Source organism: Halomonas kalidii, assembly GCF_030010475.1.
Lineage (GTDB): Bacteria > Pseudomonadota > Gammaproteobacteria > Pseudomonadales > Halomonadaceae > Halomonas > Halomonas heilongjiangensis.
Genome location: NZ_JASCQN010000051.1, coordinates 510,949 through 567,809, shown reverse-complemented (window position 1 = coordinate 567,809; position 56,861 = coordinate 510,949). Strand labels below are relative to the sequence as shown.

Sequence of the window (56,861 nt, the reverse complement as noted above, 5' to 3'; positions counted from 1 at the left end):
CACGTTGCGGATCATCGGCGTGATGGTCTGGGCACGGGCCTGGTTGACCCGCCGCCCGCGGGAGCGCGCCGAGGAGACCAGCGCCCGCTGGATGGCGGTGTCGGCGAAGATCCACGCCAGCCAGGCCAGCAGCACGGTGAAGCCGATTCCCAGCAACGCCTGCCCGATGCGAGCGCTGGCCACCCCCTGCTGACCGAGCCCGATCAGCGAACCGCCCCATACCTGCAGCGACAGCTCGGCGAAGGCGATCCATGCCAGTACATGGGAGAGCGCGTAGCCGAAGCGCTCGAGCCGCTTGCGGTACTCGCTGACGCGACGCCGACGCACGGCGCGCTCTGACTGGCGCCGCAACAGCCCGGTCACCACCAGGGTCAGCACCAGCAGCGCCGCGGTGATGATCGAGCGGGCCAGGGCCGTGCCCACATCGCCCACGGTGACGAAGATCGCCACCAGGGACGCGCCCACCATCAACAGCGCCGGCACGTGCCAGAGCCCGCCCACGACCCGGATCACCTCGGCCGAGCCGCCGCTGTCACGCCGCTGGCGGTAGGGGCGGTTGCGGATCAGGTGCTTGATCGGCCGCTTGAACTTGAGGATGAAGCGCCCGCTGAGCAACGCCGCCAGCACATTGGCCAGCACCGACATCAGGCCGGCCAGTTCGCCGCCGAGCAAGGCCACCAGCCGCGACGAGTTGAAGGCATCGCCGAGGGCGATCAGCGCACCGATCATGAACAGCCGGCGCAGGCCCTGCTGCTGGAGGATCTGCACGGCGACGAAGCGGTGGCCACGGGTGAACACCGAGATCACCGTCTCCACCACCACCGAGAGGGTGCGCCCGCATAGCGCCACATAGGCCACCACCAGCACCATGGCACGGCCGGGACTGGCCGGTACCAGTTGGGCGATGCCGAGCACCAGGGCGAAGGCCAGCGCCCAGGGCAGCATGCGGCGCAGGAAGTGCACCGCCAGCAACCGGGCGCGGGGCTCCCGGGGCAGGTCGAGCGGCCAGCCCCGGCGCTGCGCCAGCAATCGGCCCAGGGCAATCAGGATCACCAGCAGCCCGACCCAGATGCCCAGCAGCACCGCCCCCTCGATCGCGAAACGCACCAGCTCGGCGTTGCCGGTCCCGCCGACCAGCGCACCGAGCGCCTGCCAGCCCTGCTCGAGCTGCTCCCCCCAATGATCCAGCGGCGAGTCCCCCGCCTCGGCCTGCTCGCCCAGGTCGCTGATGGTCTCGGCCAGGGCGCCGAGCAGCCCCTGGCGCGAAGGTCCACCGTCCTGCTCGTCGGCCTCGCCGTGGGCCGCCTGCAGGTCGCGCAGGCTCTCCAGCAGCTCGCCGCGGCGCTGCTCGTCCTCCAGGGTGGCGATCACCCGCTCCAGGGACGCCTGGAAGGCCGCGGGGTCGTGTGCCTCGCTCGACTCCTCGCCCTCCAGCAACCCGGGCAACCCCACCTGCTGTGCCTGAACCGGCAGTGCCAGGCACAGCATCGCCAGCACCAGCAGCCACCACGGCAGCCATCGCGCCGCCAGCGCGGAGCATGGGGAAGGCATCGGGCCGGTCGGCGGGCTGGGCAACATCTGGTCTCCGTCTCGGTCGTGGCAGTCTCCATGGGGCTCGCATGAATCCCGCGAGCAATATGATAGGCTCCGCAAGAACCCCTCATGTCACGCACAGGATGCCGTCATGACGCCGATACCGCCACCCGAGCCCCGCAATGCCGCAGGCGAGATCCGGCGTGTCGGCGTGGAGATCGAGTTCGCCGGCCTGCCACCACGGGAAACGGCCGAGCTGGTCCGGGGACTGTTCGGTGGCGAGATAGTGACGGTCAGCGCTCATCGCCTCAAGGTCCACCGGACCCGTTGGGGCGACTTCATCATCGAGCTCGATACCCAGTACGCCCATCCCGACGACGAGGTGCTCAGCACCGGACCGAAGGACGACACCGAATGGGAGCGCCAGCGCCACCAGATGCGTGTCGACTTCCACACCCGCACCCGGGAGCTGATCGGCGACGTGGTCACCGGCCTGGTGCCGACCGAAATCATCTGTCCGCCGGTCCCCTGGGACGAGCTCGACCAGCTCGACGCGCTGTTCAGGGCGCTGCAGGGCCAAGGGGCCAAGGGCACCGATGCCAGCCTGCTCTACGGCTTCGGCCTGCACCTCAACCCGGAGGCGCCGAGCCTGGACGTGGCTGCGGTCCTCGCCCACCTGCGCGCCTTCCTGCTGACCGCCGAATGGCTGCGCGAGCAGATCGACATCGACATCACCCGGGAAGTGCTGCCCCATGCCAATCCCTTTCCCAAGCCCTATGCCCTCAAGGTGCTCGCCCCGAACTATGCCCCGGACGTCGACACCCTGATCGGCGACTACCTGGAGTACAACCCGACGCGCAACCGCGAGCTGGACATGTTCCCGCTGTTCGCCTGCCTGCGACAGGACTACCCCCACCCGCTGTTCACCCACCGCCTGGTCAAGCCGCGCCCGACCTTTCACTATCGTCTCCCCAATGCCCAGCTCTCCGAGCCCGGCTGGGGCTCGGTGGTGGAGTGGAACCGCTGGGTGGAGGTCGAGAAGCTGGCCGCCGATCCGCAGCAACTGGCCGAGCGGGCCACCGCCTACGTGATCAAGCACACCCGGTCGCCGATACTCCGCTGGCTGCAGAAGCTGCGTGGCTGGATGGGGGCCACGTGAGCCGCGACCTCCCGTCTCGCCCACTGATCGGCATCACCACCTCCGACGACAAGAGCCAGATCGCCTGGCTCTTCGACTGGTTCGCGGTGTGGCGCCACGGCGGCCACCCCCTGCGCCTGTCGCCCTCGCGCCCCTGGCCGGGGCACCTCGATGGCCTGATCGTGGGGGGTGGCGATGATATCCAGGCCCACCTCTACGGCGGGGAGGTGCAGCTCGACGTGCGGGTCGACCCCCAGCGCGACGAACTGGAACTCGAGCTGCTCGAGAGTTTCATTCCGCGGAACACCCCGGTGCTCGGCATCTGCCGCGGCGCCCAGTTGATCAACGTCCACCTGGGCGGCACCCTGGACCCGGACATCTACACCACCCACGAAGGGCTCAAGCGCCGGCGCACCGTGCTGCCGCGCAAGACCGTGGACATCGTCGGCGACAGCCGGCTGCACCGCGTCCTCGGCGTGAGCTGGTGCCGCATCAACAGCCTGCACCACCAGGCGGTGCAGCGGGCCGGGCGCGGTATCGAGATCGTCGCCCGTGACCGCGACGGCCTGGTCCAGGGCATCGAGTCCCGCGATCACGACTTCCTGATCGGCGTGCAGTGGCATCCGGAGTGGCTGGTCTTCAATCGGCCCCAGCAGCGGCTGATCCGCGCCCTGGTCGAGGCCGCCGGCCGCCACCGCGAGACATGACGACGGCCACCGCAAGGGTGGCCGTCGGGGAGTTACCGCGAGGTTCGCCGTGTCAGCTCTCGAGGCTCGCCTCCAGGGTGATCTCGGCATTGAGCAGCTTCGACACTGGACAGCCGCCCTTGGCCTTCTCGGCCGCCTCCTCGAAGGCGGCCCGGTCGGCGCCGGGCATCCGCACCCGGGTCTCCAGGTGCACGGCGGTGATGCTGAAGCCGTCGTCGCCCTGGTCCAGGGATACCGTCGCCCGGGTATCGATGCTCTCCGCCTCCATCCCGGCCTCGCCCAGGATCAGCGACAGCGCCATGGAGAAGCAGCTGGCGTGGGCGGCGCCGATCAGCTCCTCGGGGTTGGTACCGGCCTCGCCCTCGAAGCGCTGCCGGAAGTCGTAGGGGGTCTCCTCGAGTACCCCGCTCTCGGTGGACACCGTGCCCTTGCCGTTCTTCAGGCCGCCCTGCCAGCGGGCGGATGCCGTCTTCTTGATGCTCATGAATCGTTCTCCTTCCTTGTCGAAATGGCCACCAAAGTGTAGCCGCCTCTCACCCCAGCGCCTTCAGCGCCGCCTCGTAGTTCGGCTCCTGCTTGATCTCCTCGACCAGTTCACCGTGGATCACCCGGTCCTGCTCGTCGAGTACCACCACCGCCCGGGCGCAGAGGCCGGACATCACGCCGCTGCACAAGGCGACGCCCCAGTCCCGATGGAACTCGGGATGCCGGAAGGTGGACAGGGTCTCCACGTTGTCCAGCCCCTCGGCACCGCAGAACCGCTTGGCCGCATAGGGCAGGTCCGCGGATACCACCAACACCACGGTATCGTCCAGGCTGGACGCCAGCTCGTTGAACTTGCGTGTCGAGGTGGCGCAGGTGGGCGTATCGACACTGGGGATGATGTTGAGCACCTTGCGCTTGCCGGCGTAGTCGGCAAGCGTCACGTCGGCCATCTCGATGTTGGTCAGGGTCAGGGGGGGCGACGCCTGGCCGACGGCCGGAAAGTCACCGGCCACGTCTACCGGGACGCCGGCGCGGGTTACCTGTTTCATGCGAACTCCTCGTTGATGGCGGGATGAGACATGCCAGGGGTGCTGCGCCTACAGCCTACCCCAGCGACCGAGTGCCGGTCAGCCTCGATGCGTCTCGTCGCGAAGCGCCGCCAGCGACTCGGCGAGCCGGTCCCGGCCCAGTCGCTGCATCTCGGCGATATTGCGCTCGGGGATCTGCGCCGGGTCATCGGGGTAGTGGGCCAGCGCCTGCTCCAGGCTCGCCTCGCGCAGCAGGTGCAACATCGGCCAGGGCGAACGGTTGGTGAAATTGCCGGGATCGTCAGGCTCCGCGTCCTCGAAGCAATAGTCGGGGTGAAAGCTCGCCAGCTGGTAGATCCCCTCGTAGCCCCGCTCGGCCAGCAGCGCCTCGGCGATGGCCAGCAGGTCGAGGTAGTCATCGAAGTCCTCGACGCCGCTGGGCAGCACCAGCAGGGTGGTCTCGATGCCGGGGGTCTCGTCGAGCCGTCGGCACTCCTCGATCAGCGCCAGCAGGGCGGCCTCCCAGTCGTCGGCGGCCGCCTCGGCATAGCGGATCGTGCCCCGGGCGAGCTCGCGGCCGGCGAAGGGGCAGACATCGTGGGCGACCACGAAGGTCTCGACCCAGGCGCGGGTCGTGGCGAGAGGGCGGGAATCGGGCGACGTCATGGCAAGGCTCGGCAGGGGGAGGTCACCCATGGTCCGCCGCCGGCGCCCGGATTGCAAAGGTACCCGTCGTGGCGCAGCATGAAGGCCGGCCTCTTGGGAAGGCCGACACACCCCGGATGTCCACCGAGCGCCGTCGGAGAATCGCCATGGCCGCCACTCCCCTGCCCCGGGTTCGACTCCCGGCCACCGCCCACGAACCCGCACTCGACCTGCCCGCCATCGGCCAGGGCACCTGGTACATGGGCGAGGGCCTGGCCCCGCGCCGCGACGAGGTGCGTGCCCTGCAGCAGGGGCTCGAACTCGGCCTGACGCTGATCGACACCGCCGAGATGTACGCCGACGGCGGCGCCGAGGAGGTAGTCGGCGAGGCGCTGGCCGGCCGTCGCGACGACGCCTTCCTGGTCTCCAAGGTCTACCCCTGGAACGCCGGGCGCGACAGCGCCATCGCCGCCTGCGAGCGCAGCCTCTCGCGGCTCGCGACCGACCACCTGGACCTCTATCTGCTGCACTGGCCCGGCAGCATACCGCTGGAGGAGACCCTGGAGGCCTTCGAGCGCCTGCGCGAGGCCGGCAAGATCCGCCGCTTCGGCGTCTCCAACTTCGATGTCGACGACATGGAGGCCCTGGCGGGCGTCCCCGGGGGTGGCGACTGCGCCGTGAACCAGGTGCTCTACCACCTGGGTTCCCGGGGCATCGAGCACGCGCTGCGCCCCTGGCAACGCGAGCATGGCATTCCCATCATGGCCTACTGCCCGCTGGCCCAGGCCGGCGGCCTGCGCCGCGAGCTGCTCACCCATCCCGAGGTGCTCGAGGTGGCCGCGGGGCTCGGCGTGACACCGGCCCAACTGCTGCTGGCCTGGGCGACCCGCCCGGTCGAGGGCCGCCGCGACGTCATCGCCATCCCCAAGGCGGTGCAGCGCGAACATGTCACGCAGAACGCCGCGGCGCTCACCATCGAGCTCGACGACGCGGCCCTGGCCCGGCTCGACGCCGCCTTCCCGGCGCCGAAGCGAAGGGTTCCGCTGGATATCGTGTAGGGGGTTACTTTCCCCGACGAGACGCCAGCCGATCGGCCAGCCGCGTCGGTTCCGGCAGCTTGGTGCGTCCGAGGCAGCACACTACCCAGTCGAGGGACGTGGCAAGCGAGACCCGGTGCCCCGGCGAGACATAGACCGGCTTGACGCCGCGGCGTGAGCGCAGCACCGCACCGATGGTCTCGTCGCCGTCGACGAGCGGGGTCCAGTCGCCGCGCTCGGGGCCCGGCTCGGCGTGGCGCCCGCAGAGCCGCGACTTGGCCACGCCGATGGTCGGCAGATCGAGCCACAGCCCCAGGTGGGAGGCCACTCCCAGGCGGCGCGGATGGGCGATGCCCTGGCCATCGACCATCACCAGTTCGGGCCGCACCGCCAGCGTCTCGAAGGCCGCCAGCGTCGCCGGCACCTCGCGGAAGGAGAGCAGTCCCGGCACGTAGGGCATGCGGGTCGGTTCCCGGTGCACGCTCTGCTCCACCACCGCCAGACCGGGCCAGCCAAGCACCACCACCGCCGCGCGGGTGATCTCGCCGCCCTGCTCGAAGCCGATATCCACCCCGGCGATATGGCGCACCGACGCGAGGCGATCCTCGCGCTCCACGCGTCCGGCCAGCCGCTTCTGCAGGGCAATGGCCTGCTGAGGAGCGAGATTCCAGTCGTGCAGTGGTGGCGAAGTCATCGCATGTCTCCCTGATTCGTCGTCTCCTGTCGCGTTAGACTACGGGCTTTCCACCGTGACGGACCACCGGGAGACGAGGGTGAAGCTGATCCATACCGCCGACTGGCACCTGGGCCAGAGCTTCCACGGCCAGGAGCGCCACGAGGAGCACCGCGCCTTCCTCACCTGGCTGCTCGACACCCTGGCCGAGCGCCGGGCCGATGTCCTGCTGGTCGCCGGCGACCTGTTCGACGTGGTCAACCCCTCGCTGCGGGCCCAGGAACTGCTCTACGAGTTCATCGTCAGCGCCCACGAGCGCCTGCCGCTGCTCGACATCGTGCTGATCGCCGGCAACCACGACAGCGGCAGCCGTGTCGAGCTGCCCGCCCCGCTGATGCGCCGCCTGCGCACCCACGCCCTGGGCCGGGTTCGCTGGTGCGACGATGGCAGCCTCGATGCCGAGCGGCTGCTGGTACCGCTCACCGATCCCGAGGGTGAGACCCGCGCCTGGTGCCTGGCGCTGCCCTTCCTGCGCCCGGCGGAGGTCACCGGCAACGGCATCGCCCGCGAGGTCGCCGACGGCGACGGGGGCAACGACTATGTGGCCGGCATCTCCCGCGTGCATCGGCAACTGATCGAGGCCGCCCGCCGCCGGCGCGCCCCCGGCCAGGCCCTGGTGGCCATGAGCCACGCCCACCTGCACGGGGCGGCGGTCTCCGAGGACAGCGAGCGGCCCATCGTGATCGGTGGCGAGGAGTCGATCCCCGCCACCCTCTTCCCCGCCGACATCGCCTATGTGGCACTGGGCCATCTCCACCGCGCCCAGCGGGTCGGCGAGGAGCGGATCCGCTATAGCGGCAGCCCCCTGCCGCTGGATTTCAGCGAGGTCGCCTACCCCCACCAGGTGGTGGAGGCCACCCTCGAGGGCGAAGCCCTCTCTGCCGTGGAAGCGATCCCCGTGCCCCGCCCGGTGGCCATGCTCCGCATCGGCCCCGCCGGGCTGGACGACGTCCTCGCCGAACTGGAGGCCCTGGCACACGACCCCGCCCTGCCCCGGGAGCGCTGGCCCTGGCTCGAGGTACGCGTCGACCTCGACGCCCCGGTTCCCGACCTGCGCGCCCGCGTCGAGGCGGCCCTCGACGGCAAGGCGGTGCGCCTGCTGCGGCTGCAGCGCCGGCTGCCCGAGGTCGGCCGCGAAGCCCGGCCCTCGCGGGTCAACCTGGAGGACCTGGGGCCGCGGCGGCTCTTCGAGCGCACCTGGCAGGACCGCTGGGGCACGCCCCCCGGCCCCGAGATCCTGACGGACTTCGACCGCCTGCTGCAGGACGTGCTGGACGCCGCGAGCCGGGAGGAGACCCCATGAAGATCCTCGCCCTGCGCCTGGCCAACCTGGCCTCGCTGCCCGGCCCGCTGGAGCTCGACTTCACCGCAGCGCCCCTGCGCGATGCCGGCCTGTTCGCCATCACCGGCCCCACCGGCGCCGGCAAGAGCACCCTGCTCGATGCCCTCTGCCTGGCCCTCTACGGCAGCACGCCACGGCTACGCCAGGCCCCCGGCCGCGACGCCCCACTGCCGGACGTCGGCGAGGAGACGCTGAATACCGCCGATCCGCGTACCCTGCTGCGTCGCGGCACCGCCAGCGGCCATGCCGAGGTCGACTTCCTCGGCCGCGACGGGCGCCGCTACCGGGCCCGCTGGGCGGTGCGCCGGGCCCGCGAGAAGGCCGAGGGACGCCTGCAGGCGGTGGAGCAGTCGCTGCGCGACCTCGACGACGACCGCCTGCTGACCGCCCAGAAACGCGAATTCGACCGCCTGCTGCCCGAGCGCCTGGGTCTGACCTTCGACCAGTTCACCCGTGCCGTACTGCTGGCCCAGAGCGAGTTCGCCGCCTTCCTCCAGGCCGACGACAACGAGCGCAGCGACCTGCTCGAGCGCCTCACCGGCACCGCCGAATACTCCGCCATTTCCATGGCCGCCTACCGGCGCACCAACGAGGCAAAGAAGCAGGTCGACGCCCTGGAGGCCCGGCTGGCCGACGACCTGCCCGCCGAGCCCGAGGCCCGGTCCGTGCTCGAGCGCGCCGCCCGCGACAGCGATGCCGCCCTGGCCGCGCTCGACCGGCAAGCTGGCACCCTGGCCGCCCGGCGCGATGCCTTCCAGCGCCATCGCCAGCTTCATGACGAACGAGAGGAAGCACGCTCACGCCATGCCCGGGCCGAACAGGCCTGGCAGGCACTCGCCCCGCGTCGTGCGGAGCAGGCCCAGCTCGAGGCCCTGGCCCCCCAGCGTCACCGCTTTGCCCGTCGGGAACGACTCGAGGCGGACCTGGCCCGCCTCAACGAGGCCCGGACCACCACCCACCACCAGCTGACCCAGGCCGAGCAGGCACTCGACCGGCATGTCACGACGCTGCAGGCCGCCGAGACGGCGCTGGAGCAGGCGATGCGGAACAGCGCCCAGGCCCGACCGGCGCTCCAGGCCTCACGCGAGCAGGCCGCCCGCCTGGCCGGGCTCGACCGGGAGATCGCGCGAAGCGAGGCCGAGCAGCGACGCCAGCGTGACGAGACCGATGACGTGCGCCGGGAACTGGCCGAGACCCGGGCGGCCAGCCAGCGGCGACGCCGGGAACGCGACGACCTGGAGGCGCAGCTGCAGACGCACCTGGGCGACGACACCGATATCGGCCGCGCGCGGGGGGCCTGGCAGGCCGCCTTCGAGGTCGCCGCCCACCGGCACCTGGCCCTGGAGGCCCTGCAGGGTGCCTGGCAGGCCGCGGTTCGCGCCCGGGAGCGCCATGCCGCTCTCGAGGAGAGCCGACGCCGTGACCAGGCGACCCGCGAGCGACTGCTGGTGGCGGGACGCGAGGCCGCCATCCGCCTCGAAGGCCTGGAAGCCGAGCAGCGACGCCTGGTCGATAGCCTCGAGCGGCTGCGCGCCGCCCGCAGCGAGAGCGTGGCCTGGCTACGCGACCGGCTGCGGGAGGGCGAGCCCTGTCCCGTCTGTGGCGGACGCGACCACCCCTGGCGGCACCATCCCCCCGAGACGCCGGAAGCCGCCCGGCTCGCCGCCACCGAAGCCGAGGAGGAGCGCCAGCAGCAGGAAGCCGAGACGCGCACCGCCGCCGCCCGGGAACGACATCATGAGCTGCAGGGCGATTATCGCGCGCTGGCCGCCCGACTCCGGCAGCACGAGGAGGATCTCGAGCACGCCGCCCGTGAGCGTGCCGAAGCCGACGACACCCTGGCCGGTCAGGCGCTGGTCACCGAGCTCGAGCCCGTGGCCGCGCCCGAGCGGTCCGCCTGGCTGACGCGAGAGCTGGCGACCGCACGCCAGGCACGCGACCGGGCCCGCGAGGCGCTGCACACGATCGAGGCCGCCGAGGCGCGCCTGACGCCACTGCGCGAGGCGCTCCAGCGCGACGAACTTACCCTGGGCAAGCTCGCCACCCGGCAGGAGAGCCTGGAGGAGGCCCGGCGGCGGCTCGCGGCCGAGCTCGCTCCCCAGTGCAAGCAGCGCCAGGCGCTGGCCGAGGAGTTGGCCGAGGTCCTGGGCGAGCACGCCTCGCCGGATGCCTGGCAGGCGGCCCTGGAACAGGCCGTGGAGAACGCCCGGGCGAGGCTGGAGGCTGCCCGACGTGACCACCAGACAGGACGGAGTGAACGGGACCGGCTCGACCAGCAGGCGACCTATCAGCGCCGGCAGGCCGAGACCCTGACCAGCGAACGCGACGAGCTCGTGCGCAGCCTCGATGCCTGGCGTCGCCGACATCCCAAGCTGGACGACACCACCCTGATGCGACTGCTGGCCGTGGACGAGGCCGGAATCGACGCGCGCCGCCAGGAGCTCGAGAGCGCCGATCGCGAACGGCACGCCGCCGGGGTCAGCCTCGACGAACGCCAGCGGGCCCTGGTCGCCCACCGTCGAGACGCCTTCCCGGAGATCCCGGCCACCGCCCCCGAGGAGGCGATCGAGGCCGAACTGCATGCCCTGAGTCAGCGACTCGACGAGGAGGAGCGCGCCCTGGCGCCGCGACGGCAGGCCGCCCGTGACGCCCGCGACGCCGCCATGCACGCCCTGCGCGACGACGACCGCCGCCGCGAACGCCAGCGCGAGGGCCAAACCGAACTCGACGCCGCCCGCGCCGAGCATCGTCGCTGGGGCCAGATCAGCGAGCTGATCGGCTCGGCCGACGGCAAGGTCTTCCGACGCATCGCCCAGGCCTACAACCTGGAGCGGCTGCTGGACCAGGCCAACGCCCACCTGGGAGGCCTCAGCCGCCGCTACCTCCTGGAGCGCGGCGGCAGCCCCCTGGGCCTGCTGGTGGTGGACCACGACATGGCCGACGAACGCCGCTCGGTGCACTCGCTCTCCGGCGGCGAGACCTTCCTGGTCTCCCTGGCCCTGGCGCTGGGGCTGGCCTCGATGGCCTCCGACGAGCTCTCCATCGAGTCGCTGTTCATCGACGAGGGCTTCGGCAGCCTCGACCCCCAGTCGCTGGCACTCGCCATGGAGGCGCTGGACGGCCTCCAGGCGCTGGGCCGCCGCGTGGGGGTGATCTCCCACGTCCAGGAGATGCACGAGCGCATCCCGGTGCAGATCCAGGTGGAGCCCATGGGCAACGGCACCAGCCGGGCGAGGTTGGTCAGTGTGTGATGGAAAACGCCGGCGGCTCTGCTCGGGTCGCCGGCGCACCGAGCGTCCGCCGGTGCAGGAGCACGGCTACGCCGCGCGATCCATCGCGAAGCGATGGCAACCCCTTGCCCGCCATTGTCGATGCGCATAGGCTATGCATATAACCTTGGCGAGGCAGCAGCCATGCATCAGATCTACGATACCCAAGCCCCCAAGAAGCCGACAAACGTCAGCATCAACAGTGACTTGCTTGAAAAATCCCGGAGCCTGGGCATCAACCTCTCCGCAGCCCTGGAAAGAGCCCTCGCAGAGCAGGTCCGTGCCGAGCAGCGTGCCCAGTGGCAACGGGAGAATGCCGGCGCCATCCAGGCGTACAACCGTTTCGTTGAGGAAAACGGAACGTTCAGCGATGGCGAAAGGAAGTTCTGATGGCCCAGTTCTGCGTGTATGAGAACAAGAACCCGGCATCACGCAAGCAGTACCCCTACCTGCTCGACATCCAGAGTGACTTGCTGAGCGAGCTCCGCACCACCGTTGTGGTGCCCCTTTGCCCACCCGATCTGGCAGGAGGGATGCAAATCACTCAGCTCAATCCAAGCCTTGAAGTCAACGGCGAATGCTTTATCGCCATGACACAAGACCTTGCCGGCATAGACAGGCAACGCCTCGGGGTCATGGCCTGTGACCTCAACCACTACCGAGAGAAGATCATCGCTGCCGTCGATTTCATGATCTCTGGTATATGACTCTGGATTCCGGCGCGTCCCCGATTTCCCATTTCCCTCATGATTCCGCGAGAATCTCGTTCACTTCGAGCGGATCGAAGTGCTCGGGATCGAAATCCTCTCCAACCCATTCCACAAATTCCTCATGCTCGGGATGCGATTTATCGGCATAAGCTTCAAGAAACGCTTTGTATCCCCCAACTCCCCCGACATCTTCCGGCGGACAACTACGGCGGCCTGCAATACACTTAGGCACAGCCTCACCCTCTGCACCCTCAATGATCTTTTCAAGCACTATCTCATGCACCCACCCATCGCCGAAGTCATATTCGTAGGTCAGCGACTCCTTCTCTTTTTTCAGCAACGCATCGATCCGGACCTCTTCCTCCGGAATCGTCTCGCCCTCGAAGTCTGGGTCCGACATGCCATATTGCCTGTCTCCCATGACAAACATATGCAGATGCTCGTCGGTCCATCCCATGGCAACCTGAAGGATGTCATGCAGCTCTTCCAGATCCGTATCGCTCCAAATCTGCAGCCTTCTCCAAATCGGAGGCTTGACTCTCTTCAGGGTCACCTTGATTTGATAGACCTTCGAAAAATTCTGTGCCATTTGCATACTCACTCCAGCGTATAACAGCAATCCGGCTCACGCCATGATATTGAATGAGCGGGTGTAATCAACAGCATTTATCACCTCATATCATCGCATGTTAACAGATCGAGGCGCATGGTCATCAAGCTTAGTTCGGCAGTCTATGCCGATAACCCTGCAGGCGGCATGTTTCGGAGTAATCCCCTGACGGACGGTCTTTAATCTGGTCAATCACCGTGGGAAAACAGTACGCCCTTGAGGGATCCCCTGGTGTTTTACTGAAAAATCAGCATGTTGATGGAATTTTGTCGGCAGACTGCCAGCGCTGGGAGACCCTAGGGGGTCAGACCCCGGCAGCGTCGAATCCGCTCGCCACGTGCGCGATGACAAACCTGGCAACTCGGCTGGGGTCTGACCCCATAGGGGCGGGCCTCGGCGCCTTTATTCGGCGAACATGCCGCCATCATCAAGAAATTCGTGGGGAGACTTCAGGGTACGTCCCGATTGCCTTTCCGGTTCATTGTTATGTCAACTGGTAACGGCGGAACGCGGATGTTTCATAGCATTTTCCAAGGTATCGCACAGGCGATTCAACTCCACCCGCAGTGAAGGACGCCGGTTTTCTTTAATTGACCTACTCAGATCTCCAACCATTGCCTCTAGACAAAATATCCCGATCACCACCTGGTGATAATTGTCTTTTTCTGTAACTACTTCAAAGCAGATGCTTGTTATGGAAATGGGAATTCATACTTTAATATCAGACTTTCCTCTCTTCCACAGACTTCAATCTCAACATCATCCGATGTTTTGAGCCTTCCTACTTTGATGACATAGTAGAGATCAGACCGCATACTCTGATATTGAATCATCGCACCTACGTGTTCAACAATCTTATCTAGCCTAAACTAACACTGGGTCATAGGGGATCCTGATTGAGAATGTCGATATAGGCCCGGTAGGCGTAGATCCGGTTGCGCTTCTGCCCGGTGAGCTCATGGACGATGCCGAGTGGCTCCTCCAGGGCCGGCAACACGCGGCCAACGGTGGCGGGCGTCAGCCCCGTTCGCTCGCAGAGGTGGGCAATGTTGGCAATGGGTTGCCGGAACAGGGCATCGAGCAGCAGCCCCGCCGAGCCAGCCTGACGGCCAAGCTCGGCCAGGCGCACCTTGTCCTGCTCACGCAGCCGGTTGAGCTGCTGGGCGGTGGCCACCGCCTGGTTCGCGGTGTCTGCCACGGCATCCACGAAGAACAGCAACCAGGCCTCCCAATCGCCGGTCACCCGTACCTGCTGCAGCCGCTCGTAGTAGACCTGGCGATGCTTCTTGAAGAACACCGAGAGGTAGAGCAAGGGTTCGTTGAGAATGCCCGCCTCCATCAGGATCAGCGGTATGAGCAGGCGCCCCAGCCGCCCATTGCCGTCCATGAAGGGGTGAATGGTCTCGAACTGTACATGGGTCAGCGCGGCCTTGATCAGCGGATCGGTGGCCTCGGGGATATCATTGATGAAATGCTCCAGCGCCGACCAGCAGTCCGCCAGGTGCTGGGGCGGAGGCGGGACGAAGACCGCCTCATCGGGGCGGTGTCCTCCCAGCCACACCTGGTTGCTGCGAAACTCGCCCGGCCCGCGATTGATGCCACGCCCGGAGGTCATCAGCGCCGTGTGCATCTCCATCACCAGCCGATGGCTGATGGGGAGGCCCTCGCGGATACGCTGCACGCCCAGTGTCAGGGCGTTCACGTAGCAGGAGACTTCCTGCACGTCATCCATGGGCACTCCCAGCATGCCCTCCATCTCATAGAGCATCAGGTCGCTGAGCGAGGATTGGGTACCCTCGATCTGCGATGACATGACCGCTTCCTTGCGGACATAGCTGTAGAGGAACAGCGAGGCATCGGGCAGCAGGGTGCTGATGGCGCCAAGACGCCCCAGCGCCAGTATCGCGTGGTTGATGCGGCGCTGCAGCTTGCTGTCCAGCGCCAGCGGTGGCTCCGGCGGCAGCGGATCGGGGAGAAACGCCTGGCAGCGCACCCCGCCGGCGATGCTGTCTACGTAGTGGCCTGTGAGTCCGCGTTCCATGACGTGTCATCCCGCCGCTTGGTGCGGCGCCTGGTTAAAATAGCATCGCCCCTTATTTTAACTTACGGCCGAAATTAAAATAAGCGCCGGTGTTATTTTAGTCTCGCCGCCTTCACCAGCCGCCGACGTGTCGACGCCATCGACATATGCCGGAGTGTCGTGGCGATATGTCGATGGCGCGGACATCTCAGCTCGTCTCCCACAACGCATCGTTCAGGGCCTCGAGCACCTCGTCGAGGTAATGGCCGAGCACGGCGTCGAGGCGCCGGAGCCCGGCCGCTACAGCCGGATACGCTCCATGAACCCGCCCCAGAACAACCGCTTGCCGTCGAAGGGCAACTTGGCGTGGTCCATCATGTCGGCCAGGCGGGGGTCGTTCATCACCTGCTCGAGGATGCGATTACGGTCCTCGCGGGAGGCGTAGCGCACCCAGGCGAAGACCACCGTCTCGCCCGGCTCCAGCTCGACGCTGCGGGGAAAGGAAGTGCGCTCGCCCGGCTTGACGTCATCGGCCACGCACTCGACGTACTCCAGGGCCCCGTACTCCTTCCAGATCTCGCCGGCGTGGCGGGCCAGGCGCAGGTAGTCATCCAGGCGCTCGAGCGGGACCGGCAACACGAAGGCATCGATGTAACTCATGGCACCATCCTCCTGCGGTGGAGGGAGCTGTCACCAAAGCATAGCCTTTGACATGCCGCCCCTGGGTGTGGGTTCTTTAACCCAGCTCGCGGTGGAATACCGCCATCAGCTCGCGCTTGTCCTCGAAGCCGATCCCCGGCACCGGCGGCAGGGCCACCTGCCCCGCCTCGATGGGCGTGGAGTCGGCGAAGCCGCCGAAGGGCGCGAAGACCCGCGGATAAGACTCGTTGCCGCCCAGCTTGAGGCCGGCGGCGATGTTGAGGGCGAACTGATGGCCGCCGTGGGGGATGCACTGGCGCGATGACCAGCCGTGGGCGCGCAGCACCTCGAGCATGCGCAGGTACTCCACCAGGCCATAGCCGAGCACCGGGTCCATCTGCAGGATGTCGCGGTCGGGGCGCATGCCGCCATAGCGCAGCAGGTTGCGCACGTCCTGGTGGGAGAAGAGGTTCTCGCCGGTGGCCGTGGGCGGCGCATAGTGCTCGCTCAGCTGCTGCTGCAGGGCGTAGTCGAGGGGATCGCCGGCCTCCTCGTACCAGCGCACGCCATAGGGCGCCAGGCCATCGGCGAAGGCCAGGGTGGTCCTGAGGTCGAAGCGGCCGTTGGCGTCCACCGCCAGGCGCCCCGCCTCCCCCACGATGTCGATGGCGGCCTCGACCCGCTCGAGATCCTCGGCCAGCGGCACCCCGCCGATCTTCATCTTGGTGCAGGTGTAGCCCAGGTCGAGGTAGTCGCGCATCTCGTCCTGCAGGCCCTGGACCTGCTTGCCCGGATGGTAGTAGCCGCCCGCCGCATAGACGGCGACCCGCTCGTCGGGCCGGCCGTCACCGTGGCGCTCGGCCAGCAGCCGCGCCAGGGGCTGGTTCTCGACCTTGGCGACGATGTCCCAGATCGCCATGTCGATGATGCCCACCGCCACGCTGCGCTCGCCGTGGCCCCCCGGCTTCTCGTTGGCCATCAGTACCGACCACACCTTGAAGGGGTCCAGGTTATCGCCGCTGTCGTCGAGCAGCGAACTCGGCTCGGCGTCGCGCAGGCGCGGCAGGAAGCGCTCGCGCAGCAGCCCGCTCTGGGCGTAGCGGCCGTTGGAATTGAAGCCGTAGCCCACCACCGGGCGGCCCTCCACCCGGGCATCGGTATAGATGGCCAGGATGGAGACATCCATGGTGGCGAACGAGATGTAGGCGTTGGCGATGTCGGAGGCGATCGACACGCGGGCCTCGCGGATATCGGTGATTCTCATGAATGACTCCTAGAAGAACAGGCCCGTCGGCAGGCGTACATTGAGCACTTCCTTGAAGGTCAGGTAGAAGACGATGACTAGCCCCAGGATCACCGGCGTCCATCTCAGCAGGCGTTGCCAGGTCACCCGCGTCTCGACCCGGGCCAGGTACCAGGTGAGAGCGAAGAAGGCGACCAGCGTGGTCACCAGGAATCCCAGCACCTCGACCAGCCCCCACCAGAGAAAGAACCCGGCGATCACGGTGAACAGCCGCCGGGGGCTGCCGGTGATCTCGACCTGCCGACCACTGGGGCGGATCACGCCCTTGACGATCAGCGCGACCGCGATCAGGCACAGGAGCACCAGGATGGCCCGCGGGAAGATGATGCTCAGTCGCCCGATCTCCTCGCGGGGCAGCCAGAGCACGGCGGCAAACACCAGGCCGACGGTGCCCGCGGCAATGTCGGTGTTGAGGCGCAGGATCATGGTGACCTCCCGTCGTTCTCGTCGACCCTGTCCAGTAGCCCCTTGCGCGCCAGCCACATGGGCACCAGAGCGGTGGCCGCGCCCAGCACGACCAGCCCGGCGAGCACCATGGAGAGCGGATTGTGCAGCAACCTCAGCCAGGGGATGGGATCGACGACCGCCGCCATCAGGGTCTGCACATAGCCCTCCTCGGCGATCCCGCCGAGGATCAGGCCAAGGACGATGGGCGCGGGCTGGATGCCGATCAGGCGCAGGAAGTAGCCGGCAGTGCCCAGGATGAGCATGATGCCGACATCCAGCAGGCTGTTGCGCAGGGCAAAGGTCCCCAGGATGGTCACCATGGCGATGCTCGGCACCAGGAAATAGTAAGGGGTGCGGATCACCACGCGGTGGATCAGTCGTCCGCCGAGCAGTCCGACCGGCAACAGCAGCAGGGCCGCCATCCCCATGGAGAGGATGAAGCCGTTGGTCAGCACCCCGGACTCGGTGAAGAGGTCAAGCCCCGGGCGCAGGCCGTGCATCAGCAGCACGCCGAGGATAATGGCATCCGGCGGCGCCCCGGGAATGCCCAGGGTCAGCAGCGGCACCATGCTGCCCGCCACCATCACGTTGTTGCTCGACTCCGAGGCCACCACGCCGTCCACGTTGCCCTTGCCGAAACTCTGGGGGTCCCTGGAGAAGCGCCGGGCCTCATTGTAGGCCACCAGGCTGGTGACGTTGCCACCGGCACCGGGAATGATGGCGATGATCTGGCCGATCAGGCAGGAGCGGATCAGGTTGACCGGCTTGCCGAAGATATGACGGGCGATACTGACGATGGAGACCTCCTTCCTGCGCAACTCCGCCCCCCCGGGCAAGGCCCCGCGTCCTTCCGCCGACATGGTCAGCAGCTCGGGAATCACGAACAGGCCGATCAGTGCCACGATCAGCTCGATGCCCCCCTGCAGCGGCGGATAGTCGAAGATGAAGCGGGACTCGCCCCCCACGGGCGAGACGCCGATCGTGCTGAGCAGCATCCCGATGCAGCCACCCAGCAGCCCCTTGAGCAAGGAGTCGCTGGAGAGGCTCGCGACCAGGGTCAGCCCCAGCATCGCCACCCAGAACATCTCCGACGGCCCGAAGGCCACGGCCCATCGCGCCAGGGGGGGCGCCAGGACCAGCAGAAAGATGACCCCGACGATACCGCCGACCACCGAGGCGATGGTCGCCGCGGCGATGGCTTCATAGGCCCGGCCCTGGCGGGCCATCGGATAACCATCGAAGGTGGTGGCGATCGACGAGGGGGTGCCGGGCGTGTTGATCAGGATGGCCGTGAAGGCCCCGCCGTAGATGGAGCCCATGTAGACCCCGCCCAGGGCCATCAGGCCCTGCAGGGCTTCCATCGAGAAGGTGAAGGGCAGCAGTACCGCCAGCGCCATGGTGGCGGTGAGCCCGGGCATCGCACCGATGAAGAGGCCCGCCGAGACGCCCACCAGGACGGTGATGACGCTTTCGAAGGTCAACAGGGAGGCCAGGGCCTCGAGGAGCATATCCATGCATCACCCCGCCTGGGGCCATGCGCGCACGGCCCCGCAGTGTCAGGACAGGAAGGGGGCCCAGCGGCCCCCCTCGGCAGGAGGAAGGGTTATTCGGCGTCCTCGAGGATCGGGCCGTAGGCCTCGCGCAGCATGCCGATCACCTCGTCGACCTCCTCGCCGGTGATGTACTCCATGACGAAGCCCAGCGGCTCCTGCTTCTCGGCGATCCGGCGATTGGCCTCGGCGAAGGCCTCCTCGAGGGTCTCTACCACCTCGTCAGGGGTCCCCTTGGGAACCGCCACGCCGCGATAGGCGCCCCCGACGATGTCATAGCCCTGTTCCTTGAAGGTGGGCGCATCGGGCAGGGCCTTGACGCGCTCCTCCGAGGCCACGGCCAGCACCTTGACGCTGTCGGCCATCTCGGTGCCGAGCATGGTGTAGTTGAAGATGCCGGCGACATGGCCACCCTCCAGCGCGCCCTTGAGCGGTCCGGTACCGGAGAAGGGAATGTAGGTCAGGTCGATGTCGGCTTCCTGCTCGAAGCGCAGCATGTCCAGGTGGTTGGCGCTGTAGGTACCGCTGCCGCCCAGGGTGATCGCTTCGGGGTTCTCCTTGGCGTCCTCGACGAGGTCCTCGAGGGTGTCGTAGGGACTGTCGTTGTGCACGATCAGGGCGTTGGGCGTGGAGTGGAAGAAGGTGACGATCCGCCAGTTGTCGGTCTCGTAGCCCGCATTGTTGCGCTGGATCGGCTGGCCGATGATATGCGGGATGTTGACGCCGATGATCTCGTAGCCATCCGGCTCGGCGCTGTTCTGGAACTCGCTCCAGGCCACGGCCCCACCGCCACCCGGCCGGTGGGTCACATTCACCGAGACGCCCAGCACCTCTTCCAGGATCGGCTCCTGGAAGCGTGCCGTGACGTCCGATTCACCACCCGGATCGAAAGGGATGATGTAGGTGATGTCCTCTTCCGGGTACTCGGCATGGGCGGCTCCGGCCAGCCCCACGGCGGCGACGGCCGTCATGGCCAGCACCAGCTTCTTGTGCGTGAATTTCATGGCATGCTCCAGACGTTGTTGTGTCGTGATCGTCTCCTGGCAGCCGAGTGTTCTCGTTGTCGGTGTTGTCGCGCCCGGCTACCGGGCCACAGCGCCCCGTACCCCGTCGCTGAGCCCTGTCCTGAAGCTAGCCAAGTTGTAAAGGTTGTCAAGTCACTCACCCCTCGAAGACGCGGCGCCGCGAGTTGCCCAGGTGCGTTCGCATATGGCGCGAGGCGGCCTCGGCATCGCCGGCCAGGATGCTGTCGTGGATATCGCGATGCTCCTCCTGCACCGCGGGGAGGTGGCAGCCGGGGTGTCGCTGCCCCAGCCCGCGCGCCAGGCGCTGCCCATAGGTGATGGGGGCCTCGAGCGAGACCAGGGTATCGGCGAAGAAGCGGTTGTGGGTGGCGTGGGCGATGGCCAGGTGAAAGCCGTAGTCGGCATCGACCCCCAGCGCATTCTCGCGAATCCGCTGCTCGAGCAGGGCGAAGGCGGCCGAGATGGCCCTCTTGTCCTCGGCCGTGGCATTGAGCGCCGCCAGCCGCGCCGACTCGGCCTCCACGGCAATCCGAAACTCGAAACAGCGCTGGATATCGGCCAGGCTTTCCAGCGGGGCGAAGTCGAGCATGGCCCGGTCGGGGCGCAGGAGCACGAAGCTGCCGGCGCCACGATGCGAACGAACCAGCCCATCCTCGCGCAGCCTGGCCAGGGCCTCGCGCACGATGGGACGCGAGACCCCGTGCAAGCTGGCGAACTTCTCTTCGGAGGGCAGCCGCTGGCCCTCGCCGTACTCGCCCTTGATGATGCGATCGACGATATCGCCGTAGACCCGGTCGCTCAGCTTCCGCCCCTGGCGACCGGGTCGCCCGGAGAGGGTCTCGAGCGCGGTCACCTTGTCACTGCGGGAACCCATGCCGTACTCCCTGGCCGCTTTCCCCACAGGATACGCCAACTTTCCCCTGCCCCCGCCACCCGGCTCTCTCCACGCTGTACCAACCGCCATCGCCAGCCCCCCCGTCGCTCGTGTTAGGCTGACAGTGGACCGATTCACCCAGGACTCTCTCGCATGACGACCGCCAAGCAGCTGCTCGAGCGACTGGTGGGCTTCCCCACCGTCTCCCGTGACTCCAACCTGGAGCTGATCCACTTCGTCGAAGCCTTCCTCGACGACCACGGCGTCGAGCACTGGCGCATCGAGAACGAGGATGGCAGCAAGGCCAACCTGCTGGCCCGCATCGGCCCGGCGGTGGCGGGCGGCGTGGTGCTCTCCGGCCATACCGACGTGGTGCCGGTGGACGGCCAGCCCTGGTCGAGCGACCCCTTCGCGCTGGTCGACAAGGGCGACGGCCGTCTCTACGGGCGCGGCACCTGTGACATGAAGGGCTTCATCGCCTGTGCCCTGGCACAGGTACCGAGTTGGGCGAGCATGGCGCTCGAACGCCCCATCTATCTGGCGCTCTCCTACGACGAGGAGGTCGGCTGTCTCGGCGCCCCGCGCATGATCGAGCGCCTGCTGGCCGACCACCCCCGGCCGGCCACGGTGATCGTCGGCGAGCCGACGATGATGCAGCCGGTGGTGGCGCACAAGGGCGCCACCAACCTGCGCACCACCGTCACCGGCCGCGCCGCCCACTCCAGCCAGGTCGACCAGGGGGTCTCGGCGATCCATGTCGCCGCCCGGCTGGTGACGAGGATCGAGGACGTGATGGCCGAGCTCAAGGCCGAGGGCCGTATCGACGAGGCCTTCAACGTGGTCCACTCGAGCCTGCACGTGGGCAGGATCAGTGGCGGCACCGCGATCAACATCATGGCCAGGGAGTGCAGCTTCGACTGGGAGATCCGCCACCTGCCCCAGGACCGCTTCGACGACCTGCTCGGCCGCGTAAACGACTACGCCGCCGAGCTCGCGGCCAGGATGCAGCGCATCGCCCCCGAGACGGGCATCGTCACCGAGACGCTCAACGTCACGGTGCCGGCGCTGGCCGACGACAACAACGCCGAGGTGCTCGCCCTGTGCCGCGAGCTGCTCGGCGAGCGACCCTCCGGGGCGGTGGCCTATGCCACCGAGGCCGGCCAGTTCCAGCGCGAGGGGCTGCCCACGGTGATCTGCGGCCCCGGCAGCATCGGCCAGGCCCATCAGCCCGACGAGTACCTCGACATCGAACAGCTCGAGGCAGGCAGCCACTTCATGCAGGCGCTGGGCGAGCGGCTGGCCGGGCGCTGAGACCTATTTGACAGAGGCGTCAGCCGGCTCGCCGCTCTGCCGAGTCCTGCAGTGCCGGCCCGGCCCCCGCCCGCAGCCGCAGTTCCAGCCGCCGCTCATAGAGCCCCTTGGCAAACAGGGTACCGAGGACCAGGGTGCCACCGACCAGCGCCATCGGCGCCGGCTGCTCGGCAAGGATCCACCAGGCCAGCAGGGTGCCCACCACCACCTCGAGCAGCAGCAGCAGGCCCACCTCGGCGGCGGGCAGATAGAGCGGCCCGCGCTGCAGCAGGGTCACCCCGCAGGGCACGATGACCAGGCACAGCAGGATCACCACGGTGAGCTGGTGGCCGGCGGGCAGGGACGGCGCTCCCCCGGCGAGCCACACCAGCCCGGCCCCGCCCCCGACGATCACGCCGTTGAAGACCAGCATCGGGCTCATGTCCACGCCCGGGCGGGTACGACACAGGGTGAAATTGAGGGCCAGGGTGGTCGCCGCCATCAAGGCAAAGGCGTTGCCCAGCCAGGAGCCGGCGCCGACGTCGTCAACCACGATCATGGCGATGCCGGCCATGCACAGCCAGATCGCCAGCCAGGTACGCCTCGGCAACCGCTCCTTGAGGATCACCCGTGACAGTGCCGCGGCGATCAGCGGCGAGCCGGCCAGGATCATCAGCACGTTACCCGCCTTGGTGTACTGGTTGCCGAGCACGAAACCGCTGGTGGTCAGGCTGAACAGCAGCGCCACGGCGATGCCGGTCCAGCCGCAACGACGATAGGCCGCCAGGATGCCGCGGCCATGGCGTATCAGCGCGATCAGGAAGAACCCCAGTGCCGAGAGAAAGCCGCGCCACATCAGGATCTCGGCATCGGGCAGGTCGGCGACCTTGATCAGCAGCGCATCGGGGGCCATGATCAGCGCCCCGCCGCCGGTCAGCAGCAATCCCTGCTGGCGATATGACAACGCGCTCAACCGGCTCATGTCAGTGGTTATCCCTCGGCGGATGCTGGCGTGCCACGTCACGATAGCGGGTCGCCGGCGCCAGTGTCATGCCACGATCCAGCGGCTCCACCATCGAGCGCTGGATCTCCTGCCAGGGCGTCTGGTGGTCGGGGTAGCGATAGCCGCCGGCCGCCTCGAGCCGCCGACGCCGCGCCGTGAGTTCGGCCTCGTCGATCAGCAGCCGCACCTCGCCTCGCTTCAGGTCGACACGCAACCGGTCCCCGGTTTCCAGCAGTGCCAACCCACCGCCGGTGGCGGCCTCCGGTGAGGCGTTGAGGATCGACGGCGAGCCGGAGGTCCCCGACTGGCGCCCATCGCCCAGGCACGGCAGCGACTCGATGCCGCGTCGGATCAGCGCCTCCGGCGGCTGCATGTTGACCACCTCGGCGCCGCCGGGGTGACCCACCGGGCCGGCGCCGCGCATCACCAGGATGGTGTGCTCGTCGATGCCGAGCGCCGGGTCGTCGATGCGTGCGTGGTAGTCCTCGGCGCCGTCGAACACCGCCACCCTGCCCTCGAAGGCGTCGGGGTCGGCAGGGTCGTTGAGGAAACGCTCGCGGAAGTCCGGCGAGATCACGCTGGTCTTCATCAGCGCCGAGTCGAACAGGTTGCCCTTGAGGTTGAGGAAACCGGCGTGTTCCACCAGTGGGTTGGCGTAGCGGCGGATCACCTCGGGGTCGCGGGTCTCGTGTCCCAGCAGATTGGCCTCGAGGGGGCGGCCGTTGACGGTCATCGCCTCGCCGTGCAGCTTGTCCGCCGCCAGGAGTTCGTGAAGCACCGCCGGCACGCCGCCGGCGCGGTGGAACTCTTCGGAGAGGTAGGCGCCGGCCGGCATCACGTTGGCCAGCAGCGGGATCTCGTGGCCCAGCCGCTGCCAGTCATCGTTGGCCAGTTCGACCCCGGCATGGCGGGCGATGGCATTGACATGGATCGGCGCGTTGGAGGAACCGCCCAGCGCCGAACAGGTCACGACGGCGTTCTCGAATGCCGCGCGGGTGAGAATGTCCAGCGGCCGCAGGTCCTCCCAGACCATCTCGACGATGCGGCTGCCGGTCTGGTAGGCGACCATGGCGCGCTCCTTGTAGGGCGCCGGGATCATCGCCGAACCGGGCAGGCTCATGCCCAGCGCCTCGGCCAGGGCATTCATGGACGAGGCGGTGCCCATGGTATTGCAGTGGCCGATGGAAGGCGCCGAGTCGGCGCCCCGCGCCAGGAACTCGGCGTAGTCGATGTCACCGGCCGCCAGGCGCTTGCGCAGCTCCCAGATGATGGTGCCGGAACCGACCCGTTCACTGCCCCGCCAGCCGTTGAGCATCGGCCCACCGGAGAGCACGATGGCGGGGATGTTGACCGTGGCCGCGGCCATCAGCGCCGCCGGAGTGGTCTTGTCGCAGCCGGTGGTCAGCACCACGCCGTCGAGCGGATAGCCGTGTAGCACCTCGACCAGCCCCAGATAGGCCAGGTTGCGGTCCAGCGCCGCGGTGGGCCGGCGCACGTTCTCGTGGATCGGGTGCATGGGGAATTCGAACGGCACCCCACCGGCGGCGCGAATGCCGTCCTTCACGCGCTTGACCAGCTCGATATGGTGGCGGTTGCAGGGCGTCAGGTCGGAGCCGGACTGGCTGATGCCGATGATCGGCTTGCCGCTGGTCAACTCCTCCAGGGTGATGCCGTAGTTCAGGTAGCGCTCGATACACAGCGCCGTGGTACCCGGATGCTCGGGGTTGTCGAACCAGTAGCGCGAACGCAGCCGGTCGGGGGTGATCCGGTGTGGCGTGTCGGGGGTGCCGAACCACGCGGCGGAGCGGGTCGGCCGGGCTCGGGACGAATCATGTGACGACATGGGAAGAGGCTCCTGTTGCGCAGTCGGGCCATGAGCCGCAAGCAAGGGTTCCAGACCCCACAGACAGTAATGCCACGGCCAGCGGAAAGTCGATACATGCAAAAGTATATGTTGAACAAATGCTGGGCATGTTCGTCATTGCCAGGAGATGCGTGCGAGCCTGGAACCGCACGCCGGGCAAGAGGCCAAGCCGGCATCCGTCGGCCTGGCGAGCACCGTCTGGCGCGCACGAAAAAACGGGCCGGGGGAGAACTCCCCCGGCCCGTTGCCTGGTGGCTTGCCGCCCGCCACTGCGTAGCGGTCGGCCTGGCCTGTCCCTCAGCCGCGTGACTGGCGGCGGATCGGTGCCTCGCCGTCGTCACGACGACGCGGGGCGCGCTCGGGGGCGCCGCGATCCTCGCTGATCTCCAGCGGACGGCCGGCCACCCGGGCACGGGCCATCTTGGCCAGGATGCTCGCCGGCAGCGAGCTCGGCAGCTCGACCACCGAGAAGGCGTTGCGGATATCGATGCGACCGATGCGGGCACCCTCGATACCGCCTTCGTTGGCGAGCGCACCGACCAGTTGGCCCGGCTTGACGCCATCCTTGTGACCCACGGCGACGCGGTAGCGGGTCATGCCCTCGCTGGGGCCGCTGTCGCGGCGACGCGGCGGCTTGCCGTCGCGGGCGGCGCGCTCACCACGGTCACTGTCGCGACGTGGCGCCTGCAGGCGACCGATCGGCGCCTCGTCGGCGCGCGCCATGGCGGCGAAGGCGCAGGCCAGCTCGATGGGGTCGTACCCCTCCTCGACCAGGCGCTCGATCAGGGCGGTCTGCTCCTCGGCGCCCTTGGTCAGGGAGGCGACCACGCGCTGGTGGAACACCTCGTCGCGATGGGCGCGGATGGCGGCCTCGTCGGGCAGCGGCATCTCGCTCAGCTTCTGGCCGGTGGCCTGCTCGAGCCAGCCCACCTTGCGCCCCTCGCGGAAGCCGACGAAGGTGATCGCCACACCGGTGCGGCCGGCACGGCCGGTACGCCCGATGCGGTGGGTGTAGGCCTCGGCGTCCTGGGGCAGGTCGTAGTTGATGACGTGGGTGATGCGCGGCACGTCGAGACCGCGGGCGGCCACGTCGGTGGCGATCAGCACATCGACCTTGCCACGCTTGAGGCGCGTGATGGTGCGCTCGCGCAGGCTCTGATCGAGGTCACCGGAGAGGCTCGCCACGTTGACGCCGCGGGCCGAGAGCTGCTCCATCAGGGTGGTGCAGGCGGCCCGGGTGCGCACGAAGACGATGGCACCGTCGACGGGCTCGACCTCGAGGATGCGCGACAGCGCCTCCAGCTTGGCGCCACCGTCGACACGCACCATGCGCTGGTCGATGCTCGCCGCGGTACCGACCCGGGCCTCGATGGCCACCTTGACCGGATCGACCAGGTAGCGATTGACGATGCGCTCGATCTCGGCCGGCAGGGTGGCGGAGAAGAACACCCGCTGGGCATCCTTGGGGGTATCGGCGACCACGCGCTTGACGTCGTCGATGAAGCCCATGCGCAGCATCTCGTCGGCCTCGTCCAGCACCAGGGCGGAGAGGCCGTCGAGCTTGAGGCTGCCGCGATCCAGGTGATCGATCACCCGGCCGGGGGTGCCCACCACCACCTGGGCGCCACGCTTCAGCGCGCCCAGCTGCTCGCGGTACTCCTGGCCACCGCACAGGGTCGCCACTTCCAGGCCCTTGAGGTTCTGGCCGTACTTGCTGAACGACACGGCCACCTGCTGGGCCAGTTCACGGGTCGGCGCCAGCACCAGCACCTGGGGCTCGCGGCGCTCGAGCTCGAGGCGCGACAGGATCGGCAGCGCGAAGGCAGCGGTCTTGCCGGTGCCGGTCTGGGCCTGGCCCAGCATGTCACGGCCTTCCAGCAACGCAGGGATGGTCTGCATCTGGATCGGCGAAGGGGTCTCGTAGCCCAGCGTTTCGACGGCAGAGAGAACGGCAGGCAGCAGGGCCAGATCGCCGAAGCTCGGCGCAGCGACAGAAGTCGAGGTCATCAATCACACCTTGGTAGGCCGGCGATGGCCGGCAAATCACATTGAGGCACCCCCGACGCAAGCAAACGGTCGGGCGCACTGCGCCAGTCGCTGGGCCGTCATGGCCAGGGGGCAGAGCGAGTCACGGTATCGGGGACGCCGGTCGCACCTGGCATCCGGTTCGAGCCTCGAGGGCTGGCGAACCGCTAAGGCGACCTTTCTGCGCCGATGTCGCCAGACTGGCGGCATCTGGTTGGCGCTCCATCTTCACATCTCGGACACTGGCGGTAGATGACCGCAGGTCTCGGTGATTCGGCTCGGGCACTCGGCTCAGGCGAATCGTCATGATGGCGGGGTCAGCACATGCGAGGAGCGCGCATGCTACCATCGGCCCTCATCGCTGGCCAGCCTTTTCGGGGTTGGCGTTCATCGCCCCCCTTTGTTCCCTTCCTGCCAGGAGTTTGCCATGCCGAGTCTCTGGGTCGACGCCGATGCCTGCCCCAAGGTGGCCCGCGAGATCATCGTGCGCGCCGCCGAGCGCACCGCCACGCCGACCTGGTTCGTGGCCAACCACGCCATACCGCTGCCGCCCTCGAAGTGGGTCAGGGCGCTGTCGGTGAGCCACGGCTTCGATGCCGCCGACAACGAGATCGTCGCGCGCCTGGCCGCCGGCGACCTGCTGATCACCTCGGACCTGCCGCTGGCCATGGAAGCGATCGACAAGGGCGCCGCGGTGATGACCACCCGCGGCGAGATGCTCGATCGGAGCAATATCCGCGCCCGTGTCCAGATGCGGGACTTCATGGAGACCCTGCGCGCCAGCGGCGAGCACACCGGCGGTCCCAAGGGCTATGCCGACACCGACCGCCGCGAGTTCGCCAATGCGCTGGATCGCTGGCTGGCGAAGCAGCGGTAATCTGGTTCTTCGCCAAGTGGCATCAACTTTCCCCGTGGGAGCTCGGGTTCCCCGGGCGAATGGCGCCGCAGGCGCCCTGGCGGTGTCATTGATGCTCGGCGCATACCGCCAAGGAGTCCTTCGGCCTCCATTCGCCGGGCAAAGCCCAGCTCCCACAACGGGCATACCAGAGTGCCATGCCCCTACTCCTGCCAAATTCCCCGGCCCGGCAACCGCTCGCGGTCGTGGGGCCGCTCGAGGTCGAGGAGCGGGCCACGGGGCACGATGCGCGTCGGGTTGATGGTGTCGTGGCTGTAGTAGTAGTGGCGCTTGATATGGTCGAAGTCCACGGTCTCCTTGATGCCCGGCCACTGGTAGAGCTCGCGCAGGTAGTTCGACAGGTGCGGGTAGTCCTCGATGCGCCTGAGGTTGCACTTGAAGTGGCCGTGGTAGACCGCATCAAAGCGAATCAGGGTGGTGAACAGCCGGATGTCGGCCTCGGTCAGCCACTCGCCGGCCAGGTAACGGCTCTCGGCCAGCCGCGATTCCATCCGCTCCAGCGCCTCGAACAGCGCCACCACATGCTTCTCGTAGACGGCCTGCTCGGTGGCGAAGCCCGACTTGTAGACACCGTTGTTGATGTGGTCGTAGACATCGGCGTTGACCGCATCGATGGCCCGACGCAGGTCCTGCGGGTAGAAATCGAGCCGGTTGCCGGTCAAGTCGTCGAAGGCGTCGTTGAACATCCGCAGCAGGTCGGCGGACTCGTTGTTGACGATGCGCCCTTCGCGCTTGTCCCATAGCGCCGGCACCGTGACCCGCCCGGTGTAGTGTGGGTCGGTCAGGGTGTAGAGCTGGCGATGGTAGTCGACGCCGTTGACCGGGTCACCACTGGAGCCTTCGCTCTCCTGATAGGTCCAGCCCTGGTCGAGCATCAGTGGGCTGACGTGGGAGACGCCGATCAGCTCGTCGAGCCCCTTGAGCCGGCGCAGGATCAGGGTGCGATGGGCCCAGGGGCAGGCCAGGGAGACATAGAGGTGGTAGCGCCCGGCCTCGGCGGACAGCCCCGGCTGGCCGTCCGGACCCGGACCACCGTCGCGGGTGATCCAGTCGCGGAGCTGGGCGGATTCGCGCACGAACTCGCCGCCGTGCTTGCCGGTGTCGTACCACTGGTCATGCCAGACGCCTTCGATCAACAGGCCCATGGTGTCCTCTCGTCAGTCAACAGGGATGTGAAGTAGAGCCTAGAGCGATTTCATCGAATCTCAAGCGCATCCTTTGCCACGATTCATTCGTCTATATCGAATGGTTCGACCTCCGAACAGGTCGCCACGCCCTGCTTGAGGGCGCTGGCCATGGCGTGTGTCGCCGGCCCGGCGCGGTCGCGGTCACGATGGATGAGCTGGATCGGAATCTGGCGGATACCACCGGCGGTGAGCGGCAGCGGCTTCAGCCGCCCCTCATTCAGGGCACCGAGGATCCGCGTCTCCGGCACCCAGGCGAAGCCCAGGCCCCGCTCGAGCATGTCGATGGAGGTGTGCAGGTGACTCAGGGTCCAGCGCTGCTCGGCCTTCAACCAGCCCGAGTCCATCGACTGTCGCAGCGCCGAGTCGCGCACCACCAGTTGGCGGTGCTGGATCAGGTCGCGCAGGTCGAGTGGGCGCGCCAGCCGGTGCAGCGCATGCTCCGGATGTGCCACGGCGATGAAGCGCACCGTGACCAGTGGCTCGCCCAGGAACCCCTGGGCAGCGAGCCCCGAGACCACCAGGTCGGCACTGCCGTCATAGAGCATCTCGATGCCGCCGTTGAGCACCGTCTCGTGCAACTGCACCCGCACATGGGGAAACTCCCGTGAGAAGGTCTCCAGGGCGCGGGCCAGGGCGTCGGGCGGAAAGACCTGATCGATGGCCAACACCACCTCGGCCTCCAGCCCCTCCGCCAGGCGCGTTGCCACGTCTTCCAGCGAGTCGGCGCTCTCGATCAACTGGCGCGCCCGACGCAGCAGCATCTCGCCCGCTTCGGTCAGGCGTACCTGCCGCCCCACCGGCGCCAGGACCCGCACGCCGAGTTGTTCCTCCAGCTTGTGCACCGCGTGGTTCAGGGTCGACGGACTCTTGTGGATGGCCTCGGCGGCCCGCGCGAAGCCGCCATGGTCGACCACCGCGGCCAGCATCTGCCATTGGGTCAGGGTGACTCGGGACATTTCGATTTCCTCGAACACTAAAAGCGAAACATTGCGCTTAATTTTCGAAAAATCCGACCTAAAATGCCAGGGAAACCTTGCAAGAACGGAGAAATCTCATGGCCTCCACTACGCCGCGTCGGGTCGAGCAGCTGCAACCCAGCCATCCCAGTCAGGATGGCGACGGGGTGAGGATCCAGCGGATCCATGACTTCGGCGGCGGACTGGATCCCTTCCTGATGCTCGACGAGCTGGGGTCGGACCGTCCCGACGACTACATCGGCGGCTTCCCGCCCCACCCACACCGCGGCATCCAGACCCTGACCTACGTGATCCACGGCGGCCTGACCCACGAGGATCACCTGGGTCACGCGAGCACCATCAGCGCCGGCGACGCCCAGTGGATGCATACCGGCCGCGGCATCATCCACTCGGAGATGCCACTCACCGACAGCCAGGGCCTGCACGCTTTCCAGCTGTGGCTCAACCTGCCGGCCCGGGACAAGCTGAGCCCGGCCACCTATCGGGATGTGCGCGCGGCCGAGATGCCCCGCCTCGCCGGCCAGGGTGCCGAGCTGATCGCCCTCGGCGGGCGCTGGCAGAACACCGGTGGCGAGCACGTCGCCGGCCCGCTGAATGCCCTCGCCGGCGACGGGGCCGTGGCCCATGTGCGCCTGGAACCGGGTGGTGAGCTGACGCTCGAGACGGATGCCCCCACCCTGCTGGTCTACGTCTTCGACGGCAGCCTGACCATCGGGGAGACCACCGTGCCCCGAGGCCAACTGGCCCGGCTTGGCGGAGGCGAGCAACTGGTGCTGGGCAGCGCCGCGGGCGGCCAGGCCCTGCTGCTGGCCGGCCAACCACACCGGGAGCCCATCGCCCATTACGGGCCTTTCGTGATGAACGAGCACGCCGAACTGGAGCAAGCCCTGCGCGACTATCGCGACGGCACTCTGACAGGCACCCGAGGATGACCGACCGAGGCAGGGGTTGATTTCCCCCTCGTCTTCGGCTCCAATGACCGATTAGTAAACAGCGTTCGCTTTACCCGAGCCGATCTGCGCCAGGCGTGGATCGGCCCATCCCTGTATGCACATACAGACTAGGCACGCCATGCGTCATGGGTTATGGTTTCGATGCCTTTTTTTATTCTTTTCATCAGTCATTGGCCTCTACCCATGTTGCGAATCCTCCATTCGCTGCCCCGCACGCACAAGCTGTTACTGTTACCCGTTGCCACCATGGTCACAGTGCTGGGCGCACAGAAAATCGTCACCTCCTTCCAGGATGTCCAGCGTGAGAATCAGCCGCTCGACACCGTTCTCGTCCCCCTCGATCCCGATACTCAACCCGCCCTCCCCTCACTGAGTTTCGACCGTAGCCCGGTCGCCGATGCCATCGAGATGGCCTCGCTGGCCCTCGATGCCACTCGCGAACATGTACCGGTGTCGAGTCTCACCGCCACCGAAGTCGTCGATATCGATTTTGTCACCTCGGCCAGTGCCGCCGGCGAGAGCGCCGAGAACCGGGTGGTGCCCCTGGCACTGGCCAGAGCCGAACGGAGCATCGACGAGCCGGTCGACGGCGGTCTGGCCGACGGGCTGATGCTCGATGATGGTGCGCTGCACATGGCGGTCGTGATCGGCACCATTTCCAGTGGCATGCTCGATCAAGACGAGGCCCTGGTGGCGGATGCCACTTCTTATGAAGAGGTCCCCGAAGAGGAACTCATCCTGTTCGGGGAAGGCCCGGTTTTCCTCGAGGAAGAGATCGCCGCCAGCGAACCCTTCGTGCCCGAATGGGAGACCTACACGGTAGAGCAGGGCGATACCTTCGCGGTCATGGCCCAGAATCGTCTGGGGCTCGGCTACAGCGAGGTGTTGAGCCTGCTCGACGAGCTGCCCGACAAGAACCTTTTGACCCGCTGGCGGGCCGGTAACAGTTTCGAGTATCAGCTCGACGAGGACGGCAAGCTGCTGACCCTGAGGGTGATGCGCAATGCCCGCAACGGCTTCTTCATCGAGCGCGGGGACGATGGTTTCGATGTCGCGACCATCGAACGCGCCGGCGAAGCCACCCAGCGCCTGTTCGCCGGTACCGTCAGCGGCAGCTTCGCCCGCTCGGCCCAGGCGACCGGCCTCTCCAGCTCGGAGGTCAGCCAGCTCTCCAGCCTGCTGGAAAAGAAACTGGACTTTCGCCGCGACACCCGTCGCGGCGATCGTTTCCAGGTGCTGGTCGAGTCCGACATCGTCGACGGCCAGAGCCTCGACTCCCGGGTGCTGGCGGTGCGGTACGAAGGAGCCCGCATGGACCTGACCGTGGTCCGCAGCAACGCCGACAGCAACTTCTACACCCCGGAAGGCGAGAGCCTCGACCCGGCCTTCAACCGCTACCCCTTCGCGGGCAGCTACCGCCTCAGCTCCAACTTCAACCCGCGACGCAAGCACCCGGTCACCGGGCGCATCAGCCCGCATCGCGGCACCGACTTCGCCATGCCCATCGGCACCCCGATCCAGGCACCGGCAGACGGCCAGGTGGAGAAGGTAGGCAATCATCCGGTGGCCGGCCGCTACGTGGTGGTACGCCACGACAATGGCTACCGGACCCGCTACCTTCACCTGTCGCGCCCGCTGGTCAATCGTGGCGACCGGGTCAGCATGGGCGAGCGCATCGCGCTCTCCGGCAACACCGGCCGCAGCACCGGACCGCACCTGCACTACGAGGTGATCGTCAACAACAACCAGGTCGATGCCATGAAGGTCGACCTGCCGGAGAACCAGAGCCTCTCCGGCGATGCGCTGCTGGCCTTCCAGCGCGACGCCGAGCCCCTGCTGGCCGTCCTGCAGAGCGGCGAGACCGGCACCGTGGTCGCCCGCGCGCAACAGCCCGAAGCGAGCGACGACGACGAGGGCTGAGCCCTCCCCACCCGAGCCTCGTCCCGCGCCCCGCCATCGAGCGGGGCGCGGTCCTTCCGTGGGATGAGATATCCCCTCGCCGGCCGGGTAGACTGAACAGGTTCCCAGGACCGGAGTGCCCGCTTGTCCTCGCCCCATCTGCGCCGCGCCACCCCAGCACCGCCCGCCAACGGCAGCCGCCTGTATGCCTTCTTCGGTGTCTTCCGCTACAGCCACCGGGCGCTCACGCTGGTATGGCAGACCTCCCGCTCGCTGACGCTGGGTCTGGCCGCCTGCACCCTGGTCGCCGGGGTACTGCCGGCGGTGGCGGCCTGGATCGGCCAGTTGATCGTCGATGCCGTGGTGGCCGCCATGGCCGATCATGGCGAGACCGGTCGCGTGGACTGGTGGCCGGTGCTGCGCTACGTGCTCGCCGAGGCGGGGGTGATCGCCGTCATCGCCCTGGCCCAGCGCGGGCTCTCGGCCCAGCAGTCGCTGCTGCGCGCCCTGCTCGGCCAGAAGGTCAACGTGATGATCCTCGAGAAGGCCGGCACCCTCACGCTTGCCCAGTTCGAGGATTCGGAGTTCTACGACAAGCTGACCCGTGCCCGACGCGAGGCCTCGATCCGCCCGCTGGGGCTGGTCAACAAGACCTTCTCGCTCGCCCAGAACGCCATCTCCCTGGCCAGTTTCGGGGTGCTGCTGGTGCAGTTCTCGCCCTGGGCGATCCTGATCCTGGTGATCGGTGCCCTGCCGGTATTCGTCTCCGAGGCCAAGTTCTCCGGCGATGCCTTCCAGCTGTTCCGCTGGCGCTCCCCCCAGACTCGCATGCAGATGTACCTGGAGACGGTGCTGGCCCGGGAGGACAGCATCAAGGAGGTCAAGCTGTTCGGCCTCGAGCCGCTGCTGCTCGACCGTTACCGCCGGATCTTCGACACCCTCTACGGCGAGGATCGCCGCCTGACACTGCGCCGCGAGACCTGGGGCTTCCTGCTCGGGCTGCTCGGCACCCTGGCCTTCTACGGTGCCTACGCCTGGGTGGTGGTGGAGACCGTGACCGGCCAGCTGACGCTCGGCGAGATGACCATGTACCTGATGGTGTTCAAGCAGGGCCAGGCGGCGCTCTCGGCGAGCCTCACCTCGATCAGCGGCATGTACGAGGACAACCTCTATCTCTCCAACCTCTACGAGTACCTGGAGCAGCCGGTGGACGCCGAGTCCGGTACCCGCACCACCGGCGCCCGGCCCGGAGACGGCATCCGCTTCGAGAACGTGAGCTTCACCTACCCCGGCGCCGAGAAGCCCGCCCTGTCGGGCATCTCGCTGCACCTCAGGCCCGGCGGCAGCCTGGCCCTGGTCGGCGCCAACGGCTCCGGCAAGACCACCCTGATCAAGCTGCTCACCCGGCTCTACGCGCCAAGCGAGGGGCGCATCCTGCTCGACGGCAGCGACCTGCGCGACTGGGACATCCAGACGCTGCGCCGACGCATCGGGGTGATCTTCCAGGACTTCGTCCGCTACCAGCTCAAGGTCGGCGAGAACCTGGGGGCCGGCGACGTCGCCGCCTTCGCCGACGAGGCCCGCTGGCGGGAGGCCGCCCGGCGCGGCCTGGCCGACGACTTCATCACCGACATGCCCGGTGGCTACCACACCCAGCTCGGGCGCTGGTTCAAGGGCGGCCAGGAGCTCTCCGGCGGCCAGTGGCAGAAGATCGCCCTGTCGCGGGCCTACATGCGCGAGAGCGCCGACATCCTGGTGCTCGACGAGCCCACCGCGGCCATGGACGCCGCCGCCGAGGCCGCGGTGTTCGCCGACTTCCGCGAACACAGCCACGACAAGATGACCATCCTGATCTCCCACCGCTTCTCCACGGTGCGCGCCGCCGACCAGATCCTGGTGGTCGACGGCGGCAGGATCCTCGAGCGGGGCGACCACGACAGCCTGATGGCGGCCGATGGCCGCTATGCGCGGCTGTTCCGGTTGCAGGCCGAAGGCTATCGCTGACGGCAGACCATCGGTTTATCGTCTGCCGCTGCATCGGTTGACGCTTCATCAGTCATTGTTTATAAGAAAAGGGTCACGCCTCACAGCGTGGCGCTCATCCACTCAACGAAGACCCGTCCTTCATGCTCTGGTCAACCCGCGGCACTACATCCGGCACCTGGCATCCCGTTTCCCATAACGCGATGCGAGCATGCCCGTTGCCGTGTGCCAGTAGATAACCCATTGAAGGACGCTGGCCGCGGCACTTGTCGCGGCCAAGCTATCACCTCTCCCTGGTCATATATTGTTCGCGCACAAGGCCCGGCCTCCTGACCCAAGGAGACCGAGAGAATGGCAACCTCAACGATCGCCCGGCGCCTGCTGGCCGCCCTTCGCGACTACCTGACCAAGCGTCGTCACTATGCCGAACTGAGGGACTACGACCCACGCCTGCTCAGGGACATCGGCCTGCGCCGGGAGCGCGGCCGCCTGGTACCGCTCAATCCGGAGCGGGAGCCGGCCCCCTTTCCGGCCAGGCCCACGCCGCACAACAAGGCGGCTGAACCGTCACCGTCGGCGGTCTGTCCGCGCTGCGGGAGCAAACTGGCTTAGCCAAGGCCCCGGTCACAGGACGTGACCGGGGCCTTTCCCCTCACCGCCGAACGCCGCGTTCCTCGTGCCGCAGGGCACCCAGCTACAGTTCGAGCGGCCGGTCCAGCGCCTGCAGCAAGGCCTCGTCGCGCTGGTAGATGTCCGGGCGGAAGGCCAGTTCGCCGTCCTCGGCGGCGTGCACCGTCCAGTAGTGCAGGATCACCGGCACGCGCTCCGCCAGCCGCACGTTGCGGGTCTGACCGCTGTCGATCAGTGCCTGGATGTCACGGTCGCTGCCGGTGTCGTCGAACAGCAGCTGGACGAACTCCAGCACCCCCTGGACCCGGATGCAGCCGGAGCTGAAGGCGCGCTGCTCGCGGGCGAACAGCCCCTGGGCGGGGGTATCGTGGAGATAGACCATGTGATCGTTGGGGAAACGGATCGCCACCTGCCCCAGGGCATTCTGTGGCCCCGGCGCCTGGCGCAGCATGACATTGCCGGGCTGCTCCCAGTCGACCTCCCAGGGGTCGAGGGGCGTTCCCGACGGGCCCAGCACCTGGATCCTTTCCCGCCACAGGTAGCCGAGGTCCTGGCGCACCGCCGGCAGCACGTCCTCGCGCAGGATGGTGGGTGGGATCGTCCAGGTCGGGTTGACGGTCAGGTGGGTGATCTCGGAACGCAGGGAGGGGGTGCGCCGGTAGGGCCGTCCCACCACGATGCGCGAGCGCCAGATCTCGCCATCGGGGCGGAAGTAGCTGATCTGGTAGCCGGCGATGTCCACCAGCACGAAGGAGTCGGGCAGGCCATGCAGCAGCCATCGGGCCCGCTCGAGATTGAGACGGATCTGGTCGATGCGCTCGTCCACCGGTACGTTGAGCGCCGCCCTGGTCCGTGCCCCGACGATGCCGTCTGCCTCCAGCAGGTGGCGACGCTGGAAGCGCCGCACCGCCGCTTCCAGTCGCTCGTCATAGCGGCGCGGATCCGGGGCTTCCAACTCGAGCTCCGGCACGTTGACGCCATCCACCGCCACCAGCTCCAGCTCACCGATCACCGACAACCGCTCGCGCAGCACCACCACGTCATCGTCGATCTCGCCCGGACGCAGCGCCCGGTCCCGGGCCGGCAAGCTCGGCCAACCGCCGAGTCGCTCGAGGTTGCGATAGCGGGCCAGGCCGGTCCGCAACCGCTCATAGGGCGCATAGCCGGGACGCACCTCGGCGAAGGCCTGCTCGAAGCGCTGGGCATCCACCGCCCGGGAGTGTGCCGCGAGATCCAGCGGTGGGGCGGCGATCGGCACCTCCCAGTCGGGATCGATGTCATGGGGATCCAGCTTGCCACGCTGCAGGTGCCGCAGGGCGGTCAACAGCACTCGGCTGGCGTGCAGGTCGAAGCGTGCCTGCTGCTCGAAATTGCCTCCCTTCCCATAAGCCTGGCGATGGCCGGCCACCAGGGCGTCCGGCCGATAATCCTTGGGGATCAACCCATCGCCGTCCAGGGTATGCAGCGCCGCGGCAAAAGCGGTCACCGTGCGGGAATCCGTCCAGGCCGGGCGTTGCCCGCGCACCGCATAGAAGGCCTGCAACTCATCGCTCTCTTCCGCCAGCAAGGCGGTGATGGCGGCTTCGAGCGGCGACGCGGACTCACCCGCTCCCTGCCCCTCCTGCCCCGAGACGGGGGCCGCCAGCATGAGCAGGGCCAGCAGCAAGGGAATGAGGAAGGTCCTGTCTGCGCGAGCGTTCATCGTCCATAACTCCTGCGTTGATGGAGGCGCCTGGTCATCCCGACCCTCATGGTCATAATAGTGCCAGACCGGGGGACTCAGGGAAGCAGCCCCCACCCTTGCGCCAGAACGAACGCCACGGGGCCCCCATGACGCGACTCCTGCTTCCACTGATGACCGGCTCGCTGCTGGTCAGCCTGTCGGCCGCCGCCGACGACTTCCTCGCCCAGGTACTGCACCCCGACCAGCTCCGCCCCCCGCCCCTGGAGCACACCCTGGCCCGACTGGCGCCGAACGCCGACCGACGAGTCCTGCGACTCGCCGCCAGCGCCCTGCACTGCGCGGCTCCCGAGGCCGGTCGTCTCGCGGTGATCGACTACTCCCTGCCCTCCACCGAACCACGCCTCTGGGTGTTTGACCTCGACCAGGGCGAGTTGATGTTCGAGGAGCTGGTCTCCCATGGGCGGGGCTCGGGAGATGCCGAAGCCACGCTGTTCTCCAACACCCCGGAAAGCCACCAGTCGAGCCTGGGGCTGTTCCGCACCCTGAACAGCTACTACGGCCGCAATGGCTACTCGCTGCGACTGGAAGGGCTGGAACCGGGCGTCAACGACCTGGCCTACCAGCGCGCCATCGTGATTCATGGTGCCGACTACGTCAGCGAGGCCTTTATCCGGCGGACGGGCCGGCTGGGCCGCAGCCACGGCTGCCCGGCGGTGCGCCAGGAGGTGACCTACCCGCTGATCGACAGCCTCAAGGAGGATCACTACCTGTTCGCCTACTATCCCGACCCTGAGTGGCTGGAGAGCTCCGCCTTCCTGGGTTGCGAGCGTGACGAGCGCCCGTTGGCCATGCAGTAGGCACTCCCCCAGGCACCAAGGCGGGGCATCCTGGCCCCGCCTTGCCCTTTCTTGCAGCGCAGCAGACCTGACCTGCCCCTCGGCAGGACCTCTATACCCACAGGCAAGCACATGAAATAAAAGAAATACCAAAAAACTGGCAGCCGCCTTGCTTGGAGAAGACCAGATAATGGTAGGCGTGGACCAGGCTCCCCCAGGAGTACGAGTGCGTCGAACCTGACCTTCAACGATGAAGGACACGTTCCCGGATTCGCTACCATCCAACGCGAGGCCTGACCCATGGAAATTCTCAACAAGGCCAACAGGATTCGCCTGTTGAACTTCAGTTCCCCCCAGATGCGTGCCTTCCACTTCTCGTGGTTCGCCTTCCATATCTGCTTCTTCGGCTGGTTCGGCATTGCACCGTTGATGGCGGTGGTCCGCGAGGACCTCGCCCTCACCCAGACCCAGATCGGCAACACCATCATCGCCTCGGTGGCCATCACCGTGATCATACGCTTGCTGATCGGCGTGCTCTGCGACCGCATCGGGCCGCGCAAGGCCTATACCGGCCTGCTGATCCTCGGCTCGATTCCCGTCATGGGCATCGGTTTCGCCAATAGCTTCGAGACCTTCCTGCTCGCACGGCTGGCCATCGGCGCCATCGGCGCCTCCTTCGTGATCACCCAGTACCACACCACCATGATGTTCGCCCCCAACGTGGTCGGCACCGCCAACGCCACCAGCGCCGGCTGGGGCAACCTGGGGGGCGGTACCACCCAGATCCTGATGCCGCTGATCTTCTCCGGCCTGTTGATGCTCGGCGTCAACGAGGCATTGGGCTGGCGGCTGGCCATGGTGGTGCCCGGCGTGGTGCTCTTCATCACCGGTATCTGCTATTACCTGTTCACCCAGGACGCCCCCAACGGCAACTTCGAGGATCTTCGTGCCCGAGGCGAGCTGCCGCCCGCCAGCGGCGACAGCGGCGCCGGCCAGACCTTCCTGGCAGCCGCCAAGGACATCCGCGTCTGGGCGCTGTTCGTGGTCTATGCCATCTGTTTCGGCGTCGAACTGACCATCAACAACATCGCCGCCATCTACTTCTTCGACCACTTCGACCTGACACTGGCCACCGCCGGGATGATCGCCGGCCTGTTCGGGTTGATGAACATCTTTGCCCGCACCATGGGCGGCGTCTTCTCCGATCTCTTTGCCCGCAACGGCGGCCTCAAGGGACGGGTGCGCTGGCTGTTCATCGCCCTGGTATGCGAGGGCATCGCCCTGATCGGCTTCTCGCAGATGCATGTGCTGTCGTACGCCATCGGCATCATGCTGGTGTTCAGCCTCTTCGTGCAGATGGCCGAAGGCGCCACCTTCGGCGTGGTGCCCTTCATCAACAAGAAGGCCCTGGGCGCCGTGGCCGGCATCGTCGGCGCCGGCGGCAATGTCGGCGCCGTGGCCGCTGCCTTTCTGTTCCGCTCGGAGGCACTCACCTACCAGCAGGGGCTCTTCTACCTCGGCCTGATCGTGCTGGTGCTGGCCTCATGCGCCCTGCTGGTGCGCTTCTCCGAGGCCACCGAGGCCGAGGAGGCCATCGCCTACCAGGACGCCATGGGCGAGGATGCCGGTGCCGGCGCCCTCTCGCTGCGCTGATTCCCCTGCCCGATCGAGTGCCTGCCGCCGCCCCACCGGGGCGGCGGCAGTCGTCGGGTACGAACTGGCACGGAACTTGCGGAACAGATGCAGGAGCGTCTCGCTTCCAGAGCGACACCGAAGAGGTCAACGAACCCATGAATCCTGCCGAACGCCTGCTGCTCGCCGCCAAGCGCTGCGAGATCGACAATCTGGAGCACCTCGCCACCACCTGCGAGATCGTCGGAGACATCAGCCGCTTCATCCACGCCCTGCAGAAGGAGCGTGGCGCCTCCAATGTCTACCTGGCTTCCCGTGGCGAGCGCTTCGCCGACCACCGCCTGGAGCGCGTCGAGGAGTGCCTGCAGACCGAGCGAATCATGCGCCAGCGTCTCGACTCCCTGGCCAGTGACGGCAGTCGGCCGGCGGCCGGGGCCCGGCTGCTTGGGCGTATCGCCCGCGTCTGGTACGCCCTGGACAGCCTCGGCGCCCTGCGTGGCCACATCGAGACCCTGGCCATCACCGCCGACGAGGCCACCCTGACCTTCAACCGGCTGATCAGCGGCCTGCTCTCGGTGGTCTTCGATGCCGCGGACACCGCCGGCGACCCCGAGATCACCCACGCCCTGGTGGCCATCTTCCATTTCATGCAGGGCAAGGAACTGGCCGGCCAGGAACGTGCCTGTGGTGCCATCGGCTTCACCGCCGGCGGCTTCGACACTGCCCATCGCCGGCTGCTGCGCCACCTCGTCGACGCCCAGCAGCGCTGCTTCGACACCTTCACCGAGTTCGCCACGCCTGAGGCACGTCGTCGCTGGCACGAGGGACTCCCCCCACGCACCCAGGCCGGCATCCAGCAGCTGCGGGAAATGGCCGGCAGCGATATCCCCCGCCCCGATACCCGTCGAAGTCTCGGGGAAACCTGGTATGAGCTGACCACCCGGCGCATCGATGCCATGAAACGGGTGGAGGAGGCCCTGGCCGACGAGCTCTCGGCGATGTGCCGTGACAAGATCGCCGTTTCACGCCAGGAGATGGCCGATCTCGAGGCCCTGCGCGCGACCCTGACGTCGAACGGTGCTTCGCCCCCCATGTGTCAGCAACTGGTCGACCTGTTCGACGGCGAACCCTGCCACGAGCTGGGCACCCTGACCGCCAATGCCGTCGATTCCCAGCTCAATCGCTCGCTGATCGAACTGATGCAGGTCCAGGCCACTCGCCTCCAGGCCCTCGGTGACGAATTGGAGACCACACGCAAGGCGCTACGCGAACGCAAGCTCGTCGAGCGTGCCAAGGGACTGATCATGGCCCATCAGGAGATGACCGAGGAGGAGGCCTACCGCTTCCTGCGCAAGGCCTCGATGGACCAGAGCAAGAGCATGGCCGCCATGGCCCGCTCCATCCTCGACCTCTCCGATATCCTGCAGAAACAGCGCGTCTGAGGCGCGGCACCGGCACTGGATGGCCGGGCCTCGCGCCAACGCGAGCTGCCGGGGCTCAGTCGAGCAGTGCCGCAGGCAGCATGAGGTCCATGCCCAGCAGCAAAAAGGAGAGCGTCTTGCCGTGGCCGTCCAGGTTCAGGGCGCCATTGACCCCGCCCTGCAGCACATCGTCGATCACCAGGTTCATGCCGGCAAGCCCCGGCAGCAGGTAGCGGCGCACGCGACTGGCCCCGCGATGGGCGAACAGCGCCAGCACCCGCTGCTCGGTGATCTGTTCCACCAGCGTCTCGTAGTGGCGCGGGTCGTAGGCAAACAACGCCAGGTTGAGCCGGTCGCCCTTGTCGCCGGCACGGGCGTGGGCCAGGCGATGCAGCGGCACCTCGCGGCGATCTGCCGGCTCTGTGTGCCCGTTCGCTTCAGCGGGAGACATCGGCGACCCTCCTGTGGTTGGACGGATTCGCGTCGAACAGCGTGGCGAAGGCCGCCACGTCGTGACGGTCTACCAGGTAGGAGGCCGTGCACACGCGCCGCTGGAATTGCCGCCGCACCCCACCGCCGCCGGCCGGGCCAGCACAGTAGAGCGCCAGCAACTCCTGGGTGGCGCGCTCTACCCAGCGCCGCTCGGCGTGCTCGGCGGCCAGGCGCAGGCGGTAATCGCCGTTGGTCCTGGCCGGCAACCCGCGCTGCAGGTCGCCGGCGTCACTATCGAAGACGCTGGCGTGGCCGACGATGTCCAGCCGCGAGCGCAGCTCCGGCGGTGCCCGGAACGTCAGCCGTTCGCGTAGCACGTCGGCGGCAAGCTGCGCCCGGGCCAGGGCATTGGGTCCGGCGTAGGAGATCTCCGCCTCACCCTGCCAGCCGCCTTCATAGCAGACGGTGGTCTTGAGCCGCTGCGGGGCGGGCTTGCCGCGGATGCCCGTCACCGCCACTCTATCGGGTCCGAGCTCCTCCACTCGCACGAAGGAAAGATCCACCACCACGTCGGGCGTCAGGTAGTTGGCCGGGTCGTGTACTTCGTAGAGCAACTGCTCCTTGACCGTGCGCTCGGTGACCATGCCCCCGGTACCGGCGGGCTTGGTCACCACCAGGCTGCCATCCTCTTCCACTTCGATGATCGGATAACCCACCCGCGCCAGGTTCGGCACTTCCTTGCAGCCGGGGTCGGCGAAATAACCGCCGCTCACCTGGGCGCCGCATTCGCCCAGGTGGCCGGCCATCATGCCGGCGGCCAGGCGATCCCAGTCGTCCCAGGCCCAGCCGAAGTGATGCACCAGCGGGGCCAGGAACAGCGCCGGGTCGGCCACCCTTCCGCTGACCACCACCTCGGCGCCGAGCGCGAGCGCCTCGACCAGGGGCGCCGCGCCCAGATAGACGTTGGCCGAGATCAGCGCCTCCTCGCCGGGCAGCTCGCGGTTCTCCGCTTCCCAGCGTTGCAGCTCCAGCTCACCGAGGCGGGCACGGATATCGTCGCCATGCACCCGGCCGATACTGGCGGTACCCCGCCCGGTGATTGACGCCAGCTCGGCCACCACACGGCAGGCACCGTCGGGGTTGGCCGCGCCGAAGTTGCCGAGGATGGCGATGCCGTGTGTCAGGCAGTCGTCGAGTACCGGCGTGAGCAGCTCCTCCAGCAGCGGCTCGAAGCCGGCGGCGGGTTCGTCGCGCATGGCGCGGTGGGCCGCCGCCAGGGTGCGCTCGCCCAGGGTCTCGAAGACCAGGGCCGATGGCTGGCCGCGGCGGATCAGCTCGGCCACTACCGGGATGGCCGCATCGGTGCGGTCGCCTGAGAAGCCGGCCCCGCTCCCCAACAGGAAGGTCATGGGTGGGTCTCCTTGGCCGAGATGCCCTGGTGGACGTCAGGCCTCTTCTCACCAGGTGTGGGCGAGGCCGCTACCAGGCGCTGGCGGCGCCGGGCGAAGAGCGCCACCAGCACCAGCAGGGCGCCTGCCGTGGTCAACCAGCCTGGGGTCAGCGCCAGCCCGACCACCAGCACCAGGCCCACCACGTCCATCAGGCGGTTGCCAGTCATCGCCACCCGCGACATCAGCGCAGCGAAGGCGACCACGAACACCACCCCCTGGGAGCTGGCCAGCAGGATGTCGACCGCGCTGCCGAAGCCGGCCAGGGCCGGGTAGATCAGCAGCAGGAAGGGAATCACGTAGATCGCCGCCGCCAGGCGCACGGCCTCCCCCGCCGCCGGCAGCCAGTTGGTACCGGCGATGCCCGCCGCGACGAAGACCGCCACGCACACCGGTGGCGTGATCACCGAGAGGGTGGCGAAGTAGAACACGAACAGGTGGGCGATCAGCGGCTCGACGCCGATGGTGGTCAGTGCCGGGGCCAGCACCGAGGCCACCAGCACGTAGGCCGCCGTGGTGGGAATGCCCATGCCCAGGATCAGGCACACGCCGCCGACGATGAAGGCCACCAGGAACAGCGACTGCCCGCCCACGTTGACGATCAGGCTGGCCAGCGTCACGCCGATGCCGGTCATGCCGATCATCGCCACCAGCATCTGGGCACCGGCCAGCAGCACGCCGATGATCACCATGCCCTTGCCGGCATCGATCAGCCCCGCGAGCAGCTTGCCGGCGATCTCGCGCAGCGGCATCTTCGCCAGCAGCGCGAAGGGTACGAAAGTCAGGATCGTCATCAGGATGCCGTAGAAGGCCGCCATCTGGATCGAGCGCCCGCTGAGCACGCCATAGAAGAGCCCACCCAGCGCCGCCAGGATCGGAATGATCCGCTCGGGACGCAGCACCTCCGGCCAGCTCGGCAGTTCGTCGTCGGGCACCACCTGCAGGTTGCGGCGCCGCGCCACCAGGTGGATGGTCAGGAACACGCCGAGATAGAACAGGATCGCCGGCAGCAGCGCGGCCAGCGCGATGCGCAGGTAACTCTCGCCGAGGATCTCGGCCATGATGAAGGCCGCCGCCCCCAGGATCGGCGGGGCGATCTGGCCACCGGTGGAGGCCACTGCCTCCACCCCCGAGGCGAAGGGCGGCGGATAGTTGAGCCGCTTCATCATGGGAATGGTGAAGTTGCCGGTGGTGGCCACGTTGGCCACGGCGCTGCCGCTGACCATGCCGAACAGCCCCGAGGCCACGGTGGCGACCTTGGCGGCACCGCCAGGCGAGCGCCCGCTGATGCGCAGCGCCAGGTCCATGAAGGTCTGGCCGCCGCCGGTGTGCAGCAGCAGGCAGCCGAACAGCACGAAGGCGGCGATGGTGGTAGCGGCCACGCCGACCAGCATGCCCCACACGCCCAGGTCACCCAGGTAGAGGGTCTCGGTGATGAAGTAGAGATCGAAGCCGCGGTGCCCCAGCGGCCCGGGTATCGCCGCCCCGAGCCAGGCATAGGCCAGCCCCGCCAGCACCAGCAGCGGGAAGATCGCGCCGATGGCACGCCGTGAGAGTTCCAGCACCGTCACCACCAGCATGCCGGTGAACAGCATGTCCCGCGGCGTGGCCCAGGGCAGCTCGACGAGGATGCGCTCATGGTTCATCGCCACGTAGCCGCAGGCCAGCACCGTGCCGACGGCCAGGCACAGGTCGACGGCCAGTCCCAGCGGCCGCCAGCGCCTGTCGGCGCCCAGCGGGTAGACGACCAGCCCCAGCAGGATCACCAGCGCGAGAAAGATGGCCCGCTGGACCAGGCTCTCGAAGGGGCCGGTGGCCGAGGTGTAGAGGATCAGCCCCCCCAGCATCAGGGCCAGCACTTTGGTCAGGTTCGCGCGCATGGCAGACTCCTATCGATAGCCGTTACTGGGCGGGCTTCAGGGCATCGGGAATCTCCAGGCCCTGCTCCTCGAAGTAGCGGGCCGCCCCGGGGTGCAGCGGCACCGTACCCACCTGCAGGGTCATCTCGGCGAGGTCGGCATCACGGATGGCGGAGAAGGCGTTGGCCTGGGGCTCGGGGTTCTCCATCACCGCCTTGACGATCTGATAGGCGATCTCCTCGTCGAGGTCCGGATGGGCGTGCACGGCCACCCCGAAGGCCCAGGTGGTATAGGCGGGAATGCCATCGCCGGCGCCTTCGGGAATATCGACGATGGCCACGTCTGGCATCTCGGCACGCAACGTCTCGGCCTGCTCGTCGGAGAGCGACAGCACATCGACCGGCGTGAAGGTGGCGATATCCATGGTCGAGCCGTCGAGCTTATTGCCGACCCCCGACTTGGCGTAGCCCATGATGCGGCCGTCCTTGATGGAATCGACCACGTCGGTGGTCGAACCACGCACATAGTCCGGCGAGATTCCCAGGGTTTCCAGCACGGCTTCGGTGGTGCTCTCGGTGGCCGAGCCGGTGATGCCCGGGTTGAAGCGCACGCCTTCCAGCGCTTCCAGAGTGGCTACATCGGCATCCTGGCGCATCACCACGTTCTGGGGGGCGACGGTATAGACCCACAGCAGGCGGCTGTCGACGGGGCGTCCATCGAAATCCTCCAGCCCTTGGTAGGCGTGGTAGCCGGTGTTGGTGGTCACCAGCCCCAGGTCGATCTGATCGCGGCTCAGGCGACGCAGATTGTCCACGGTAGCGCCGGTCTCGGCCACCGAGGCGCTCACGCCATCGAGCCGGCTGTTGATGATCTGGTTGACGGCCACGAAGTAGCCGTAATGGCTCGATGAGCTGGAGGTCGAGCCGATCAACAGGCGCTCGTTGGCCTGCACGGTGGCTGCGGCGGAGAGAACGGTGGTGCTGGCGACCATGGCGGCCAGCAGGGTCTTGAGAGTTGGCTTCATGAGTGGCTCCTTGGCCCAGTCGTGGGCTTGTTCTTGTCGTGTTGCGCGTGGGGTAGCCCCACGCAGCAGGATGGATCGAGGCCTATGTTTTGTATATTGAATAGTTTTTAAAGTGTGTTTTAATTCCTAAATGAACCCCAGCATTCAACAGCTCAGGGCCTTCGTCGCCGTTGCCCACTCCCGCAGCCTGGCCGAAGCCAGCGAGCACATTCACCTTTCTCAGCCGGCCATCTCCATCGCCATCCGCAAGCTGGAAGAGACGGTAGGAGGCCCACTGTTCTCGCGCACCACCCGCCAACTGGCGCTCACCCCGGAGGGCGAGGCCTTTCTGCCGGTGGCAGTACGCCTGCTCAACGACTGGAACGAGGCCTTCTCCGACCTCGGCGAACGCTTCTCAAAGCAGCGCGGCAAGGTCACCGTGGCGGCACTACCCACCCTGGCGGCGGGGCTGCTGCCGGGCATCATCGCCAACTTTCACGCCCACTACCCGCGCATCAACCTGAGCCTGCACGACGTGCTGGCCGAGCAGGTGAACCAGATGGTGCGGGAGGGGCGCGCCGATATGGGGCTTTCGGTTTCGCCCCAGGATGCCGAGGATCTCGTCTTCGAGCCGGTGCTCGTGGATCGCTACGTCGCCGTCTGCCCGCTGGGACACCCGCTGCTTGCGCAGACAAGCGTCGAGTGGGCGCAACTGGCGAGACAGCCGTTCATCGGCATCAATCGTCTTTCCAGTTCACGCCAGGACATCGACCGCATCATGGAAGAGGTGGGCCAGCCACTGGATATCATCTGCGATGCCAGTCAGATCGCCACGGTGGGCCGCATGGTTGCCGCCGGCCTGGGGATAAGCGTGCTGCCTTCGCTCAGCTTTCGCCAGATCGCCTCGGAGGGTATCGACCACCGCCCCCTCGTTACGCCGACGATCCGCCGTGAGCTTGGCATCGTGAAGAGGCGGCGCCATCCACTCTCGGCGGCCGCCTCGGCACTTCGGGAGGCGATTCTGGGCGCGGCGGTCGCCCGGGGTGAACCGGCTCGGCCAATGGGCTGATGGTCGATTCAGGAGAATCCCGCCATCAACGCCTAGACTGCAGAGGATCACCGGTGGCGGAGCATCCGCCACCACTTCCTTCCCATGGAACGAGCAGGAGGAGAACATGAAGGATGGAATGACGGCCCGTGGCAGCTGCCTGTGCGGCGCGGTACAACTGGCCGTGCAAGCCGGCCGGCAGAACATCGGGGCCTGTCACTGTCAGATGTGTCGCACCTGGGGCGGTGGCCCCCTGCTGGCCCTGGAAACCGTCACCCGGGTCGAGATGGAAGGCGAGGAGAATGTCGCCGTCTACGCCTCGTCGGACTGGGCCGAGCGCGGCTTCTGCCGCCACTGCGGCACGCACCTCTTCTACAGGCTGAAGAGCGGCGACCACTATGCGATCCCCGTGGGGCTGGTCGATGGGGGTGAGGCCTGGACCTTCGATACCCAGATATTCATCGACGACAAGCCGGCCTTCTACGCCTTCGCGAATGCCACGCAGAACCTGACCGGCCAGGAGGTGTTCGACGCCTTCCAGGGCAGAAGCGACCACTGACCCCTGTGCCCACCCCATCCGTCTGCCCCGACCAGCCAGGCCGACGCCCCCTGGCCGGGCTCCCCCTCCCGCCTGGCCGAGAGCCCGCCTGCCGTCCGTCAAACGTGGCGCCCGTCGCTCCTCCCCTGCCGATCAGGAACGGTGCCCACGACGTCCGGGCCCTGTGGCCCCGACAGCGTCGCCAGGAGCCAACCCAGCTGAATGACAGGTAACTCGTACCCACGGCCCAGATATCGTGGAGGCCAATAGGACGAAATCGTGATTTTTCTCATCGACACCATCGGGAACACGCACACCGATCGACCGCACATCCACCCAGGCGAATGAAAATAAAGTACTTTCCTCTCACCCCTGGTAATACACCGCCGTCGCCGAGCGAAGCACTGAAATGTAACACGGCTTTACAACACTTAAAGCAAGGTCAACACTTCACGATACATCGTAAATATCCTCCATTATCCTTATGGCCAGAGAGCAAGAGGAGAGCTTGTCATGTCATGACAACTCATGCATGCACTGACAAGAAAGTACCACCAACCCATCACACCTTCACGGCAAGTGCCTGGAAGGCAAGGAATGCCGGGGCAGCCGGGGCGTATCGCCAGGTGCCTGAATGACTTCTCGTCGCATGGTGCTCGGAGAAAGTGATGCCACGGATGTCACGACAATGGAAGAGACAATGATGATGGACACATCGAGGCAGTTTCTCCTGGTCGGAGAGAGACACCTGTCATTAGACATCATGGCAACCATGATGCCATATCACTGGTCGATAGATCATGCCGAGAACACGACTGATGCCGAGAGGCTCTTGCTGGACAACGACTATCTGACCGGCCTTGTCATCATGGATGCCCGTCGACCACATAGACACCAGGATATCGAATGCCTAGTCAATACTGGCAAGATGACATGGATCGCCATGGTTGACAACCAAGCACTGCTTACCAAAGGAATTCGCCGTCTCATTGGTCAGCTTTTCCATGCCTACCTGGTGCTTCCCCTGGATGAAAGGAAAGCCAATCATCTCCTGGAAAGTGCACAGGAAATGGCTGGCATCATGCCTGACGAAGAGACAGAGCCCCTCATTTCAGTCCACAAGGAAAATGAATGCTGCATGATCGGGGATTCAACCATCATTCGTCGACTCTACAGAGACATCGGCAAGATCGCATCGGTCGATGCGCCGGTTCTGATAACCGGAGAGTCCGGCACCGGCAAGGAACTCACGGCGCGGGCCATTCACAATAATTCACCGCGCCGCCACGGCCCCTTCAACGCCGTCAACTGTGGTGCCCTTCCTTCGGGGCTAATCCAGTCGGAACTCTTCGGCCACGAGAGGGGCGCCTTCACCGGTGCCAGCCAGCGCAAGGAAGGCATCATTGAATCGACCTGCCGCGGCACGCTATTCCTCGACGAGATCGGAGACCTTCCGCTCGACATGCAGGTCAACCTGCTGCGTTTCCTGGAGAACCACAGGGTGCTTCGTGTGGGAGGGCTGACGGAAATTCCCGTCGATGTAAGGGTCCTCGCGGCCACCCATGTAAATCTCGAGGAGGCCGTCCGGGGGGGCAGTTTCCGAGATGACCTCTATCACCGTCTCAATGTCCTTCAGATCAACACGCCCCCTCTCAGGGAGCGTCCCGAGGATATCGAACCACTCGCCACCTATTTCTTTCACAAGTTCACGGACGAGAAAGCCACGAAGGTGCGCGGCTTCAGCCGCGAAAGCCTGATTCTGATGCACCAGTATGCCTGGCCCGGAAACATTCGTGAACTCATCAACCGGGTGCGGCGGGCGATGGTCATGTGCGACAAGCGGTTGATCACCCCTGCGGATCTGGGCCTCGATCGCCGGCAGTGTGCCTTCCGACATGCCGTTACCCTCGAGCAGGCTCGCGACATCGCCGAACGGGAAGCGATCAAGGCGGCACTGGCCCGCAACAAGCACAAGATCCTGCATGCGGCGCGTGAGCTGGGCGTTTCACGAGTCACGCTCTATCGATTGCTCGAGAAGCACGGCATTGATCGACACAGCGTATCCGTCGATGATGAGGAGGCGGACCTGCCGCCCGGGGTCATACCACTGCCGTCACTCTGATCCCAGTGCCGTCTGCCCCAGGTCATGACAACACCAAGCAACAAGGGAAACCCCGCATGGCATTCCAAGCTAAGCAGATCGTCTACGCAACCGGCCTCGTCTCGCTGATCGGTTATGGTTCGGCACTGGCCCAGACCCAGACCTCTCCTCAGGCAGGAGGTGGCACGCCGATCCAGCCTGTCGGTGAACAACCGCCCGAACAGGAAATTCAACCGGAAGTCCAGGCCATCGCCGAGTTCGGCGGCGTCCTGACGCCCAAGGGGAGACTGGTGCTGGAGCCGGAGTTCCAGTACTCCCACGAGAGCATCAACCGCATGACCTTCGAGGGTGTCGAGATCCTCAGTACCCTGCTGATCGGCGTCTTCACCGCCCAGGACCTCGACCGCGACAGCTACACCGCCTCCCTGACCGGCCGGCTGGGCTTCACCGACCGACTGGAGCTCGAGATGAAGGTGCCCTATGTCTATCGAGACGAAACAGAGAGGGTTACCGTGGCCGAAGTGGACCCTGAATTCACCCTCGATCGCGAACTCTCGGGAAACAGCCTGGGCGATATCGAGCTGGCTGCCCATTACCAACTGAATCGCGGCCTGAACGGCAGCCCCTTCTACATAGCCAACCTGCGCTACAAGAGCACCACCGGCGAGGGCCCCTTCGATATCCGCCGCAGCGGTGGGGGGATCCCCCAGGAGCTCCCCACCGGCACGGGCTTCCACTCCATCGAGCCCAGCCTGACGGTACTCCTGCCGTCGGCACCGGCCGTCTACTTTGCCAACATGGGCTATGTCTTCAACCTCGAGGACAATGTCAACGAGCCGGTGGGGGATATCTTCGTGGGTGACGTCGACCCGGGGGATGCCGTACGCCTGAGCTTCGGCATGGCCTATTCGATCAACCCTCGAACCTCCTTCACCCTGGGGTACAAGAACGACTTCATCGGCAAGACGAAGACGCAGTTTTTCGACCCTGACGCTGGTGGAACGACAACGCAGAGTTCCACTACGCTGAATGTCGGTTCGTTGCTGCTGGGCTGGTCCTACCAGCTCAACCAGGATGTCTCGGTCAACCTGGGCCTGGAGCTCGGCGTCACCGAGGATGCGCCGGACACGATGCTTACGCTGCGCATGCCCTTCGGCATGGATGCCTTCTGAGCACGCACGAGCCGCGTACCCCCCTGTCGATCAGGCTCCTCGACGACCGAGGCTGCCTTCTTGGCAGCCTCGGTCGATTGCCATCAGCGCAGGAGACCGGAGAAGGAATCGATGACCGCCGCACGCTGCTGGGCCGCTCTCAACGCTCCGACATTGCCGACGTGGACATTGATGTCGATGCGCTGCTGGATATTCCGCCCTGAGGCGTTGCTTACCACCCCGCTGAGGATGGCATTCTGAGTGACCCGATGCAGGGCCGCGGTGAAGCCCTGGGCATCCTGGAGGGTGACCCCGGAGAAGTCCGCCAGGCCGGCCAGGTTGACGCCGGCAGGTGTCATGTCCACCACCCGAACGCCGGCCTCGGGGCCGACCCGGGTCGCCATGCCGCCCGGGTCGCTGAAGGATTGCGAGACGAGTTCCACGCCGCCGGACCGACTGACGTTCAACACCGAGACCAGTTGGATCTGGTTGTCGATCAGCGTGCTCAGCTCGGCGCCGAACGACAGCTGCATCCCCGCGATATTGAAGCCGCCGCGAAGTTGCGCCAGTTCGTTGTCGGCGATGACCGTACCACGGCGGTAGACGTCGGCTTTCTCGTCAGCGGTCGATGCATCGCTGATAGGCGCGGTTCCGGCGCCGAAGGCGAGTGACGCCGACGCCATCACCAGGACGGCAGCAACGCGCCACGTCCCCCGACGCATCAATCCCCGCGGATGACCGAACCGCCCGTCGGCAAGGGTGGTACATTGGGCCTTCATGCCGTGCCTCCTCCTCGTTACCGGCTACCTGCCCAGTTCATTCCTGCCTGGCAGGGTGAGCAGGCTGGCCCCGATGCTCGTGCGCTGCACGCCGCGTTCGATCGGGGAAGCGGGCCGTACGGCCCAGTCTCGTTCATGATTGAAGTTCCGCTGGGCGATCTCCAGTTCCTCCCGGGCACCGAGCACCGTGCCGTTCCAGAGCGTCTCGAAGTGCTCCCTGGGCACCACGATGGTGCCCGCTGCCGGATCCCCCACCAGCACATTGTTCTCGTCGACGCCCTTGACCACCACGAAATGCTTGTAACCGGCGGTATCGACCATGGTGATCGCGGGCACGCCGATCCGGATGAAGTCGTCCAGGCTGATGCGAAAACCATCCGAGTTCAGGCCCTGGCTATCCAGATACCGCTTCATGTCCAGCATGGAGAAGCCATGACGCTGGATCTGTTCGGCATCTCCGGCCCGGATCATCCACTCGAAGACCTCGGCCTCGGAGGTCTCGTGTTCGTAATGGTAGGTCAGCAGGGTGGCCACGGCGGCCGAGCCACAGCTGTAGTCATACTCCTGCCGGATCACCCCGTCCCACCCCATCTCCTGCAGGCTCCTGGCCTCCACCTGGAACCTGCCGAAATGTCCGGAAATGGTCACGGGGCCGGCATCGGCACTATCGGGGAGCAGGGTCGTACTACCGACGACGCCTACTGCGGCCAGCCCAGCAATGAAGATCATGCGGCGGTGAATGTCGCGAATCATCGGCTGCTCCCTTCGCCACCCTAGTCCGAGATAAAGACGCTGATACCGACGGCGTTGTTGATCGAGTTTCCGTGCCCCGTCACGGCACTGAAGATGCCCGTGCCGCTGTAACTGCCCAGGGCATTGGTATCGAAGTTGATGTTTCCCGAGACCATGTTCCCGTTCACGACATTGAAGGAGGAGTCGGTGACGGTTGCTTTCATGTTCTGGACGCTTTGCACCGTGTTGAGGTGAATGATGGTGCCCTCTCTCCCCCGTGCCTCCTCCATCTCCTGAAGGTCGAGGCTCTCCAGGGCGGCAAACCCCTGGGGTTGTGCCATGCCATCGTCGGCCATGCCGGCCGATGACATGCCCAGCGTCAGCAACAACACCGAAGCCAGAAACGCGGGGTAATGCCGATAACGATATCCGAGTGCACTGAGTGATGTCGCCTTCATGGCCTGGACTCCCGGTATCCGATCCATACGGCTGATTCACCGGGGAGCCGGTGGTTGACTCACCGGCCCCCGGTTCCACGACGTGCTTTCCGTTCCCGGCTTTCCGTCAGTTGCCAATGTGCACAGTGCTATGAGCGGCAACGCTGGTGCCGGACAGCTGCGAGTTGTAGAGGCCAGTGGACACGTTCATGTTGTTGATGCCACCGAATACGCCCCCACCGACGGCCACACTGGCCGCACCGGTCGAGAAGACCGCCGCTCCACCATTGCCGCCGTTGCCGCCGGCCCCGCCGTTACCGGCCGTGGCCATGGCATCGCCGGTCGAACCCTGACCGCCGCCGCCGCCGCCGCCGTTGCCATTGCCGCCGTTACCGGCCATGGCATCGGCATTGCCGCCGTCGCCACCGTTGCCGGCCATGGCGGCACCGTCGCCTGAGCCGGTTCCGGTACCGGTACCGCTGCCGGCTCCGCCATCCCCGGAGGAAGCGCTGGCATCCGCAGTAGAATCGGCAGCGGCATCCTGAGCACCGCCGGCGGTATTATCATCGTCGATATCATCACCGGCGAGCATGGCGGCGATGTTCGCAGCCAGGGAGCCGGAGGCCGCGCCGGCACCAGAGCTGGAGTCGCCACCCACACCGGCACCGAGTCCACCACCGAGGCCCACGCCGACGCCGGCAGCATCACCGCCATTGTCACCGTCACCGCCGACGGCCACGGCCGTGCCACCGGCACCGCCGGTACCGTTGCCACCATTACCGCCGACGCCGATACCCACGTTCACCGCGGCTGCCGCACCGCCGGCGCCGCCCTGAGCCCCTTCAGCGCCTGCACCACCAACGATGACGATGCCGGCACCATTGACGGTGGAGTTCATCTCCTGCAGGGAGATCACGCTGGTGGAGGTGTTGTAGGACTCGCTCATGGCCCAGGCATCGCCGCCGCGGCCGGTGGAGCCGCCGTTGCCACCGGTACCGGTACCGGCACCATAGCCGCCGGCACCACCGGTGCCGCCGTTAGCCCCGGTGGATTCGTCATCGTTGGAGTCATCGTTGTTGATGCCTCCATTGGCGTTGCCACCGCCGCCACCAACACCCAGGCCGAAGCCATCACCACCATCGGCACTGCCACTGCTGCCGCCGATGGCAACCGCAGTGGAATCCACCTGCTGATCCACCTCATCGGCAAAGCCGGCACTCGGGTTCGCGTGGGCGGTGGAGATCGCCATCACCAGCGCCAGCAAGGGAGTACCCGCGACTACCAGATACTTTTTCATGATCATTTCTCCGTTAAGTACGACTCAACCCTTCGATTTCCAATGCTGCTTCACTGCGAACCGGTGCCACTGCATCGAGGTGAGTCAGCACCCTTGAACATCAATTCCCGCTCGCAGTCACAACTCCCTGCAGCACGATCCATGCCAGCCCGGCGCAGGTTTTTTCTAATGCTCTGGAAACCTTGAGGATAAATAGCCGTTCATTGGCATCCGCCCGGCAGACATCGAGCCGGCCGATACCTGGGCAGCCACTTTCTGTTTCATTCCTGAAACACTGCAGAGGGGAGCCTGAAAATCACGCGGATGATTTCCGCGGAGAAACATAGAGTTATCGGTGCGCATCGCGATGAAACGACCCTGTTACATGAAGGCCGTTCACCGCTCTTCCTGCCATCTCACCGCGTTTCCCCGGCGACAAACGGCAGGGCATCACGCAGGCCGATGCCCGGGCAGGATGCCGGGGTTGGCCATGCCGGGTAGTGGACGATATCGGAGCGTGGGCCATGGGCGGCGGCCGTGAAAGCCCGTCAAGGCGGGGGACGGGGCTGGCGCCTTCGACAGGGCGGAGGCATCGCGAAATGACCGGTTCAGGCCGCTTGGCGATACTCCCGCCCCTTGCGGGAATAGCTGCCCTTGCCCTTCTTCGGCTTCTGCTGCTGCAGCTTGAACATCGGGGTGCGCAGCGCCGCCTTCAGGGCGTTGCCGCGGCTCTTGCCGTTCGCTTTCTTCGTTTTCATGGGGTCTCTCCTGTCGAGCTCGCCGATCATACGCCGGCCTCGAGGTGGCCGCCAGCCGGCGGGCCACCCCGGGACACTCCGGTCATGGCGTCGTCTCATGCCGGCTCCGGTGCTCGAGGCTGGCCGGGCTGGCCTCGACCATGCGCACCACGCTGCCCACCATGATCACGCAGGGCGAGGGCAGCGGCTCGGCAGCGAGCCTGGCGGGCATATCGGCCAGGGTGCCGACGAGGGCCTGCTGCCCGGGCAGGCTGGCATTGGCCACCAGCATCATCGGCCAGTCGTCGGGAAGCCCGGCGCTGCGCAGGCCGGCGCAGATCGCCGAAACCTTGGCGAGTCCCATGTAGAACACCAGGGTCTCGTCGCGGCGGGCCAGGGCTGCCCAGTCCGGCGTGCCGTCCGCACGACACTGCTGGGCGGTGACGAAGCGCAGCTGCTGGGCATGGCCCCGGTCGGTGAGCGGGATGCCCATGCCCGCGCAGGCCGCGGATGCCGCGGTGATGCCGGGCACGATCTCGGCGGGAATCCCGGCCTCGGCCAGGGCGGCGAGCTCTTCGCCCATGCGCCCGAACACCCCGGGGTCCCCTCCCTTGAGGCGCACCACCGACTTGCCCTCGCCGGCCAGCCTGACCAGCAGTTCGCCGATCTCGGCCTGGGGCACGCTGTGGTGGCCCCGGGCCTTGCCCACATAGTAGCGCTCGCGGCCGACGGGAATCAGCGCCAGCACCTCATCGCCGACCAGGCGATCGTAGACCACGGCATCGGCCTGCATCAGCAGCCGCGCGGCCTTGAGGGTCAACAGCTCCACGTCGCCGCTGCCGGCCCCCACCAGATAGACGGTACCGGGACGGCAATTGCCCCCCAGTGGCAGCATGATGCCCTGCCCCCCGGTGATCCCCCTCACCCCCTCCAGGTAACGACTGGCCGCGGTGCCGAGGCGTGCCAGGGCGCTTGGGACATCAGGCAACGTCAATGCTTTCAGGCTTCGGCTCAGCGCGCGCATGGGCCCTCTCCTCTTCGGCACATTCTTCGATCAGGGATTTCAGTTCGGGGATGCAGCTGCCGCATTGGGTACCGCAGGCCAGCCGGGCGCCTAGCGCCTCGACACTGGTGTCGCCGGCGTGGATGGCCGAGACGATGGTGGCCCGGCCCACCTGGTGGCAGCTGCACACCACAGGCCCGCTATCGGCGGCGCCATCGTCGCAGCCGGCAAGCAGGCGCCGGCGGCGAGCCGCATCCAGGGCGTCGCCCCGGGCGGCCTCCTGGAAGCGCTCGTCGAGCCAGGCCAGGCCAGGAAGCTCAGCGGGCGGACCGACCATCAGCCACCAGCGCAGGCGTCCCGCCTCGAGGCCCGCGGCGCGCAGGCGACCGCTGGCCGGGTCTTCGCACCACAGCGTCGGGGCCACCGGCAGGTACTGTGCCAGCCAGGCCAGCCAGTCGGGGCGCGTGTCGCCATGCGCATCCGCGCGGCCACCGGCCAGCTGCCAGCGCTGGCAGCCGCCGAGCGGAATGCGCGCCCAGTAGCGGGTGGCATCACACCAGTCGGCTGCGCCTTCCAGGCCGTCGGCCACCAGCAGGGTCGCTTCCCAACCGGCCGCCAGGGGCTCCAGCGAGACCGCGCCATGCTTGGATTCGGGTTGTCCGGAAACGGGGTCGCGATGCGCCTCCAGCAGTCCCCCCATGCTCGCACGGCCGCTGAACTGGCCGGTCCAGTGCATCGGCACGAAGACCTCGCCCCGCCGCTGGGCCTTGGAGACCCGCACCCGGCCGATGTAGTCGCCCCCGGCGCCGGTCAAGCGCGCCAGTTGCTGGTCGTGCACGCCCCAGGCCTCGGCATCGCCGGGCTCCACCTCGATGAAGGGCTCGGCGCGATGGTTCATCAGCCGTGGCGCACGGCCGGTGCGGGTCATGGTGTGCCACTGGTCGCGCACCCGGCCGGTATTGAGGCGCAGCGGCCGAGTCCCGCTCAGCGTTTGCCGCGGCCCATGCGGGCGCACCGGAATCAGCCGGGCCAGGCCATCCGGGGTGGCGAAACGGCCATCCTCGAACAGCCGGGCGGTGCCGTGGGGGACATCGGCGGTCACCGGCCACTGGATCGGCGCCAGGGCGTCATAGGCCGCCCGGTCGAGCCCGGCCAGTCCGGAGATATCGAACAGCCGCGCGGAGTCGGTGCCGGCCTGGTTCTCGAACCCCGACAGCCGGGCATGCTCGTCGAAGATCTCGCCCGGGTGCTCATAGGCGAAGGCCTCGCCGAACCCGAGTCGGCGGGCCACCTGGGTGATGATCCACCAGTCGTGACGTGCCTCCCCCGGCGGCGGCAGGATGCCGCGCTGCCGGGAGATGCGCCGCTCGGAGTTGGTCACGGTGCCGTCCTTCTCCGACCAGCCCGAGGCCGGCAGCACGA

General features: G+C 67.0%; 50 protein-coding genes (2 of these 50 only partly in view). 20 read left to right on the top strand and 30 right to left on the bottom strand.

What is annotated here, in order from left to right; all coding sequences use genetic code 11:
- Positions 1-1,551, bottom strand: partial view of a mechanosensitive ion channel domain-containing protein gene (locus QLQ85_RS19205; protein WP_407650418.1) — the 5' portion only. Its footprint begins 768 nt before the window's first position; 1,551 of the gene's 2,319 nt are visible here — the first part of the coding sequence; it begins with the start codon at positions 1,549-1,551; its stop codon lies off the left edge, out of view.
- Positions 1,552-1,684: 133 nt separating this feature from the next.
- Between QLQ85_RS19205 and QLQ85_RS19200 the strand changes: the two genes are divergently transcribed.
- Both QLQ85_RS19200 and QLQ85_RS19195 read left to right on the top strand, forming a co-directional pair.
- The gene (locus tag QLQ85_RS19200) at positions 1,685-2,692 is read left to right on the top strand and encodes an amidoligase family protein (protein ID WP_282740462.1); all 1,008 of its coding nucleotides are present in this window, start codon (positions 1,685-1,687) and stop codon (positions 2,690-2,692) included.
- Positions 2,689-3,378 carry a gamma-glutamyl-gamma-aminobutyrate hydrolase family protein gene (locus tag QLQ85_RS19195; RefSeq protein WP_282740461.1) on the top strand — a complete coding sequence of 230 codons (690 nt, stop codon included), beginning with the start codon at positions 2,689-2,691 and terminating at the stop codon, positions 3,376-3,378. Before QLQ85_RS19200 ends, QLQ85_RS19195 begins: the two co-directional genes overlap by 4 nt.
- 52 nt (positions 3,379-3,430) lie before the next feature.
- Here the strand turns inward: QLQ85_RS19195 and QLQ85_RS19190 are convergent, their stop codons facing one another.
- The 3 genes from QLQ85_RS19190 to QLQ85_RS19180 all read right to left on the bottom strand — a co-directional run bounded on the left by QLQ85_RS19190 (position 3,431) and on the right by QLQ85_RS19180 (position 5,057).
- On the bottom strand, positions 3,431-3,862 hold the full coding sequence (locus tag QLQ85_RS19190) for an OsmC family protein (protein WP_282740460.1): 432 nt from the start codon (positions 3,860-3,862) through the stop codon (positions 3,431-3,433).
- A gap of 49 nt (positions 3,863-3,911) precedes the next feature.
- Positions 3,912-4,412, bottom strand: a complete 501-nt coding sequence (tpx, locus tag QLQ85_RS19185; RefSeq protein WP_282740459.1) for a thiol peroxidase — start codon at positions 4,410-4,412, stop codon at positions 3,912-3,914.
- Between the two features lie 78 nt (positions 4,413-4,490).
- Positions 4,491-5,057: a DUF1415 domain-containing protein gene (locus QLQ85_RS19180; protein WP_282740458.1), complete on the bottom strand. Its 567-nt coding sequence runs from the start codon at positions 5,055-5,057 to the stop codon at positions 4,491-4,493.
- Between the two features lie 146 nt (positions 5,058-5,203).
- Between QLQ85_RS19180 and QLQ85_RS19175 the strand changes: the two genes are divergently transcribed.
- Positions 5,204-6,094 carry an aldo/keto reductase gene (locus tag QLQ85_RS19175; protein WP_282740457.1) on the top strand — a complete coding sequence of 297 codons (891 nt, stop codon included), beginning with the start codon at positions 5,204-5,206 and terminating at the stop codon, positions 6,092-6,094.
- A 4-nt stretch (positions 6,095-6,098) separates the two neighbouring features.
- Here the strand turns inward: QLQ85_RS19175 and nfi are convergent, their stop codons facing one another.
- Entirely contained in the window at positions 6,099-6,767 is a 669-nt protein-coding gene (gene nfi, locus QLQ85_RS19170) for a deoxyribonuclease V (RefSeq protein ID WP_282740456.1), read from the bottom strand.
- Positions 6,768-6,846: 79 nt separating this feature from the next.
- On the opposite strand from nfi, the gene QLQ85_RS19165 reads away from it, so the two are divergent.
- The 4 genes from QLQ85_RS19165 (at position 6,847) to QLQ85_RS19150 (ending at position 12,124) form a co-directional block, all read left to right on the top strand.
- Positions 6,847-8,109: an exonuclease SbcCD subunit D C-terminal domain-containing protein gene (locus QLQ85_RS19165; RefSeq protein WP_282740455.1), complete on the top strand. Its 1,263-nt coding sequence runs from the start codon at positions 6,847-6,849 to the stop codon at positions 8,107-8,109.
- Positions 8,106-11,399, top strand: a complete 3,294-nt coding sequence (locus QLQ85_RS19160; protein WP_282740454.1) for an AAA family ATPase — start codon at positions 8,106-8,108, stop codon at positions 11,397-11,399. Before QLQ85_RS19165 ends, QLQ85_RS19160 begins: the two co-directional genes overlap by 4 nt.
- A 162-nt stretch (positions 11,400-11,561) precedes the next feature.
- Positions 11,562-11,807 (top strand): type II toxin-antitoxin system CcdA family antitoxin, encoded by a 246-nt coding sequence (locus QLQ85_RS19155; RefSeq protein ID WP_282740453.1) that lies wholly within the window; start codon positions 11,562-11,564, stop codon positions 11,805-11,807.
- Complete coding sequence (locus QLQ85_RS19150) at positions 11,807-12,124, top strand: CcdB family protein (RefSeq protein WP_282740452.1); 318 nt, start codon at positions 11,807-11,809, stop codon at positions 12,122-12,124. Before QLQ85_RS19155 ends, QLQ85_RS19150 begins: the two co-directional genes overlap by 1 nt.
- Before the next feature lie 37 nt (positions 12,125-12,161).
- On the opposite strand, the gene QLQ85_RS19145 is transcribed toward QLQ85_RS19150, so the two are convergent.
- The 8 genes from QLQ85_RS19145 to QLQ85_RS19110 all read right to left on the bottom strand — a co-directional run bounded on the left by QLQ85_RS19145 (position 12,162) and on the right by QLQ85_RS19110 (position 20,595).
- Positions 12,162-12,722 (bottom strand): plasmid pRiA4b ORF-3 family protein, encoded by a 561-nt coding sequence (locus QLQ85_RS19145; RefSeq protein WP_282740451.1) that lies wholly within the window; start codon positions 12,720-12,722, stop codon positions 12,162-12,164.
- An 895-nt stretch (positions 12,723-13,617) separates the two neighbouring features.
- Positions 13,618-14,778, bottom strand: coding sequence for a Fic family protein (locus tag QLQ85_RS19140; RefSeq protein ID WP_282740450.1), 1,161 nt, complete (start codon positions 14,776-14,778; stop codon positions 13,618-13,620).
- A 279-nt stretch (positions 14,779-15,057) separates the two neighbouring features.
- Positions 15,058-15,417: a DUF1428 domain-containing protein gene (locus QLQ85_RS19135; RefSeq protein WP_282740449.1), complete on the bottom strand. Its 360-nt coding sequence runs from the start codon at positions 15,415-15,417 to the stop codon at positions 15,058-15,060.
- A 76-nt stretch (positions 15,418-15,493) separates the two neighbouring features.
- Positions 15,494-16,660, bottom strand: a complete 1,167-nt coding sequence (locus QLQ85_RS19130; protein WP_282740448.1) for a mandelate racemase/muconate lactonizing enzyme family protein — start codon at positions 16,658-16,660, stop codon at positions 15,494-15,496.
- A 9-nt stretch (positions 16,661-16,669) separates the two neighbouring features.
- A complete protein-coding gene (locus tag QLQ85_RS19125) occupies positions 16,670-17,125 on the bottom strand; it encodes a tripartite tricarboxylate transporter TctB family protein (protein WP_282740447.1) in 456 nt (151 codons plus the stop codon).
- Entirely contained in the window at positions 17,122-18,660 is a 1,539-nt protein-coding gene (locus QLQ85_RS19120) for a tripartite tricarboxylate transporter permease (protein ID WP_282740446.1), read from the bottom strand. Before QLQ85_RS19120 ends, QLQ85_RS19125 begins: the two co-directional genes overlap by 4 nt.
- A gap of 89 nt (positions 18,661-18,749) precedes the next feature.
- Entirely contained in the window at positions 18,750-19,700 is a 951-nt protein-coding gene (locus QLQ85_RS19115; RefSeq protein ID WP_282721198.1) for a Bug family tripartite tricarboxylate transporter substrate binding protein, read from the bottom strand.
- A 157-nt stretch (positions 19,701-19,857) separates the two neighbouring features.
- Positions 19,858-20,595: a FadR/GntR family transcriptional regulator gene (locus QLQ85_RS19110; RefSeq protein ID WP_282740445.1), complete on the bottom strand. Its 738-nt coding sequence runs from the start codon at positions 20,593-20,595 to the stop codon at positions 19,858-19,860.
- Between the two features lie 153 nt (positions 20,596-20,748).
- On the opposite strand from QLQ85_RS19110, the gene argE reads away from it, so the two are divergent.
- The gene (gene argE, locus QLQ85_RS19105; protein WP_282740444.1) at positions 20,749-21,906 is read left to right on the top strand and encodes an acetylornithine deacetylase; all 1,158 of its coding nucleotides are present in this window, start codon (positions 20,749-20,751) and stop codon (positions 21,904-21,906) included.
- Positions 21,907-21,925: 19 nt separating this feature from the next.
- On the opposite strand, the gene QLQ85_RS19100 is transcribed toward argE, so the two are convergent.
- From QLQ85_RS19100 to QLQ85_RS19090, 3 genes are all read right to left on the bottom strand, one after another.
- Complete coding sequence (locus QLQ85_RS19100; protein WP_282740443.1) at positions 21,926-22,867, bottom strand: DMT family transporter; 942 nt, start codon at positions 22,865-22,867, stop codon at positions 21,926-21,928.
- Position 22,868: 1 nt separating this feature from the next.
- Positions 22,869-24,731, bottom strand: coding sequence for an IlvD/Edd family dehydratase (locus QLQ85_RS19095; protein ID WP_282740442.1), 1,863 nt, complete (start codon positions 24,729-24,731; stop codon positions 22,869-22,871).
- A gap of 318 nt (positions 24,732-25,049) precedes the next feature.
- Positions 25,050-26,759, bottom strand: coding sequence for a DEAD/DEAH box helicase (locus QLQ85_RS19090; protein WP_282740441.1), 1,710 nt, complete (start codon positions 26,757-26,759; stop codon positions 25,050-25,052).
- A gap of 445 nt (positions 26,760-27,204) precedes the next feature.
- Here QLQ85_RS19090 and QLQ85_RS19085 point away from each other — a divergent pair, with 445 nt between their 5' ends.
- Positions 27,205-27,654, top strand: coding sequence for a YaiI/YqxD family protein (locus QLQ85_RS19085; RefSeq protein ID WP_282740440.1), 450 nt, complete (start codon positions 27,205-27,207; stop codon positions 27,652-27,654).
- Between the two features lie 182 nt (positions 27,655-27,836).
- Here the strand turns inward: QLQ85_RS19085 and QLQ85_RS19080 are convergent, their stop codons facing one another.
- A complete protein-coding gene (locus QLQ85_RS19080; protein WP_282740439.1) occupies positions 27,837-28,838 on the bottom strand; it encodes a glutathione S-transferase family protein in 1,002 nt (333 codons plus the stop codon).
- Positions 28,839-28,921: 83 nt separating this feature from the next.
- Complete coding sequence (locus tag QLQ85_RS19075) at positions 28,922-29,836, bottom strand: LysR family transcriptional regulator (RefSeq protein WP_282740438.1); 915 nt, start codon at positions 29,834-29,836, stop codon at positions 28,922-28,924.
- Positions 29,837-29,934: 98 nt separating this feature from the next.
- Here QLQ85_RS19075 and QLQ85_RS19070 point away from each other — a divergent pair, with 98 nt between their 5' ends.
- The 4 genes from QLQ85_RS19070 to QLQ85_RS19055 all read left to right on the top strand — a co-directional run bounded on the left by QLQ85_RS19070 (position 29,935) and on the right by QLQ85_RS19055 (position 35,304).
- The gene (locus QLQ85_RS19070; RefSeq protein WP_282740437.1) at positions 29,935-30,789 is read left to right on the top strand and encodes a pirin family protein; all 855 of its coding nucleotides are present in this window, start codon (positions 29,935-29,937) and stop codon (positions 30,787-30,789) included.
- 204 nt (positions 30,790-30,993) lie between these two features.
- Entirely contained in the window at positions 30,994-32,730 is a 1,737-nt protein-coding gene (locus QLQ85_RS19065; protein WP_282740436.1) for a peptidoglycan DD-metalloendopeptidase family protein, read from the top strand.
- A gap of 138 nt (positions 32,731-32,868) precedes the next feature.
- A complete protein-coding gene (locus tag QLQ85_RS19060; RefSeq protein ID WP_282740485.1) occupies positions 32,869-34,713 on the top strand; it encodes an ABC transporter ATP-binding protein in 1,845 nt (614 codons plus the stop codon).
- A gap of 330 nt (positions 34,714-35,043) precedes the next feature.
- The gene (locus QLQ85_RS19055) at positions 35,044-35,304 is read left to right on the top strand and encodes a DUF1127 domain-containing protein (protein WP_282740435.1); all 261 of its coding nucleotides are present in this window, start codon (positions 35,044-35,046) and stop codon (positions 35,302-35,304) included.
- Between the two features lie 82 nt (positions 35,305-35,386).
- Here the strand turns inward: QLQ85_RS19055 and QLQ85_RS19050 are convergent, their stop codons facing one another.
- Entirely contained in the window at positions 35,387-37,024 is a 1,638-nt protein-coding gene (locus tag QLQ85_RS19050) for a L,D-transpeptidase family protein (protein WP_282740434.1), read from the bottom strand.
- A 128-nt stretch (positions 37,025-37,152) separates the two neighbouring features.
- Between QLQ85_RS19050 and QLQ85_RS19045 the strand changes: the two genes are divergently transcribed.
- The 3 genes from QLQ85_RS19045 to QLQ85_RS19035 all read left to right on the top strand — a co-directional run bounded on the left by QLQ85_RS19045 (position 37,153) and on the right by QLQ85_RS19035 (position 40,916).
- A complete protein-coding gene (locus QLQ85_RS19045) occupies positions 37,153-37,863 on the top strand; it encodes a murein L,D-transpeptidase catalytic domain family protein (protein ID WP_282740433.1) in 711 nt (236 codons plus the stop codon).
- A 279-nt stretch (positions 37,864-38,142) separates the two neighbouring features.
- A complete protein-coding gene (locus QLQ85_RS19040) occupies positions 38,143-39,495 on the top strand; it encodes a NarK family nitrate/nitrite MFS transporter (RefSeq protein ID WP_282740432.1) in 1,353 nt (450 codons plus the stop codon).
- Between the two features lie 137 nt (positions 39,496-39,632).
- Entirely contained in the window at positions 39,633-40,916 is a 1,284-nt protein-coding gene (locus QLQ85_RS19035) for a nitrate regulatory protein (protein ID WP_282740431.1), read from the top strand.
- A gap of 55 nt (positions 40,917-40,971) precedes the next feature.
- On the opposite strand, the gene QLQ85_RS19030 is transcribed toward QLQ85_RS19035, so the two are convergent.
- Genes QLQ85_RS19030 through QLQ85_RS19015 form a run of 4 tightly spaced genes read right to left on the bottom strand, consistent with a single transcriptional unit; the run spans position 40,972 to position 45,658 of the window.
- A complete protein-coding gene (locus QLQ85_RS19030) occupies positions 40,972-41,346 on the bottom strand; it encodes an AtuA-related protein (protein WP_282740430.1) in 375 nt (124 codons plus the stop codon).
- Positions 41,333-42,736: an acyclic terpene utilization AtuA family protein gene (locus QLQ85_RS19025; RefSeq protein ID WP_282740429.1), complete on the bottom strand. Its 1,404-nt coding sequence runs from the start codon at positions 42,734-42,736 to the stop codon at positions 41,333-41,335. The genes QLQ85_RS19030 and QLQ85_RS19025 overlap by 14 nt, the downstream gene beginning before the upstream one ends.
- The gene (locus QLQ85_RS19020; protein WP_282740428.1) at positions 42,733-44,655 is read right to left on the bottom strand and encodes a TRAP transporter permease; all 1,923 of its coding nucleotides are present in this window, start codon (positions 44,653-44,655) and stop codon (positions 42,733-42,735) included. Before QLQ85_RS19020 ends, QLQ85_RS19025 begins: the two co-directional genes overlap by 4 nt.
- A gap of 22 nt (positions 44,656-44,677) precedes the next feature.
- Positions 44,678-45,658, bottom strand: coding sequence for a TAXI family TRAP transporter solute-binding subunit (locus tag QLQ85_RS19015; RefSeq protein ID WP_282740427.1), 981 nt, complete (start codon positions 45,656-45,658; stop codon positions 44,678-44,680).
- Between the two features lie 130 nt (positions 45,659-45,788).
- Here QLQ85_RS19015 and QLQ85_RS19010 point away from each other — a divergent pair, with 130 nt between their 5' ends.
- From QLQ85_RS19010 to QLQ85_RS18995, 4 genes are all read left to right on the top strand, one after another.
- Positions 45,789-46,706, top strand: coding sequence for a LysR family transcriptional regulator (locus QLQ85_RS19010; protein ID WP_282740426.1), 918 nt, complete (start codon positions 45,789-45,791; stop codon positions 46,704-46,706).
- Positions 46,707-46,812: 106 nt separating this feature from the next.
- Entirely contained in the window at positions 46,813-47,244 is a 432-nt protein-coding gene (locus tag QLQ85_RS19005; RefSeq protein WP_282740425.1) for a GFA family protein, read from the top strand.
- Between the two features lie 613 nt (positions 47,245-47,857).
- Positions 47,858-49,345, top strand: a complete 1,488-nt coding sequence (locus QLQ85_RS19000) for a sigma-54 dependent transcriptional regulator (protein ID WP_282740424.1) — start codon at positions 47,858-47,860, stop codon at positions 49,343-49,345.
- Between the two features lie 56 nt (positions 49,346-49,401).
- On the top strand, positions 49,402-50,496 hold the full coding sequence (locus QLQ85_RS18995; RefSeq protein WP_282740423.1) for a transporter: 1,095 nt from the start codon (positions 49,402-49,404) through the stop codon (positions 50,494-50,496).
- An 83-nt stretch (positions 50,497-50,579) separates the two neighbouring features.
- Here QLQ85_RS18995 and QLQ85_RS18990 read toward each other — a convergent pair whose 3' ends face one another.
- The 7 genes from QLQ85_RS18990 to QLQ85_RS18960 form a co-directional block, all read right to left on the bottom strand.
- Positions 50,580-51,254, bottom strand: coding sequence for a hypothetical protein (locus QLQ85_RS18990; RefSeq protein WP_282740422.1), 675 nt, complete (start codon positions 51,252-51,254; stop codon positions 50,580-50,582).
- A 24-nt stretch (positions 51,255-51,278) separates the two neighbouring features.
- The gene (locus tag QLQ85_RS18985; RefSeq protein WP_282740421.1) at positions 51,279-52,007 is read right to left on the bottom strand and encodes a C39 family peptidase; all 729 of its coding nucleotides are present in this window, start codon (positions 52,005-52,007) and stop codon (positions 51,279-51,281) included.
- A gap of 20 nt (positions 52,008-52,027) precedes the next feature.
- The gene (locus QLQ85_RS18980; protein WP_282740420.1) at positions 52,028-52,444 is read right to left on the bottom strand and encodes a hypothetical protein; all 417 of its coding nucleotides are present in this window, start codon (positions 52,442-52,444) and stop codon (positions 52,028-52,030) included.
- A 106-nt stretch (positions 52,445-52,550) separates the two neighbouring features.
- Positions 52,551-53,720, bottom strand: a complete 1,170-nt coding sequence (locus tag QLQ85_RS18975; RefSeq protein WP_282740419.1) for a hypothetical protein — start codon at positions 53,718-53,720, stop codon at positions 52,551-52,553.
- 587 nt (positions 53,721-54,307) lie between these two features.
- The gene (gene arfA, locus QLQ85_RS18970) at positions 54,308-54,457 is read right to left on the bottom strand and encodes an alternative ribosome rescue factor ArfA (protein WP_282740418.1); all 150 of its coding nucleotides are present in this window, start codon (positions 54,455-54,457) and stop codon (positions 54,308-54,310) included.
- 82 nt (positions 54,458-54,539) lie between these two features.
- Entirely contained in the window at positions 54,540-55,460 is a 921-nt protein-coding gene (gene cobA / locus QLQ85_RS18965; protein WP_282740417.1) for a uroporphyrinogen-III C-methyltransferase, read from the bottom strand.
- On the bottom strand, positions 55,417-56,861 hold the 3' portion of the coding sequence (locus QLQ85_RS18960; protein WP_282740416.1) for a nitrate reductase. The gene runs 1,318 nt beyond the window's last position; only the last 1,445 of its 2,763 coding nucleotides appear in the window; its start codon lies off the right edge, out of view — the gene reads right to left on this strand; the stop codon is at positions 55,417-55,419. Before QLQ85_RS18960 ends, cobA begins: the two co-directional genes overlap by 44 nt.

Excerpts from the sequence above, each read along its gene's own strand:
- QLQ85_RS19200 (WP_282740462.1), top strand. The coding sequence starts at position 1,685 with ATGACGCCGATACCGCCACCCGAGCCCCGCAATGCCGCAGGCGAGATC.
- QLQ85_RS19190 (WP_282740460.1), bottom strand. The coding sequence starts at position 3,862 with ATGAGCATCAAGAAGACGGCATCCGCCCGCTGGCAGGGCGGCCTGAAG.
- tpx (WP_282740459.1), bottom strand. The coding sequence starts at position 4,412 with ATGAAACAGGTAACCCGCGCCGGCGTCCCGGTAGACGTGGCCGGTGAC.
- QLQ85_RS19180 (WP_282740458.1), bottom strand. The coding sequence starts at position 5,057 with ATGACGTCGCCCGATTCCCGCCCTCTCGCCACGACCCGCGCCTGGGTC.
- QLQ85_RS19175 (WP_282740457.1), top strand. The coding sequence starts at position 5,204 with ATGGCCGCCACTCCCCTGCCCCGGGTTCGACTCCCGGCCACCGCCCAC.
- nfi (WP_282740456.1), bottom strand. The coding sequence starts at position 6,767 with ATGACTTCGCCACCACTGCACGACTGGAATCTCGCTCCTCAGCAGGCC.
- QLQ85_RS19160 (WP_282740454.1), top strand. The coding sequence starts at position 8,106 with ATGAAGATCCTCGCCCTGCGCCTGGCCAACCTGGCCTCGCTGCCCGGC.
- QLQ85_RS19155 (WP_282740453.1), top strand. The coding sequence starts at position 11,562 with ATGCATCAGATCTACGATACCCAAGCCCCCAAGAAGCCGACAAACGTC.
- QLQ85_RS19150 (WP_282740452.1), top strand. The coding sequence starts at position 11,807 with ATGGCCCAGTTCTGCGTGTATGAGAACAAGAACCCGGCATCACGCAAG.
- QLQ85_RS19145 (WP_282740451.1), bottom strand. The coding sequence starts at position 12,722 with ATGCAAATGGCACAGAATTTTTCGAAGGTCTATCAAATCAAGGTGACC.
- QLQ85_RS19140 (WP_282740450.1), bottom strand. The coding sequence starts at position 14,778 with ATGGAACGCGGACTCACAGGCCACTACGTAGACAGCATCGCCGGCGGG.
- QLQ85_RS19135 (WP_282740449.1), bottom strand. The coding sequence starts at position 15,417 with ATGAGTTACATCGATGCCTTCGTGTTGCCGGTCCCGCTCGAGCGCCTG.
- QLQ85_RS19130 (WP_282740448.1), bottom strand. The coding sequence starts at position 16,660 with ATGAGAATCACCGATATCCGCGAGGCCCGCGTGTCGATCGCCTCCGAC.
- QLQ85_RS19125 (WP_282740447.1), bottom strand. The coding sequence starts at position 17,125 with ATGATCCTGCGCCTCAACACCGACATTGCCGCGGGCACCGTCGGCCTG.
- QLQ85_RS19120 (WP_282740446.1), bottom strand. The coding sequence starts at position 18,660 with ATGGATATGCTCCTCGAGGCCCTGGCCTCCCTGTTGACCTTCGAAAGC.
- QLQ85_RS19115 (WP_282721198.1), bottom strand. The coding sequence starts at position 19,700 with ATGAAATTCACGCACAAGAAGCTGGTGCTGGCCATGACGGCCGTCGCC.
- QLQ85_RS19110 (WP_282740445.1), bottom strand. The coding sequence starts at position 20,595 with ATGGGTTCCCGCAGTGACAAGGTGACCGCGCTCGAGACCCTCTCCGGG.
- argE (WP_282740444.1), top strand. The coding sequence starts at position 20,749 with ATGACGACCGCCAAGCAGCTGCTCGAGCGACTGGTGGGCTTCCCCACC.
- QLQ85_RS19100 (WP_282740443.1), bottom strand. The coding sequence starts at position 22,867 with ATGAGCCGGTTGAGCGCGTTGTCATATCGCCAGCAGGGATTGCTGCTG.
- QLQ85_RS19095 (WP_282740442.1), bottom strand. The coding sequence starts at position 24,731 with ATGTCGTCACATGATTCGTCCCGAGCCCGGCCGACCCGCTCCGCCGCG.
- QLQ85_RS19090 (WP_282740441.1), bottom strand. The coding sequence starts at position 26,759 with ATGACCTCGACTTCTGTCGCTGCGCCGAGCTTCGGCGATCTGGCCCTG.
- QLQ85_RS19085 (WP_282740440.1), top strand. The coding sequence starts at position 27,205 with ATGCCGAGTCTCTGGGTCGACGCCGATGCCTGCCCCAAGGTGGCCCGC.
- QLQ85_RS19080 (WP_282740439.1), bottom strand. The coding sequence starts at position 28,838 with ATGGGCCTGTTGATCGAAGGCGTCTGGCATGACCAGTGGTACGACACC.
- QLQ85_RS19075 (WP_282740438.1), bottom strand. The coding sequence starts at position 29,836 with ATGTCCCGAGTCACCCTGACCCAATGGCAGATGCTGGCCGCGGTGGTC.
- QLQ85_RS19070 (WP_282740437.1), top strand. The coding sequence starts at position 29,935 with ATGGCCTCCACTACGCCGCGTCGGGTCGAGCAGCTGCAACCCAGCCAT.
- QLQ85_RS19065 (WP_282740436.1), top strand. The coding sequence starts at position 30,994 with ATGTTGCGAATCCTCCATTCGCTGCCCCGCACGCACAAGCTGTTACTG.
- QLQ85_RS19055 (WP_282740435.1), top strand. The coding sequence starts at position 35,044 with ATGGCAACCTCAACGATCGCCCGGCGCCTGCTGGCCGCCCTTCGCGAC.
- QLQ85_RS19050 (WP_282740434.1), bottom strand. The coding sequence starts at position 37,024 with ATGAACGCTCGCGCAGACAGGACCTTCCTCATTCCCTTGCTGCTGGCC.
- QLQ85_RS19045 (WP_282740433.1), top strand. The coding sequence starts at position 37,153 with ATGACGCGACTCCTGCTTCCACTGATGACCGGCTCGCTGCTGGTCAGC.
- QLQ85_RS19040 (WP_282740432.1), top strand. The coding sequence starts at position 38,143 with ATGGAAATTCTCAACAAGGCCAACAGGATTCGCCTGTTGAACTTCAGT.
- QLQ85_RS19035 (WP_282740431.1), top strand. The coding sequence starts at position 39,633 with ATGAATCCTGCCGAACGCCTGCTGCTCGCCGCCAAGCGCTGCGAGATC.
- QLQ85_RS19030 (WP_282740430.1), bottom strand. The coding sequence starts at position 41,346 with ATGTCTCCCGCTGAAGCGAACGGGCACACAGAGCCGGCAGATCGCCGC.
- QLQ85_RS19025 (WP_282740429.1), bottom strand. The coding sequence starts at position 42,736 with ATGACCTTCCTGTTGGGGAGCGGGGCCGGCTTCTCAGGCGACCGCACC.
- QLQ85_RS19020 (WP_282740428.1), bottom strand. The coding sequence starts at position 44,655 with ATGCGCGCGAACCTGACCAAAGTGCTGGCCCTGATGCTGGGGGGGCTG.
- QLQ85_RS19015 (WP_282740427.1), bottom strand. The coding sequence starts at position 45,658 with ATGAAGCCAACTCTCAAGACCCTGCTGGCCGCCATGGTCGCCAGCACC.
- QLQ85_RS19010 (WP_282740426.1), top strand. The coding sequence starts at position 45,789 with ATGAACCCCAGCATTCAACAGCTCAGGGCCTTCGTCGCCGTTGCCCAC.
- QLQ85_RS19005 (WP_282740425.1), top strand. The coding sequence starts at position 46,813 with ATGAAGGATGGAATGACGGCCCGTGGCAGCTGCCTGTGCGGCGCGGTA.
- QLQ85_RS19000 (WP_282740424.1), top strand. The coding sequence starts at position 47,858 with ATGACTTCTCGTCGCATGGTGCTCGGAGAAAGTGATGCCACGGATGTC.
- QLQ85_RS18995 (WP_282740423.1), top strand. The coding sequence starts at position 49,402 with ATGGCATTCCAAGCTAAGCAGATCGTCTACGCAACCGGCCTCGTCTCG.
- QLQ85_RS18990 (WP_282740422.1), bottom strand. The coding sequence starts at position 51,254 with ATGAAGGCCCAATGTACCACCCTTGCCGACGGGCGGTTCGGTCATCCG.
- QLQ85_RS18985 (WP_282740421.1), bottom strand. The coding sequence starts at position 52,007 with ATGATTCGCGACATTCACCGCCGCATGATCTTCATTGCTGGGCTGGCC.
- QLQ85_RS18980 (WP_282740420.1), bottom strand. The coding sequence starts at position 52,444 with ATGAAGGCGACATCACTCAGTGCACTCGGATATCGTTATCGGCATTAC.
- QLQ85_RS18975 (WP_282740419.1), bottom strand. The coding sequence starts at position 53,720 with ATGAAAAAGTATCTGGTAGTCGCGGGTACTCCCTTGCTGGCGCTGGTG.
- arfA (WP_282740418.1), bottom strand. The coding sequence starts at position 54,457 with ATGAAAACGAAGAAAGCGAACGGCAAGAGCCGCGGCAACGCCCTGAAG.
- cobA (WP_282740417.1), bottom strand. The coding sequence starts at position 55,460 with ATGCGCGCGCTGAGCCGAAGCCTGAAAGCATTGACGTTGCCTGATGTC.